The 45,425-nt window shown below is 68.8% G+C and carries 44 protein-coding genes and 1 pseudogene; 13 read left to right on the forward strand and 32 right to left on the reverse strand.

From position 1 onward, the window contains the following. The 4 genes and pseudogenes from RWR81_RS05695 to rimP all read right to left on the reverse strand — a co-directional run. A pseudogene (locus RWR81_RS05695) lies at window positions 1–757 on the reverse strand (translation initiation factor IF-2); the annotation flags it as partial. 119 nt (window positions 758–876) lie between these two features. After that, window positions 877–1,182 (reverse strand): YlxR family protein, encoded by a 306-nt coding sequence (locus tag RWR81_RS05700; protein WP_314455723.1) that lies wholly within the window; start codon window positions 1,180–1,182, stop codon window positions 877–879. 120 nt (window positions 1,183–1,302) lie between these two features. Then, window positions 1,303–2,343 (reverse strand): transcription termination factor NusA, encoded by a 1,041-nt coding sequence (gene nusA / locus RWR81_RS05705; protein WP_314455726.1) that lies wholly within the window; start codon window positions 2,341–2,343, stop codon window positions 1,303–1,305. Window positions 2,344–2,540: 197 nt separating this feature from the next. Then, the gene (rimP, locus tag RWR81_RS05710) at window positions 2,541–3,047 is read right to left on the reverse strand and encodes a ribosome maturation factor RimP (RefSeq protein WP_314455729.1); all 507 of its coding nucleotides are present in this window, start codon (window positions 3,045–3,047) and stop codon (window positions 2,541–2,543) included. Window positions 3,048–3,257: 210 nt separating this feature from the next. Here rimP and RWR81_RS05715 point away from each other — a divergent pair, with 210 nt between their 5' ends. Continuing rightward, a complete protein-coding gene (locus RWR81_RS05715; protein WP_314455842.1) occupies window positions 3,258–4,190 on the forward strand; it encodes a Tat pathway signal protein in 933 nt (310 codons plus the stop codon). 110 nt (window positions 4,191–4,300) lie between these two features. On the opposite strand, the gene RWR81_RS05720 is transcribed toward RWR81_RS05715, so the two are convergent. Continuing rightward, window positions 4,301–6,136 (reverse strand): proline--tRNA ligase, encoded by a 1,836-nt coding sequence (locus RWR81_RS05720; RefSeq protein ID WP_314455732.1) that lies wholly within the window; start codon window positions 6,134–6,136, stop codon window positions 4,301–4,303. A 260-nt stretch (window positions 6,137–6,396) separates the two neighbouring features. On the opposite strand from RWR81_RS05720, the gene mvk reads away from it, so the two are divergent. Genes mvk through fni form a run of 4 tightly spaced genes read left to right on the forward strand, consistent with a single transcriptional unit; the run spans window position 6,397 to window position 10,656 of the window. Next, window positions 6,397–7,359 (forward strand): mevalonate kinase, encoded by a 963-nt coding sequence (gene mvk / locus RWR81_RS05725; protein WP_314455735.1) that lies wholly within the window; start codon window positions 6,397–6,399, stop codon window positions 7,357–7,359. After that, window positions 7,356–8,378, forward strand: coding sequence for a diphosphomevalonate decarboxylase (mvaD, locus tag RWR81_RS05730; protein ID WP_314455738.1), 1,023 nt, complete (start codon window positions 7,356–7,358; stop codon window positions 8,376–8,378). The genes mvk and mvaD overlap by 4 nt, the downstream gene beginning before the upstream one ends. Next, the gene (locus tag RWR81_RS05735) at window positions 8,375–9,571 is read left to right on the forward strand and encodes a phosphomevalonate kinase (RefSeq protein WP_314455741.1); all 1,197 of its coding nucleotides are present in this window, start codon (window positions 8,375–8,377) and stop codon (window positions 9,569–9,571) included. Before mvaD ends, RWR81_RS05735 begins: the two co-directional genes overlap by 4 nt. After that, window positions 9,568–10,656, forward strand: a complete 1,089-nt coding sequence (fni, locus tag RWR81_RS05740; RefSeq protein ID WP_314455745.1) for a type 2 isopentenyl-diphosphate Delta-isomerase — start codon at window positions 9,568–9,570, stop codon at window positions 10,654–10,656. Before RWR81_RS05735 ends, fni begins: the two co-directional genes overlap by 4 nt. A gap of 259 nt (window positions 10,657–10,915) precedes the next feature. On the opposite strand, the gene RWR81_RS05745 is transcribed toward fni, so the two are convergent. The 13 genes from RWR81_RS05745 to rpsB all read right to left on the reverse strand — a co-directional run bounded on the left by RWR81_RS05745 (window position 10,916) and on the right by rpsB (window position 24,100). Continuing rightward, window positions 10,916–12,292, reverse strand: a complete 1,377-nt coding sequence (locus RWR81_RS05745) for a tripartite tricarboxylate transporter permease (RefSeq protein WP_314455747.1) — start codon at window positions 12,290–12,292, stop codon at window positions 10,916–10,918. After that, window positions 12,289–12,579, reverse strand: coding sequence for a hypothetical protein (locus tag RWR81_RS05750; RefSeq protein WP_314455750.1), 291 nt, complete (start codon window positions 12,577–12,579; stop codon window positions 12,289–12,291). The genes RWR81_RS05745 and RWR81_RS05750 overlap by 4 nt, the downstream gene beginning before the upstream one ends. A 100-nt stretch (window positions 12,580–12,679) precedes the next feature. Next, window positions 12,680–13,669, reverse strand: coding sequence for a GNAT family N-acetyltransferase (locus RWR81_RS05755; RefSeq protein WP_314455753.1), 990 nt, complete (start codon window positions 13,667–13,669; stop codon window positions 12,680–12,682). 50 nt (window positions 13,670–13,719) lie between these two features. After that, the gene (gene ispG / locus RWR81_RS05760; RefSeq protein WP_314455756.1) at window positions 13,720–14,901 is read right to left on the reverse strand and encodes a flavodoxin-dependent (E)-4-hydroxy-3-methylbut-2-enyl-diphosphate synthase; all 1,182 of its coding nucleotides are present in this window, start codon (window positions 14,899–14,901) and stop codon (window positions 13,720–13,722) included. Between the two features lie 93 nt (window positions 14,902–14,994). After that, a complete protein-coding gene (locus tag RWR81_RS05765; protein ID WP_314455759.1) occupies window positions 14,995–16,329 on the reverse strand; it encodes a site-2 protease family protein in 1,335 nt (444 codons plus the stop codon). Then, a complete protein-coding gene (dxr, locus tag RWR81_RS05770; protein WP_314455763.1) occupies window positions 16,326–17,618 on the reverse strand; it encodes a 1-deoxy-D-xylulose-5-phosphate reductoisomerase in 1,293 nt (430 codons plus the stop codon). The genes RWR81_RS05765 and dxr overlap by 4 nt, the downstream gene beginning before the upstream one ends. A gap of 36 nt (window positions 17,619–17,654) precedes the next feature. Beyond that, the gene (locus RWR81_RS05775) at window positions 17,655–18,200 is read right to left on the reverse strand and encodes a DivIVA domain-containing protein (RefSeq protein WP_314455766.1); all 546 of its coding nucleotides are present in this window, start codon (window positions 18,198–18,200) and stop codon (window positions 17,655–17,657) included. Next, a complete protein-coding gene (rlmN, locus tag RWR81_RS05780; RefSeq protein ID WP_314455769.1) occupies window positions 18,197–19,459 on the reverse strand; it encodes a 23S rRNA (adenine(2503)-C(2))-methyltransferase RlmN in 1,263 nt (420 codons plus the stop codon). The genes RWR81_RS05775 and rlmN overlap by 4 nt, the downstream gene beginning before the upstream one ends. A gap of 72 nt (window positions 19,460–19,531) precedes the next feature. After that, window positions 19,532–20,461 (reverse strand): phosphatidate cytidylyltransferase, encoded by a 930-nt coding sequence (locus tag RWR81_RS05785; protein ID WP_314455772.1) that lies wholly within the window; start codon window positions 20,459–20,461, stop codon window positions 19,532–19,534. Window positions 20,462–20,536: 75 nt separating this feature from the next. Continuing rightward, the gene (gene frr / locus RWR81_RS05790) at window positions 20,537–21,094 is read right to left on the reverse strand and encodes a ribosome recycling factor (RefSeq protein ID WP_314455774.1); all 558 of its coding nucleotides are present in this window, start codon (window positions 21,092–21,094) and stop codon (window positions 20,537–20,539) included. Between the two features lie 145 nt (window positions 21,095–21,239). Continuing rightward, window positions 21,240–21,992: a UMP kinase gene (gene pyrH / locus RWR81_RS05795; RefSeq protein WP_314455777.1), complete on the reverse strand. Its 753-nt coding sequence runs from the start codon at window positions 21,990–21,992 to the stop codon at window positions 21,240–21,242. 292 nt (window positions 21,993–22,284) lie between these two features. After that, entirely contained in the window at window positions 22,285–23,124 is an 840-nt protein-coding gene (gene tsf / locus RWR81_RS05800) for a translation elongation factor Ts (RefSeq protein WP_314455780.1), read from the reverse strand. Between the two features lie 115 nt (window positions 23,125–23,239). After that, complete coding sequence (gene rpsB / locus RWR81_RS05805; RefSeq protein WP_314455782.1) at window positions 23,240–24,100, reverse strand: 30S ribosomal protein S2; 861 nt, start codon at window positions 24,098–24,100, stop codon at window positions 23,240–23,242. Window positions 24,101–24,738: 638 nt separating this feature from the next. Here rpsB and RWR81_RS05810 point away from each other — a divergent pair. Continuing rightward, window positions 24,739–25,467: a M23 family metallopeptidase gene (locus RWR81_RS05810; protein ID WP_314455785.1), complete on the forward strand. Its 729-nt coding sequence runs from the start codon at window positions 24,739–24,741 to the stop codon at window positions 25,465–25,467. A 118-nt stretch (window positions 25,468–25,585) separates the two neighbouring features. Further along, window positions 25,586–26,671 (forward strand): serine hydrolase domain-containing protein, encoded by a 1,086-nt coding sequence (locus RWR81_RS05815; RefSeq protein ID WP_314455787.1) that lies wholly within the window; start codon window positions 25,586–25,588, stop codon window positions 26,669–26,671. A gap of 120 nt (window positions 26,672–26,791) precedes the next feature. Here the strand turns inward: RWR81_RS05815 and RWR81_RS05820 are convergent, their stop codons facing one another. The 13 genes from RWR81_RS05820 to rpsP form a co-directional block, all read right to left on the reverse strand. Continuing rightward, window positions 26,792–27,715 (reverse strand): tyrosine recombinase XerC, encoded by a 924-nt coding sequence (locus RWR81_RS05820; RefSeq protein ID WP_314455790.1) that lies wholly within the window; start codon window positions 27,713–27,715, stop codon window positions 26,792–26,794. A gap of 227 nt (window positions 27,716–27,942) precedes the next feature. Next, a complete protein-coding gene (locus RWR81_RS05825; protein ID WP_314455793.1) occupies window positions 27,943–29,334 on the reverse strand; it encodes a DNA-processing protein DprA in 1,392 nt (463 codons plus the stop codon). Then, window positions 29,331–30,902, reverse strand: a complete 1,572-nt coding sequence (locus RWR81_RS05830; RefSeq protein WP_314455796.1) for a YifB family Mg chelatase-like AAA ATPase — start codon at window positions 30,900–30,902, stop codon at window positions 29,331–29,333. The genes RWR81_RS05825 and RWR81_RS05830 overlap by 4 nt, the downstream gene beginning before the upstream one ends. Beyond that, window positions 30,893–31,447: a YraN family protein gene (locus RWR81_RS05835; protein ID WP_314455799.1), complete on the reverse strand. Its 555-nt coding sequence runs from the start codon at window positions 31,445–31,447 to the stop codon at window positions 30,893–30,895. The genes RWR81_RS05830 and RWR81_RS05835 overlap by 10 nt, the downstream gene beginning before the upstream one ends. A gap of 167 nt (window positions 31,448–31,614) precedes the next feature. Continuing rightward, the gene (locus tag RWR81_RS05840) at window positions 31,615–31,923 is read right to left on the reverse strand and encodes a DUF2469 domain-containing protein (RefSeq protein ID WP_314455803.1); all 309 of its coding nucleotides are present in this window, start codon (window positions 31,921–31,923) and stop codon (window positions 31,615–31,617) included. Window positions 31,924–32,055: 132 nt separating this feature from the next. Then, the gene (locus RWR81_RS05845) at window positions 32,056–32,775 is read right to left on the reverse strand and encodes a ribonuclease HII (RefSeq protein WP_314455812.1); all 720 of its coding nucleotides are present in this window, start codon (window positions 32,773–32,775) and stop codon (window positions 32,056–32,058) included. Next, entirely contained in the window at window positions 32,772–33,977 is a 1,206-nt protein-coding gene (gene lepB / locus RWR81_RS05850) for a signal peptidase I (protein WP_314455815.1), read from the reverse strand. The genes RWR81_RS05845 and lepB (RWR81_RS05850) overlap by 4 nt, the downstream gene beginning before the upstream one ends. Before the next feature lie 118 nt (window positions 33,978–34,095). Continuing rightward, a complete protein-coding gene (rplS, locus tag RWR81_RS05855; protein WP_314455818.1) occupies window positions 34,096–34,443 on the reverse strand; it encodes a 50S ribosomal protein L19 in 348 nt (115 codons plus the stop codon). A gap of 285 nt (window positions 34,444–34,728) precedes the next feature. Continuing rightward, window positions 34,729–35,583 carry a signal peptidase I gene (lepB, locus tag RWR81_RS05860; protein ID WP_314455821.1) on the reverse strand — a complete coding sequence of 285 codons (855 nt, stop codon included), beginning with the start codon at window positions 35,581–35,583 and terminating at the stop codon, window positions 34,729–34,731. After that, window positions 35,580–37,001 carry a tRNA (guanosine(37)-N1)-methyltransferase TrmD gene (trmD, locus tag RWR81_RS05865; protein WP_314455823.1) on the reverse strand — a complete coding sequence of 474 codons (1,422 nt, stop codon included), beginning with the start codon at window positions 36,999–37,001 and terminating at the stop codon, window positions 35,580–35,582. The genes lepB (RWR81_RS05860) and trmD overlap by 4 nt, the downstream gene beginning before the upstream one ends. After that, window positions 36,998–37,534, reverse strand: a complete 537-nt coding sequence (gene rimM / locus RWR81_RS05870) for a ribosome maturation factor RimM (protein WP_314455825.1) — start codon at window positions 37,532–37,534, stop codon at window positions 36,998–37,000. Before rimM ends, trmD begins: the two co-directional genes overlap by 4 nt. Window positions 37,535–37,828: 294 nt before the next feature. Then, the gene (locus tag RWR81_RS05875) at window positions 37,829–38,065 is read right to left on the reverse strand and encodes an RNA-binding protein (RefSeq protein WP_003786440.1); all 237 of its coding nucleotides are present in this window, start codon (window positions 38,063–38,065) and stop codon (window positions 37,829–37,831) included. Window position 38,066: 1 nt separating this feature from the next. Next, window positions 38,067–38,543, reverse strand: a complete 477-nt coding sequence (gene rpsP / locus RWR81_RS05880; RefSeq protein WP_314455827.1) for a 30S ribosomal protein S16 — start codon at window positions 38,541–38,543, stop codon at window positions 38,067–38,069. 420 nt (window positions 38,544–38,963) lie between these two features. Between rpsP and RWR81_RS05885 the strand changes: the two genes are divergently transcribed. The 6 genes from RWR81_RS05885 (at window position 38,964) to RWR81_RS05910 (ending at window position 43,249) form a co-directional block, all read left to right on the forward strand. Next, complete coding sequence (locus RWR81_RS05885; RefSeq protein ID WP_314455829.1) at window positions 38,964–39,959, forward strand: ABC transporter ATP-binding protein; 996 nt, start codon at window positions 38,964–38,966, stop codon at window positions 39,957–39,959. Next, a complete protein-coding gene (locus RWR81_RS05890; protein ID WP_314455830.1) occupies window positions 39,937–40,086 on the forward strand; it encodes a hypothetical protein in 150 nt (49 codons plus the stop codon). Before RWR81_RS05885 ends, RWR81_RS05890 begins: the two co-directional genes overlap by 23 nt. Before the next feature lie 99 nt (window positions 40,087–40,185). Further along, window positions 40,186–41,022 (forward strand): ABC transporter, encoded by an 837-nt coding sequence (locus RWR81_RS05895; RefSeq protein WP_314455832.1) that lies wholly within the window; start codon window positions 40,186–40,188, stop codon window positions 41,020–41,022. Further along, window positions 40,983–42,203, forward strand: coding sequence for a histidine kinase (locus RWR81_RS05900; RefSeq protein WP_314455834.1), 1,221 nt, complete (start codon window positions 40,983–40,985; stop codon window positions 42,201–42,203). The genes RWR81_RS05895 and RWR81_RS05900 overlap by 40 nt, the downstream gene beginning before the upstream one ends. After that, window positions 42,200–42,814 (forward strand): response regulator transcription factor, encoded by a 615-nt coding sequence (locus RWR81_RS05905; RefSeq protein ID WP_314455836.1) that lies wholly within the window; start codon window positions 42,200–42,202, stop codon window positions 42,812–42,814. Before RWR81_RS05900 ends, RWR81_RS05905 begins: the two co-directional genes overlap by 4 nt. A gap of 48 nt (window positions 42,815–42,862) precedes the next feature. Next, window positions 42,863–43,249 (forward strand): DUF4440 domain-containing protein, encoded by a 387-nt coding sequence (locus RWR81_RS05910; RefSeq protein WP_314455838.1) that lies wholly within the window; start codon window positions 42,863–42,865, stop codon window positions 43,247–43,249. A 149-nt stretch (window positions 43,250–43,398) separates the two neighbouring features. Here the strand turns inward: RWR81_RS05910 and ffh are convergent, their stop codons facing one another. Beyond that, window positions 43,399–45,087, reverse strand: coding sequence for a signal recognition particle protein (gene ffh / locus RWR81_RS05915; protein WP_314455840.1), 1,689 nt, complete (start codon window positions 45,085–45,087; stop codon window positions 43,399–43,401). Window positions 45,088–45,425: the final 338 nt, after the last annotated feature.

Genomic DNA, 45,425 nt, shown 5'->3' on the forward strand with positions numbered 1-45,425 from the left:
GACGGGGCATGCCCTGGGATGTGGCGAAGGGGTTGTTGCCGGGACGCGGCGCCCCCGATCGCGACTGGCCCGAGCGCTGGCCACCGCGACCTCCCTGGCCTCCTTGACGGGGCATGCCCTGGGATGTGGCGAAGGGGTTGTTGCCGGGACGCGGCGCCCCGGGACGCGGTCCCGGAGTCGGGGCATTGCGGCGAGGGCCAGGGGTCGGGGCGCCAGAAGCAGCAGCCGCCGGTTTAGGTGCACCTGCACCAGGCTTAGGGGCATTGGACGCCCTGCTGGAGGTGGAAGCACCTCCCTGGGGCGCCGGCTTGGCGGCATTCGCCGCAGTCTGGGCACCGCCACCCGGCTTGGGAACCGAGGCCGCAGGCTTGGGCACGGCCGTTCCGGGCCTGAGACCACTGGAACCAGGCTTGGGCGTGGTGAGACTTGACGGCGAGTCCTGAGCGCCGACGGGTCCCGTTCCACCGGCCTGCGCCGCCCCGGGGCCGGGGACGGCCTTACCGGGCTTCGGAGCCTCAGAGGCGGCCTTGGCCGGCCCGTCGGCCTTACTGCCAGTCGTAGCGCTCGCCGATGCCTCCTGCACCTGGGCGGCGAAGTGCTCGCGGACCCGGCGAGCTACGGGAGGCTCGACCGCGGAGGAGGCCGCCTTGACGAACTCTCCCTGGTCCTTGAGCCAGGCCAGGATCACCTTCGAGGTGACCTTCTTGCCAGTGGGGTCGAGCTCCTTGGCGAGCTCATGAACGCGTGGTTTAGCCACTTTTCTCCTGTCCGGTTTCCCACCCCGGACAGGGGTGGGTGCTTCTAGAGGCAGCTCATCGCTGGGTACTCATCGGGTGCCCATCGGCTTCCTACCCGCCTTCGCTATCGGTGGTCCGCTCACCCGGTCGGGCCGCGGGGCCCCTCGCCGTCGTTGATCGGGCTCTGCTCCAGGAACCTGCGCACGCGGCCCACGTCCAGTGGTCCGTCAGCACGCAAAGCGCGTGGAGCGGCGCGCCGTCGCTCAGCGAGGGTCAGGCACTCCGGATCCGGGTGGATCCAGGCGCCGCGCCCGGGTCTGACGGCCCGGGCATCGACGTTGAGCTCACCGCTCGACGTCAGCACGAGACGCAGCAACTGCGCCCGCGGGGCTCTTCGCCGGCAGCCAATGCAGGTGCGCTCAGGCACGTGGGGGGTGATCGCCACCGTCCGTCGGTGTCCTTCCGCTGCTCCGCAACCGCCGACACGGGCACCGCAACCGGATTCATCCTGGTTACGAGACCCGCAAAGGTCCGCCGGAAAGTCTACATCCCAGCGAAGGTCGGTTCAGTCGCCCAGCCCTGAGGGACCTGTCACGTCGTCAGACTGCGACCCCTGCCCCGGCGTGATCTCACCGGACTCAGCATCGGCGTGGATATCAATCTTCCAGCCGGTCAGCCGAGCGGCCAGACGTGCATTCTGCCCCTCCTTGCCGATGGCCAGGGAGAGCTGGAAGTCGGGAACGATGGCACGCGCGGTGCGCTCCTCGGCATCAATGACGCCCACGGCGGCCACACGGGCCGGCGACAGGGCGTTGGCGATAAAACGCGCCGGGTCCTCGGAGTGGTCCACGATGTCGATCTTCTCACCGCCGAGCTCGGTCATGACCGCGCGCACCCGCTGTCCCATAGGACCGATGCAGGCACCCTTGGCATTGACGCCCCTGACCTTGGAGCGCACGGCCATCTTGGTGCGGTGCCCGGCCTCACGGGCGACGGAGACGATCTCCACGTCACCGGACGAGATCTCGGGGACCTCGCGCTCGAAGAGCTTGCGTACCAGGCCGGGGTGAGTGCGAGACAGGATGATCTGAGCCCCACGGGTGCCGCGGGAGACATCGGTGACGTATGCACGCACGCGGTCGCCGTGACGGTAGCGCTCACCAGGAACCTGCTCATGGGGCGGCATGATGCCCTCATGCTCCTCGTCCAGGCGTACGTAGACGATGCGGGGATCACGGCCCTGCTCGACGGTGCCGGAGATCAGCTCGCCGGTCTTGTCCTTGAAAGCACCCAGAACCTCGAAGTCGCGGCGGTCCTGGATGCGCTGGACGATGACGCTGCGGGCGGTCGCCTGAGCGATGCGGCCGAAGTCGTCGGGAGTGTCGTCGAAGTACTCCCCAGTGGGCTGGTCGTCCTCGTCAACCTCCGGGGCAAGGACACTCATGTGTCCGCTGCGGCGGTCGATCTCGACGTGGGCGCCACGGATAGCACCGGGGACCTTGGAGTAGGCACCCAGGATGGCGTCCTCGATAGCGGGTAGCAGGTTGTCCAGGTCAATGCCCAGCTCGTCGGCAGCGCCTCGCAGCTCCGGCATATTGATGTCCATGGGTGCTTAGGTCCTCTCTGGGGTCCACTGGGCGGGTGTGCGCTGGGCTCCTCGTTGACGGTAGCCCGTGACGGGCCGGCGGTCTATCACGTCTTTCCGCGCCGGACTGTCAACCTTCTATCAGTTATCAGGTCATACATTATTCCCGGACACTATCCTCGGGAGCCATCTTATAAGCCTCGGATCGTGACTCGGCCCTAGAACCCGGCAGCCACCATCCGCGCCTCGGCGACGTCCCCCAGAACGATACGGCGCTCGGTGCCGTCGACCTCAATACTCACCAGGCCGCTGTTGCCCTCACCGGTGTCACTGTCGGCGTCAGCCGCTGTGACGACGCCGGTCAGTTCCTCCTCGGCCGTACGTACCCGGACAGTATGACCAACGACACGTCTGAAGTGACGCAGGGTTGTCAGTTCACGCTCAGCCCCAGGACTGGAGACCTCGAGAGTGTACTGACCCTTGACGGGGTCGGCCTCGTCGAGGGCCTGTGAGACGGCTGCAGTCACCAGCTCGAGGGTGTCAAGATCGAGGTCTCCGGGACCGTCGATCAGGTCCACGAAGACACGCACAACTGAGTACTTGCCCGCCCGGGTGGTCTCCACACCCTCAAGATGGAGCCCGGCGTCGGCAACGACGGGGGCGAGTAGATCGGTGAGTCTGTGGACCAGTGCGTCAGCGCGCTTGAGCGGATCGTGGGCGGCCATAGTCGTTCTTCCTCCCGTGTGAGCCCGAACGGGCACGGTCGACATGAGCAGAGTAGGGATCATGCTACTCACCGTCTGTGGGAGGATTCCCGGGTGAACACACGTCGCACTCCCCGCCCCACCCAGACGAACAGCACACCGGTACCTGCTGATAGCGGACTCAGCGACGGGCTACGTGCCGGCTCCGACATCGGCGCCGCAGGCTGTCGCATGACGCGCCGCGCCGCGGTCCTCTCCCTGGGATCGGCACTGGTCGCGTTGGGCGGTTGCGGGCTTCGCCTGGGGAAGGGGTCACCGGCGTCGTTGCCTACCGCCTCACCGGCGGAAACCACTCGTGACGGCCTGGCCCGCCAGGCCACCCTCATCTCCTCCACCGCCGGGGTGGTGGCACAGCATGCCGCCGGCACGGACGCCGTCGTGGCAGCCCTGGCCGAAGGCGTCAAGCAGACCGCTGACGCCCAGCTGAAAACCCTGGGCGGAGTATGGGAGCCGTGGGCCTCGCAAGTGCCGTCCTCCTACCCGACGGTGGACCCGGTACCCTCAGCATCCGCCGACGCCACCGTGCAGGAACTGGCCACGGCCCTGGTCGACGGCTCGACAATGGCGCGTAGAGCGGCGATCAGCGCCGCCTCCGAGCAGGACGCCCGGCTCTTCACCGCGCTGGCAGTGGCGTGGAGCCTCCAGCACGACCTTATCGCCCCGGTGAACTCGGCGGACACGCCTCGCGCGGACGTAGCCCAGGGCAGCAGGATCAGTGCAGGACTGCTGACCTCTTACGACGCGGCCCGCTACGCCATGGAGGAGATCGCGGCGCGCAGTGACGATCCTTGGTACACCCAGGCGGTGGACGACGCCGCTGCCGCGACCTCCGTCGTCAACGCCGCCGTCGCCGCAGGCAGTGAGGACACTCGGTTGAGCGCATACGCCGCCCCGACCGAGTCCTCCGACCCTGAGGCGAGTATCTGGGTGTCCTGGGCCCGACAGGTGTGGTCGACCATCGTATCGGCCGAGGTGCAGGAGGCCGGCTCCGCCCAGGCCTCCACGCCGGCCCGTGAAGCCGCTGTTACCGGTGCCGTTGACGCCGCCCGCCGTGCAACGAAATGGGGCGCGGACTTCTCCTCCCTACCCGGCTACACCGCCTGACGTGCGTCTTCTCGTGGCGGCCCCGGCCGACATCGCAGACACACAGGCAACCACGGCACCGAGGCGCAGCCGCACAGCTGATCCTCAGACGCCGTGTCAGAGGTGCCGGTTCAGAGGGCCTGAACGGCCTCCAGGGCGGCGCGGACGGTGGCGCTGAGCTCGGTCGCGGCGGCGTCGACGGGCACTGAACGGCGCTCGCCGGTGCGGCGGTCACGGATCTCCACAGTCCCCTCCCTGGCCAGGTCACGGCCGACAACGAGCGTGTAGGGCAGACCGAGGAGCTCAGCATCGGCGAACTTCACCCCGGCGGAGACCTTGCGGCGGTCGTCGTAGAGGACCTCGACGCCGTCGGAGTCCAAGGCCGAGGCGATCCGCTCGGCGACGTCGAAGACGGCCTGGTCCTTGCCGGTGGCCAGAACCTGCACGTGGTAGGGGGCGATCTGGACGGGCCAGGACAGCCCCTTGTCGTCGTGGCTGGCCTCGGCCAGGGCGGCCATGACACGGCTGACGCCGATGCCGTAGGAGCCCATGGTGACCACGCGGGCCTTGCCGTTCTCGTCCAGGACGGTCAGCCCCAGGGCCTGGGAGTACTTGCGTCCCAGCTCGAAGATGTGGCCGATCTCGATGCCGCGGGCCAGGTGGAGGGGGCCGGAGCCGTCGGGGGCGGGGTCGCCCTCACGGACCTCGGCGGCCTCGATCGTGCCGTCGGCGGTGAAGTCGCGGCCCATGACCAGGTCCAGGACGTGCTTCTTGTCGGTGTTGGCGCCGGTGACCCAGCTGGTTCCCTCCACGATCCGGGGGTCGACGAGGTAGCGCACGGAGCCGGTGAGGACCTCGGTGCCGTCCTCGCGCTTCTCCACGCGCCGCAGCGGGGAGTTCGGGCCGATGGCGGTGGGGCCGATGTAGCCGCGCACGAGCTCGGGGTGGGTCTCGAAGTCGGTGTCGCCGGCCATCTCGACCTCGGCGGGGGCGACGGCGGCCTCCAGGCGTCTCATGTCGACATCGCGGTCCCCGGGCACTCCGACGACGAGCAGCTCGCGCTCACCGCCGGGATGGATGAGGGTGACGACGACGTTCTTGAGGGTGTCGGCGGCCGTCCAGGCCCGCCCGTCGGAGCGCGGGTAGGCCTCGTTGCACAAGGCGACCAGGGAGTCGATGGTAGGGGTGTCGGGGGTGTCGACGACGCGCGCCGGGCCTACCCCGGAGGCGTCCACGGGATCGGGGACCACGGTGGTGACGGCCTCGGCGTTGGCCGCATAGCCGCCTGAGGAGCGCACGAAGGTGTCCTCACCGATCTCGCAGGGGTGGAGGAACTCCTCGGAATGAGAGCCGCCCATGGCTCCGGCCATGGCGTTGACGATGACGTAGTCCAGGCCCAGGCGGGCGAAGATCCGCTCGTAGGTGTCACGGTGGGCCTGGTAGGCGACGGCCAGGCCGGCGTCGTCGATGTCGAAGGAGTAGGAGTCCTTCATGACGAACTCACGGCCGCGGATGATGCCGGCGCGGGGGCGGGCCTCATCGCGGTACTTGGTCTGGATCTGGTAGACGATGGCCGGCAGGTCCTTGTAGGAGGAGTAGAGGTCCTTGACCGCGAGGGTGAACATCTCCTCATGGGTGGGGGCCAGCAGGTAGTCCCCGTCCTTGCGGTCGTGGAGCTTGAACAGGGTGGGGCCGTAGTCGTCCCAGCGTCCAGTGGCCTGGTATGGCTCGGCCGGCAGGAGGGCCGGGAAGTGGACCTCCTGGCCGCCCATGGCGTCCATCTCCTGGCGCACGATGTCCTCGATCTTGCGCAGCGTCCTCAGGCCCAGTGGCAGCCAGGTGTACACCCCGGGGGCGGCCCGGCGGATGTAGCAGGCGCGCACGAGCAGCCGGTGACTGGCGACCTCGGCGTCGGCCGGGTCCTCGCGCAGGGTTCGGATGAAGGAGGTGGAGAGTCTGTGCAGCACGGGGCGATCCTACGGGGTCCCGGAGCCGCCGCCCCAACGGGGCCCGCTCGGCCGTGCGAAATCACGGGAGCAAAGGGTCACAGCGAGCCTGCGTGCGCAGCTGCGCGCCAACCGCTTCGATGCTGGTCAGGTAGGACTTGCAGCTCTCAAGAAGGGCCCGATACGCTCGATCCCATCAAAGGGTCCGTCAAGCCCTCTTATCCCTGAAACCGGCCCGCGTCACGATTTCCCCGGTGCGTGGGCCACAGGCAAGGAAACATATGGACAGGCATTCCTCCATCCGTGAGGGACACGGCCAGACGTGGGCGAAGGCCATTCTCCTGGGTGAGCACGCGGTCGTCTACGGGCACCCCGCCGTCGCCGTACCGTTGCAGGACCTGCGGATGCGAGCCACGGCGAGCCTGACCTCCGGTCCCTCCACGTTGAGCAGCCTGGACTACTCGGGACCCCTGGACCAGGCCGGGTCCCGGTTCGCCAGCGTCGCAAGGGCCTTCGAGGTGGCCCGTGAGTTCTCCGGCCGCCTGGACCAGGCCTTCGATATCACCACCGTGAGCGACTTCCCCCATGAGCGCGGGCTCGGCTCGTCGGCGGCGGCGGCCGGCGCGATCATTCGCGCCGTCCTAGACGCCTGCGGGCGCGAGGCCGGCTCCGACGAGCTGTTCGCGCTGACGCAGTTGGCTGAGCAGATCGCACACGGCAAGCCCTCGGGACTGGACGCCGCCGCCACCTGCTCCCCGTGCCCCATCCGGTTCCAGGGCGGGCAGATGCGGCCTCTGAGCCAGCGCATCGACAACGCCTCCCTGGTCATCGCCGACTCGGGTGTCCACGGCTCCACCCGGGAGGCCGTCGGCGGCCTGCGCCGGCGCTACGAGAACGATCCTGACAACATCGGCCCGCGCATCAACCGCTTGGGAGCACTCACCCAGAGCGCGATCACAGCCCTGGACCAGGCCAGCGCCCCGGACCTCGGGGCCGCCATGGATGAGGCGCACACGGTACTGTCCGAGCTCCGCCTGAGCCTGCCGATCCTCGACGACCTCACCGACGCCGCACGCAACGCCGGGGCTCTGGGTGCCAAGCTCACCGGCGGGGGGCTTGGCGGCTGCGTCATCGCCCTGGTGACCGGGGAGCCGACCACACGCCGGGTGCGCGCCGCGCTGGAGAGGGCCGGTGCGCCGCAGACGTGGAGCTACCGGATGCGCGTCAGCGAGGTGGACGAGTGACTGTCGCTTCCCCTGCCAGCGCCGGCTTCTCCCCGACCGCCACCTCGACTGCGACGGCCAGCGCCAACACCAACATCGCACTCATCAAGTACTGGGGCAAAGTGGATGAGGCGTTGGCGATCCCCGCCACCTCGAGCCTGTCCCTCACCCTCGACGGCACCCGGACGACGACGACGGTCTCCTTCGACGGCGGTGCCGGCGCCGCGGACTCGGTGACGATCAACGGGGCCTCCCCCAGCGCTGCGGAGCTGGGGCGAGTGAGCCGGTTCCTCGACCTGGTGCGCGCCCGTTCAGGCGTCACCACTGCGGCAACCGTCACCTCCCGGGCCTCGGTCCCGCTGGCGGCCGGCCTGGCGAGCTCGGCGGCGGGCTTCGCGGCGCTTGCGGCAGCCGCCTCCCGAGCCGCCGGCATGGATCTCGACGACCGGGAGCTCTCCCGACTGGCGCGACGCGGCTCGGGGTCGGCGACCCGCTCCGTCTTCGGCGGGCTGGTCCGGTGGAACGCAGGCCACGACGACGCCTCCTCCTACGCCGAGCCGGTGGCCTGCGAGATGGACCTGGCGATGGTCGTCGTCGTGCTTTCCGAGCAGTACAAGCCCATCAGCTCGACCCGGGCCATGCGAGCCACGATGACCACCTCCCCGCTTTTCCCCGCCTGGGTCGAGGCCAGCGGGAAGGACCTCCAGATGGCGCTGGAGGCGGTCCGGGCGGGAGACCTGGAGCAGCTCGGGGAGGTCGTCGAGGGTAACGCCCTGGGCATGCACGCCACGATGATCGCGGCCCGCCCGGGCATCGTCTACTGGCTGCCGCAGACCGTGGAGGCGCTGCAGGCGATCCGCACCATGCGCGAGGAGGGCCTGCCCGTGTGGGCAACGATCGACGCCGGCCCCAACGTCAAGGTCCTCACCGAGGGCGCCCGCGCCGAGGAGGTCGCCGCCGCGCTGCGGGACCGTCTGACCGGCACCACCGTCTCGGTGAGGCATCCCGGCGGCGGGGTGCGTATCGAGGAAGGCCCATGACCTTTCAACTGACCTCTCACGCCGGCGGCGTCGTCTCCAGGGCACCGGGCAAGCTCTACATCGCCGGAGAGTACGCCGTCGTCGAGGCCGGTCACCGAGCGGTCCTGGTCGCCGTCGACCGATTCATCACCGTGCGCATCACGCTCCACTCCCGCACCGGCGGACACGCGGGCACGATCAGCTCGCAGTTCTACGCCACCGGTTCCAGGCCCTGGCGCCGCCGACCGCAGGACGGCCTGGCCGAGGCGGTCGGAGGGGAGGTCGACTACATCATCTCGGCGATCCGCTTCGTCGAGGCGCTGGTGGCCGAGGTCGGTGGCCAGCTGCGGTCCTTCGACCTGGATATCTCCAGCGAGCTGGACGAGGCGGACGGGCGCAAGCTGGGACTGGGCTCATCATCAGCGGTGACGGTGGCGACGGTGCGCGCCGTCGCCGACCTCTATGGCCTGGCCGCCAGCGACCTGACCGTCTACAAGCTGGCGATGCTGGCCAGTGACACGGTCCAGCCGATCGGCTCGGGAGGCGACATTGCCGCCAGCGCCATGACCGGATGGGTGGCCTACACCTCCCCCGACCGCTCATGGCTGCGCTGGGCCCGGCAGCGAGCCCGGGTCGGCGGCTCCGTGAGCGATCTCGTGGAGGCGGACTGGCCAGGTCTGAGCGTCCGCCGCTTGCCGCCTCCCTCCTTGCGGCTTCAGGCGGGTTGGACCGGAGCCCCTGCCTCCACCCCGGCCCTGGTCGCCGACGTCCAGGCGGGATCCCACGGGGCCAACGACTACGCCGTCTTCCTACGTGACAGCCAGGACTGCCTGGCTCGCCTCATCACCGCGATCGAGGATGACGACACTGCCCAGATCATGCGCCAGATCGCGCGCAACAGGGCTCTTCTGGCCGGGCTCAGCCGAATCAGCGGCCGGACCATCGAGACCGCTGAGCTGGCGAGACTGGTCGAGATCGCGCTCGAGCACGGGGCCGCGGCCAAGAGCTCGGGCGCCGGTGGTGGAGACTGTGGAATCGCCCTGTGCACGCCGGCCACGGACCTGACTGCATTGCGAGCCGCGTGGGAGACGACCGGGATCCGGCCCCTGGACCTGTCGGTCTACAGTCAGGACTCATCCGCCGTCTGCGCAGCCGACCCCGCTGAAGCACGCACTGATTCCTCGACCGTCTCCCCCGTTAAGGTCGCCACATGAGCCACGAGCCCACCACCTCGCAACGGGCCTCCCGCAAGGACGAGCACCTGGAGCTGGCGATGCGTCTGCACGGTCAGGACCGCGCCGGCGCCTTCGACGACGTATCCTTCGTCCATCACAGCCTGCCGGGTGTCAGCGCCGAGCAGGTCGATATCGGCACCACCATCCTGGGCTCCCGCTGGAAGGTCCCGTTCTACATCAACGCCATGACCGGCGGAACACAAGCAACGGCGGCCATCAACGCCAGCCTGGCCGAGGCGGCCGCTGAGGCAGGAGTCGCGATCGCCTGCGGTTCCCAGCACGTGGCCCTGCGCGACCCCGAGCGGTCAGATGGCTTCCATGTCATCCGACGCCGGGCCCCGGACGCCTTCGTCCTGGCCAATGTCGGGCCGACCGTCAGCCCGCAGGAGGCGGTGCAGGCCGTGGAGATGCTGGAGGCCGATGCCCTGCAGATCCACCTCAACGCGGCCCAGGAGCTGGTCATGCCCGAGGGCGACCGTGACTTCACCGGCTGGAGCGAGGCGATCACCGCCATCGCTGCGACCGTGCCCGTCCCGGTGGTGGTCAAGGAGGTGGGCTTCGGGCTCTCACGCCGGACGATCGAGGCCCTGGCGCACACCGGCGTCGCGGCCGTCGACGTGGCCGGAGCGGGGGGCACGGACTTCATCGCCATTGAGAACGAGCGTCGACCGCGACGCGACCTGTCCTACCTCATCGGCTGGGGCCAGCCGACGGCGCTGTGCCTGCTGGAGTCTCTGGCGGTCGATGAGCCGATAGGTCTGCCGGTGCTGGCCTCCGGGGGCGTACGCAACCCGCTCGACGTCGTCCGGGCACTGGCCCTGGGTGCCTGCGCCGTCGGGGCCTCCGGGCACGTGCTGCGCACCCTGGTCAAGGAGGGCCCCGAGGCCCTGCGCCGCGAGCTGCGCACCTGGAGCGACCACGTGCGCACGCTCATGACCCTGCTGGGAGCAGCCGATGTGGCGCAGCTGCGCCGCACCGATGTGCTCGTGACCGGACGCACCGCCGAGCAGGCGCGTCTGCTCGGCGTCGACCTGACGCGGCTGGCGCACCGCAGCGAGGCGTAGCCGTCGACAGGCGGTCTCGTCAAGGGGGATCGCCCCCTTACCTCATTATTCCGAACTGCTCTTATGGTGCAGATATCGGAACACCGATGACGTCGCCACCACCGACGTCCCGAGTGCTGCCGAGGCCGGCCTCCGCAGGAGGCCACTGACCTCAGGCAGCGGACCAGGACTTATACTCAACGAGACTCGCACGGTACATCACACAGGCGTGCGGCGGAGGTCCGTCCCCAACCTCCGCCGCCTCCCTCTGGAGGGCCGCTCAGGCCAACGCCGCCAGCGCCTTGACGATGCCGGGGGCGGCGTAGAGCGACATGAACTGGACTCCGTAGGCGACGCCCAGACGGTTGAGTGATCCGCACACGACTCCTACGAGCAGGACCCCGAAGACGTTGGCCAGGCCCGCCTTCTGGTCGGCGTCGATATAGGCCAGCAGGATGACGAAGGCGACGAACAGCGCCAGCACCGCCTCGTGGGGGATTCGGCGCATGACGAAGTAGGTGATCTGCGAGGACCAGCGCACCGCGATGACGTAGGTGATCGCAACCGCGATAAGGGCCCCGAGGGACACGGTGACGATGAACCCGGGCAGGTCCAGCAGGTGGTGCAGGTTGTGCTGCTTGGTGTAGACCGAGCCCGCGCTGAACAGTGGGCCGGCGGGACCGACGGAGACCCCGGAGATCGGGACCCCGAGCGCCACCAGCGGGATGATGATGCCGGCCAGGTAGGTCGAGTGGGTCAGCGCGCTCATGACGGTCACCGCACGCTGCGCGCGGGGCGCCCGGTCCTCCTTCTGGCGGGCCACGGAGGCCTCACCCAGCAGGAAGGTCAGGCCCACCGGGCTGAGAATGAACAGCGGGGTGGAGGCGGCGGCCATGGCGGCACTCCACCATCCCTCGGACCTGGTGATGAGGCGGCCCGGCCACAGCGCCTGGCGGTCGAAACCGGAGCGCAGCAGCTCGGCCTTGGTGCGGGTGCCGTGCGGCAACTCCTCCCGGCGCTTGGCATTGAGCAGCTCGAGGAGGGTCAGGAGCATGGGTCCCACAGTGATCCCGAGGAAGAAGGAGGTGTTGACGCTGGCCTTCTCCGGAATGATGCCCGCGCCCCGGTAGAGGGCCGGAAGCGCCTGAAACAGGAGCGCCATGGGAAGAATTGACACCAGTGAGAGAATGCGGTTCTTTCCGAGCAGGGCCAGGACCACGGCTCCGGCCGCAAGGACGATGTCGGAATGGGTCTTGATCCCGTCGGCCATGGGAAGCAGCAGACCGGCCAGGAGGAAGCTCAGGGGAATGGAGATGAGGGTTCCGATGGCCGAGCCCACCGCCATCTTCCGGATCGTGTCGGAGGCCAGGCCCTTGTTGCGCAGCACCATGGCATGATCCATAAGCGGAGCGGACATCACCCCACCGGGAAGACCCACCAGCGCCGTCGGGATGCCGTTCATGAGGTTGAGCGTGACCACGGCGGAGATGAAGAAGGCGAGGACCACGTGCGGCGGGGCTCCGGCCAGGATGATCGCCAGGGTGACGGGCGCGAGCACCCCGGTCTCATCGGTGCCGGGAATGAACCCGATGAACGTGTACAGCACCACGGCGGCCAGGATGGCGGCCACCATCATGAGAAGAAGGCTCACGGTCACTGGTCCGCCCCTTCACTCGTACCGACGCTCAGCTCGTCGACAATGGTGACCTCGCGCTTGGGACTCACCAGGACGCAGCAGGCGATAAAACCGATCGTTGAGGCCCCCAGTCCCCAGAACAGCGGCTTCCCACCGAAAGAGGAGGACAAAAGTACCGCTGCGACGACACACATCACCGATATCAGAAGACAGATGAGCAAATCTCTGGGCGAGACGAGATCGTTCCAGACCTCGATATTATTCTGACGCTCCGTGCTATCGGAGTCGACCTCGTCCGTACTGCGCACGGTTGGTGATCGTAGGCGAGCTGACCGAGACGCTCCATATGTTGTTCACCATGGCTTTGAAGACGCCGTGCAGCAGAACGGTCATCCTGGCTTACCGGTATTACAGGAGCACGGTGGCGAACAGGCCCACCTGTTCAAACCCCAGGGACCGGTAGAGCGCCAGGGCCGCGGTGTTGTAGTCGTTGACGTAGAGGCTCACGAGGCCGCCGGCTCCGACATGGTCCCGGCGCACGGCGTCGACCACGCCGGCCAGGGCCACCGCCCCTAGTCCCCGTCCACGCAGATCGGGGCGCGTCCACACTCCGGTCAGCTGGGCGACGCTGCCTGCCGGCGACTGCCACAGCGCTCCGACGTCGGCCTTGAAGGCCACTGCCTGAGGGGATCCCGGCCGGATCGGACCGCCCGTCCCGTCGTCGAGGACGACATAGCTTCGTCTCTGCCCGATAAGCCACCTGACGTGGCGGCTGTAGCCGGGGCCGTCGGCAGTGGGGTCGTAACCGAGCTCACCGACGAACATATCCACAGAGGCCGGCAGCACCAGCTCGATCTCGTCGCGCCGGGCCGGGCGAACCGACTGTCCCATCCAGGTCAGGGACTGACTGCGGTGCCGGTGCGCGCCCACCAGTCCCCCACCTATGTGAGGAGCGGCAAGAACCGGCTGCCTCCAGCTCTCATGACGCGCCGACCGTCCCTGCTCGCTGAGGCCGTTCCAGACCGCGGCGACATCCTGGGCCGGTCCCGAGACCGAGCCGCGGCGGGACAGACGCGGTCCGGCGTGCTCGGCCAGCTCCCGGATCTCGCCGCCGTCCGCGGCTCGCAAGCCGTGCTCGGGGCGTCCGGCCAGGCCGAAGGGTATGAGGGAGCCTACCGACCATGCCGCTGCGACAGGATGGGTCAGGCCCCCTAGGGCGACGACGTCACCGCGCCCCCATCGCGACCAGCGCAGCATCTGCTGAACCAGGCCCACCGCGCCGACCGGGTCCAGCGCGCACAGCGCCATGACACCCGACACCCGGTTGGAAGGTACTGGTGTCAGGCCACCAGGGCCGCGACGCGTGCGCCCGTGATCGCGGTGTCGCAGGAAGCTCATGCTCGTAAGGCCGGGGCGGGAGGTCGGTGTGCCCCGCCCTCACCAGCCCCTCAGCCGGCGGCGGAGACCATGGGGCTGGTTCCGACCAGAGCCTCTTCGCCGAGCTCCTCGGCCATCTCGGCGGCCATGACCTCGGCGTGCTTGAGAAGGGTCTCGACGACTTGGTCCTCAGGGACGGTCTCGACGACCTGTCCGCGTACGAAAATCTGTCCTTTGCCATTGCCCGAGGCGCAGCCCAGGTCCGCCTCACGGGCCTCACCGGGTCCGTTGACGACGCAGCCCATAACGGCCACGCGCAGCGGCGCGGTGACCTTCTTGAGCCCGGCCTCAACCTCCTCGGCCAGGGTCCACACGTCCACCTGGGCGCGACCGCAGGAGGGGCAGGAGACGATCTCCAGCTGACGCTCTCGCAGGCCCATGAACTCCAGGAGCTTGGTACCGACCTTGACTTCCTCGACCGGGGGCGCGGACAGGGAGACGCGGATGGTGTCACCGATCCCCTCGGCGAGCAGGGTGCCGAAGGCGGCGCAGGACTTGATGGTGCCCTGGAACGCGGGGCCGGCCTCGGTCACGCCCAGGTGGAGGGGCCAGCGACCGGCCTCCGACAGGAGCCGATAGGCCTGCACCATGGTGACGACGTCATGGTGCTTGACGGAGATCTTGAAGTCGTGGAAGTCATTCTCCTCGAACAAGCCGGCCTCCCAGGTGGCGGACTCCACGAGGGCCTCAGGCGTCGCCTTGCCGAACTTCCTGAGCAGGCGCTTGTCGAGGCTTCCGGCGTTGACGCCGATGCGCAGAGAGACGCCGGCGTCGGAGGCTGCCTTGCAGATGTCGGCGACCTGGTCGTCGAACTTGCGGATGTTGCCGGGGTTGACGCGTACGGCGCCGCAGCCGGCCTCGATGGCGGCGAAGACGTACTTGGGGTTGAAGTGAATGTCCGCGATGACGGGAATGCGCGACTGCTTGGCGATGATCGGCAGCGCCTCGGCGTCCTTGTCGGTGGGGCAGGCCACGCGGACGATGTCGCAGCCCGCAGCCGTCAGCTCTGCGATCTGCTGGAGCGTGGCACCGATGTCGTGGGTCTTGGTGGTGGTCATCGACTGCACGGTGATGGGCGCGTCTCCACCGACGTTGAGGCTGCCGACCTTGATCTTGCGGGTCGGTCGGCGCGGCGCCAGGACCGGGGCCTGGGCGCGCATCGTGGGGATGCCAAGAGCGATCGCTTCAGTCACCCGACCAGTATGTCACCCGCCCCGCCCCGGCCTGTACCGCAGGCGTGTGGCATCGCTCCCGCAGGAAACGGGTTGATCCCGCCGGCTCGGGTCTCACAGCGGGGCCGCGATGTCGACCCACACCAGGACCAGGGCCATGACGATGAGCAGGCCGAAGACGACCTGGCCGATAGGCAGCATCTTGGCGGTGTCCACCGGTCCGGGGTCAGGCTTTCCCTGCGCCTTGGCGATCATGCGCCGGATGCCCTCCCAACAGGCTCCGGCCACGTGTCCACCGTCCAGGGGCAGCAGCGGCACCAGGTTGAACGCGAACAGTGCCAGGTTGAGGCTGCCCAGTAGCGAGAGCATCATGCTCAACCGCGTGGACAGGGGGACCGTCCCGGCTCCGGACGCGCCGCCGCTGGTGGCCTGTCCGGCCATGCGCCCTATTCCCACCAGGCCCACAACACCGCCGTCCGCACTGCGCTGCTCGACGCCCAGAGCCGCCTGGACGGCATGGTAGAGCCCCACCGGGAGGGTGGCGACGGCCTTGACCGTGCCGCCGACGGCCTGGCCGATGAGGCCCGGGATCTTGGCCGGGCTCTGCGGAATGGTTCCCAGGGAAGGGGAGATGCCCACATAGGGGCGGGGCTCGGTACGCACAGCGCCGGTGGCGTCCTTGATCGGTGTTCCCTGAGAGTCACGAACGGTCCGCTGGACCTCGACCGCTGTGACGCTGACAGTGCGCCTCGCACCGTCGCGTTCGACGACGACCTGGGTGGGACTCGTTCCTCCGGCCGCGATCTGGGTCTGGAGCTCCGACCAGGTGGAGACCTCGACCCCGCCCCAGGAGACGACCCGGTCGCCCGCCTTGATACCGGCGGCGCCGGCTGGGGCGAGCGGGTCGGAGTCCTGGCAGGGGGCGTCCGCCTCAACATCGGCCGATACGCATGGAGCCACGGTCGCCAGCGTCGTCGTGTGCCCCGGGATGCCCACAGCACCGATGGAGATTGCCAGGAGGAGGATCCCCAGAACCAGGTTGGTGAGGATGCCCCCGGCCATGACGATCAGCTTCTTGGGCACACTCAGGGTGTAGAAGGCGCGGTGCTCCTCACCGGGCTGGATCTCCTCGAGGGCCTCGGCGCGGGCCTCGCCCACCATGCCCAGGCTGCCGTCCTTGCGCCGCCGGTCCGGTTTACCGGGCTTGGCCGGCGGCAGCATGCCGACGAGCTTGACGTAGCCGCCCAGCCAGATGGCCTTGACTCCGTACTCGGTCTCGCCGCGCTTGACCGACCAGATCCTCGGGCCGAAGCCGATGAAGTACTCGGGTACCTTCACACCGAACCTCTTGGCCGGGATCATGTGCCCGAGCTCGTGGAGGGCCACAGAGACACCGATCCCGATGATGAGGATGACGATGCCCAGGATATAGGCCAGGGTGGTGCTCACAGGTGCGTTCCTCCGTTTCGTGCTGCGATAAGCTCGTCGGCGCGGGTGCGGGCCCAGGTTTCCACGGCCAGGACATCGTCGAGGCTCGGAGAGGCGAGGCCCTCGTGCTCTCCAACGACGGCCTCGTCGATCTCAACGATGTCCAGCCACTCGATCCCGCCGCCCAGGAAGGCGGCGACGGCCTGCTCGTTGGCGGCGTTGAGGACGGCCGGGTGGGTGGCTGATGCGGCCACGGCGCCGCGGGCCAGGTCAACAGCGGGGAAGGCCTCTCCGTCCAGTGGCTCGAAGGTCCAGCTGACCGGTTCGCGCCAATCGTTGGACACCACCAGGCCTGACAGGTCGGGACGCTCGGGCCAGGTCAGTCCCAGGGCGATGGGCAGGCGCATGTCGGGCGGGGAGGCCTGGGCGATGGTGGCGCCGTCGGTGAACTCGACCATGGAGTGGATGATCGACTGGGGGTGGACGACGACGTCGATCTGCTCGGGGGCCACGTCGAACAGGAGGTGGGCCTCGATGAGCTCGAGTCCCTTGTTGATGAGGGTCGAGGAGTTGATGGTGACCACCGGCCCCATGTCCCAGGTGGGGTGGTTGAGTGCGGCGGCGGCACTGATTCCGGTGAGCTGCGCGCGGTTCCTGCCGCGGAAGGGCCCACCTGAAGCGGTCAAGACCAGCCGTCTCACCTCGCTGAGCCCGCTGATGACAGGACTGGTCAGGCCCTTCTCATGACGGCCGCTGGCCAAGGCCTGAGCGATGGCGGAGTGCTCGGAGTCCACGGGGACGATCTGGCCGGGCCGGATCACTGCCTCACGAACCAGGGCACCCCCGACAACGAGGGACTCCTTGTTGGCCAGGGCCAGGCGGGCGCCGCTGCGCAGGGCGGCGAGTGTGGGCAGCAGGCCCACGGAGCCCGTGATGCCGTTGACGACGATGTCCTGCGCTCCGAGCTCGGCGGCCTCGACCGCCATGGTGGCGGCGTGAGGACCGGTGAGGATCGTGGTGACCGGGTCGGGGCGGCCGAGCTCGGCGGCCATGGCCGAGAGGATCCGGCGGAACTGCTCGGCGAGGTCCTCTCCCCCACCGGAGACGGCCAGGACAGGGACCTCCCAGATGATGGCCTGGCGGGCCAGGAGGTCCAGGCGCGATCCGCCGGCGGCCAGGGCGACCACGCGCGGAGAGGCGGTCCCCAGGCGGGCGAGGACCTCGAGGGTCTGGGTACCGATCGATCCGGTGGATCCGAGCAGGGCCAGTCGGTGGGGAGAATGGGAACGTGACGGTGCTGTGCCGTTCATGAGGGCGAAGCGACTACTCAGGACTAACTCGACTTACTATTCGACGGACAGGAGGACCTCGACGACGCGTGCCAGGTAGCGGTCGACGCTGGGCTCCCCGTAGGCCTTACTGCCCCGGGCACGGCGGAAGACCGCTCCGCGCACTTCGCTGGAGGTCAAGGTGGTGTCGGAGTCGAAGTATCCGGCGATGCGCTCCATGAGCGCGTCGACATCGGCCTTGTCATACCCCTGACCGGAGGCCGGGGCGAAGCGCTCACCTGCCGGGCGCAGGAGGCGCGGATAGAGGGTGGTGGCGAGCTGGGTGACCTGGTCCATCCAGGCCTGACGACCCTTCTCGGCCACGAAGGCGGCTCGCCGGCGCTGGAGGAAGGCGGCCTCAAGGCGGTCAAGGGCCGCATCGACGGCCTGGGGCTGATAACCGCGCAGAACCACGTCGAAGGCGACGGTGCGCACACCTTCGGAGTCCATTTCGTCGAGCTCGCCGGCGTCATAGATCTCGTGGGCAGTCTCGAAGTAGCGGTCGACCTGCTCAGGGCGGTAGCCCGGTCGCAGGAGCGCTGACTTGGGGAACATGTCGCTCATGTCGTCTTAGCCCTCTCCTGGTTGAGTACCTCGGTCGCGAGCTGACCGCAGGCACCGTCGATGTCGCTGCCTCGAGTGTCTCGCACTGTCGTAGTAATTCCGGCACGCCGAAGCGTGTCGACGAACATATCCTGAACCGCATCCTCCGAACAGGTCCAGATGGAACCCGGTGTCGGGTTCAGCGGAATGGGGTTGACATGCGCCCATCCGGCACCCCTGCGGTTGAGCTCGTCGGCGAGCAGCTGTGCGCGCCAGGCGTGGTCATTCATGTCCTTGATGAGCGCGTACTCGATGGACACGCGCCGACCGGTGGCCAGGAAATAGTCGTGGGCCGCGTCGAGCAGCTCGCCGACCTTCCACTTGGAGTTGACGGGAATGAGAGCGTCGCGCAGCTCGTCGTCGGGGGCGTGCAAGGAGACGGCCAGGGTCACCGGCAGCCCCTCGCCGGCGAGCCTGCGGATGAGAGGGACCAGGCCCACGGTGGAGACGGTGATACCGCGGGCAGACAGGCCGAACCCCTCGGGAACCGGGTCAATGAGCCGATGGAGGGCGCCGACGACGTTCTTGTAGTTGACCATCGGCTCACCCATGCCCATGAAGACCACGTTGGACAGACGCGCCGGTCCCCCAGCCAGGTCGCCGGCTGCCGAGGCCTGGGCCGCGTGGCGCACCTGCTCGACGATCTCCGCGGTTGAGAGGTTACGGGTCAGGCCCATCTGGCCGGTGGCGCAGAAGGGGCAGGCCATGCCGCAGCCGGCCTGGGAGGAGACACACAGGGTGGTGCGGTCCTTATAGCGCATGAGGACGCTCTCGACGCGGACACCGTCGTGCAGCTCCCACAGGTGCTTGATGGTGCGCCCTCGGTCGGCACGCAGAGCGCGCACGGGGGTGATGAGCTCGGGCAGCAGCTCGGCGCACAGCTGCTCGCGCTGGGAGGCGGGCAGATCGGTCATGTCGGCGCTGTCGCGGGTGAAGTGCGTGAAGTAGTGCCGTGAGAGCTGGTCGGCTCGGAAGGAGGGAAGGCCCGAGCTCTTGCAGGCTGCCTTGCGACCACTCAGGTCGAGGTCGGCCAGGTGACGGGGTGCCTTGCCCCGCGCCACCGGTACGGCGAAGGACAGCCGTGGCCTTGCGTCAGGACTGGTGGCGCCTTCGGGCGGCTGGTCGGTGGGCATGACCTGGACATGGCCGCCACTGGGCCGTTCGGTGATGCTGACCGGCTGCGGGCGCCGGGGGCGCTGTTGTACTCGCGAAGGCCTCATGCTCGTGCTCCTCGTGTCCCGGGGCTGGGGAGGGCCGGGCTGGTCGACTGGGATGGGTGCGGCATGCAGGCCCTATTTCACCAGGAGGGTGAAGGCATAGACAAGTGGGGCGGCCACGAGAATCGAGTCGAGCCGGTCCATAATTCCTCCGTGGCCTGGCAGGAGCGTACCCATGTCCTTGAGCCCGAGGTCGCGCTTGAGCAGGGACTCCCCCAAGTCGCCCAGGGTGGAGACGATGACGGTACAGGCACCCAGCACCGTCCCTGCCCACCAGGGCCCCCCGATGGCCCAGACACACCCGGCCCCGGTGACCACGGCCGCCAGCAGGGATCCCATGAGTCCCTCCCAGGATTTCTTGGGCGAGACCGAGGGAGCCAGGGGGTGGCGGCCAAGGGTGATGCCCGCCAGCCACCCACCGGTGTCGTTGGCCGCAGGAAGCGCGATAAGCATCATGACTTTTCCTACTCCGTGATCCTGAACCAGGAGCAGGACGGCGAAACCGGCCAGGTAGGGCAGATACGTGGCGGCGAAGACCGACGCGGCCGCGGCGCTGGAGCGCGAGCGACGGACTTCGTCATGAGCTTCGGTACGGGGAATGTCGTGACCGGCCTGCTCCAGGACGGTGCCGGTCTCCGCCTCAGCCTGGTCCATGAAGCTCCACAGGACGCAGGCGCCGGCAGTGGCCACATAAGCCCCGAACGCCGCCTCCGCCCCCAGCTCCCAGGCGCACACGGAGATGCCCAGGGTCCCCAGCCACAGCGGCGCCAGCGGCAGGCGAATGTTCTTGCGGGCGAAGGCCGCCGCCAACTCCCACAGCGCCCCGCATACGGCCAGCACAACGACGCCCACAAAGAGGATCTTGTAGAAGAGCAGTGATCCTAGGACCACGGTGACGAGCACGGCAGCCACCCCAACGGCGGCGGGCAGGTTGCGCCCTGCCCGCCCGGTGGCGGGCAGGGGGTCGTGGTTGCGCGTGGGGCGCGGGTTCAACAGAGTCGTCACTGGGCTCACAGGGGTCGGCGGGACAGGGGCGAGAACCGGCGTGCGCAGGGGCCGCCGGCCCCGGGATCGGTCGGGTCAGACCTCGAGGAGCTCGCTCTCCTTGGCGCTCAGAGCGGCGTCGATCTGCTCGACGAAGCGCTTGGTGAGGCCGTCGAGCTCGTGCTCGGCGCGCTTGACGTCGTCCTCGCCGGCCTCGCCGTCCTTCTTGATGGCCTCGAGCTCCTTCTTGGCCTTGCCGCGGATACCGCGCACCTGGACGCGGGAGTCCTCGGCACGGGAACGGACGAGCTTGACGTAGTCCTTGCGACGCTCCTCGGTCAATGCCGGCAGGGTGACGCGGATGACGGTGCCGTCGTCGGTGGGGTTGACACCGAGGTCGGACTCACGGATGGCGGTGACGATGTCCTTCATCGCCGAGCGGTCGAAGGGGCTGACCAGGACGGTACGGGCCTCGGGGATCGTCAGGGAGGCGAGCTGCTGGAGCGGGGTGGGGGCGCCGTAGTAGTCCACGACGATCCCGTTGAACATCGAGGGGTTGGCACGGCCGGTGCGGATGGAGGCGAGCTCGCTCTTGGCGGCCTGGAGGGCCTTGTCCATCTTGTCCTCGGCCTCGAGCATGACGTCGTCGATCATGGTGCTTCCTTTGCTGGGCGATCGTAGGTTCGTATGTCGTGATCGGCCATCACGGGGATGGCGATATATGCCTGATATACCTGTGCGGTAGATGGAGGCAGGGGAGGGCGGAGCCGTCGTCGGTCCCGCGGAACCCTGCGCCGAGTCAGTTGCAGCTGACGAGCGTCCCGATTCTCTCACCCAGGAGAGCACGGGTGATGTTGCCAGGCTCTCCCATGCCGAAGACCCGCATGGTCAGCCCGTTGTCGCGACACAGGGCGAAGGCAGAAGCGTCAACCACCTGGAGGCCGTCGGTCAGGGCCCGCTCGTAGGTGAGGTGGTCGAGGCGCTGGGCATCGGGGTTTCTGCGAGGGTCGGCGGTGTAGACGCCGTCGACCCCGTTCTTGCCCACGAGCAACTCGTCGCAGTGGGTCTCCAGGGCCCGCTGGGCTGAGACCGTGTCGGTGGAGAAATAGGGCAGGCCGGCGCCAGCACCGAAGACGACGACACGGTTCTTCTCCATGTGACGGATGGCGCGCAGGGGGATGTAGGACTCGGCGACCTGCCCCATGGCGATGGCGGTCTGGACGCGGGCGGGAACGCCGGCCTTCTCGATGAAGTCCTGGAGGGCCAGGGCGTTCATGACAGTACCCAGCATGCCCATGTAGTCGGCGCGGGCACGGTCCATGCCTCGTGACGAGAGCTCGGCGCCGCGGAAGAAGTTCCCGCCACCGACGACGACGGAGACCTGAACGCCGGCGCGGACGGCATCAGCGATCTGGCGGGCGGCGTCGGAGACGACGTCGGGATCCAGCCCTATCGATCCGCCACCGAAGACCTCGCCGGAGAGCTTGAGCAGGACGCGTCTGGGGTGTGTGCCGTGGGCGACGCGGTCGTCACGAGCCGGTTCCTGACTCATTGCGCTGTATCTCCTGGGGTCGGCGGGCAGGCTTCGCACAGCCTACCCCGTCCACGACAGCATCGGGCCACGATGACGGTCACCCCCGGTGGTCAGACACGCCATGGGACTATGCCCTGCGACATGCTTCGCGACCGCCTCAGCAACGCAGTCCCGGGGCGGAGGCCAATGATGTAGGAAAAGGGCGGGGCGGGGTCGCGAACATGATGCTCGGGACCCCGCCCAGGATGGCCTCGGATATCGCTGATGGTGCCGGCGACGCCGTCACCCCGACGCACCGGGCCGAGGCGGCTCAGGCGCCCACGCGGAAGCGGACGAAGCCGGTCAGCTCGCCGCCGGTGGCCTCAACGACCTTGCCGACCGTGGTCTTGGGGTCCTTGGCGAAGGCCTGGTCGAGCAGGACGTTCTCCTTGAAGAAGCCGCTGAGGCGGCCCTCGACGATCTTGGGGATGGCCTTCTCGGGCTTGCCCTCGGCGCGGGTGGTCTCCTCGGCGATGGCGCGCTCCTTGTCCACGACCTCGGCCGGCACGTCGTCGCGGGTGGCGTAGGCCGGGGAGTAGGCGGCGATGTGCATGGCGACGTCGTGGGCCACCTCGGTGGCCTTGGCGTCGGTGCCCACTAGGACGCCGACCTGGGCGGGCAGGTCGGGGTTGGTGCGGTGCAGGTAGAGCTCGATCTTGTCGGCCTCGAGGCGGCCGACGCGACGCACGACGATCTTCTCGCCGATGACGGCCTGCATGCCGTCGGTGAGCTCCTTGACGGTGGAGCCGTCGACCTCGACCTCGGCCAGGGCCTCGGCGTCGGTGGCGCCGGAGTCCAGGGCAGCGGAGAGGACCTGCTCGGCGTAGTCGAGGAACTTCTGGTTCTTGGCCACGAAGTCGGTCTCGGCATTGATCTCGACGAGGACGCCGACCTGGCCGTTGCCGGAGTCGACGACCTTGGCGGCGATGAGGCCGGCGGAGGCGGCGCGGCCCTCGCGCTTGGCGATGCCCTTGAGGCCCTTGACGCGAATGATCTCAATGGCCTTCTCGGCGTCGCCGTTGGCCTCGTCGAGGGCCTTCTTGACGTCGAGCATGCCGGCGCCGGTCTTCTCGCGCAGCGCCTTGATGTCAGCAGTGGTGTAGTTCGCCATGAATGTCTCCTGGTCAGTCAGTGACTAATAGACGTGTGAAAAGGACGTATGAAAGGTGTTCACAGCGCGTGGACGCCGCGCTGTGAACTAAGGAGCTGAAACGATGCGCCCGGGCTCAGGCCTGCTCCGCGACGGGGGCCTCGGCTCCGGCATCGACGGCCTCAGCAGTCTCCGCGGCAGCCTCAGTGGCCTCAGCGCCGGCGAGGAGCTGGGCCTCCCACTCGGGCAGCGGCTCGGCGTCGGCGGAGGTCACCTCGGCCTCCTCGCCGGTGCGAACGCGGCCACCGGAGCGGGCCAGCACGCCCTCGGCGGCGGCATCGGCCACGACGCGGGTCAGCAGGGTGACGGCGCGGATGGCATCGTCATTACCGGGAATGCCGTAGGTGGCCTCGTCGGGGTCACAGTTGGTGTCCAGGATGGCGATGACCGGGATCCCGAGCTTCTGGGCCTCGGAGATGGCCAGGTGCTCCTTCTTGGTGTCCACCACCCATACGGCGGCGGGGAGCTTGCTCATATCGCGGATGCCGCCCAGGGTGCGCTGAAGCTTGTCCTTCTCGCGGCGCATCATGAGCAGCTCCTTCTTGGTGCGGCCGGAGCCGGCCACGTCGTCGAAGTCGATCTGCTCGAGCTCCTTCATACGGTCCAAACGGGCGCGCACGGTGGAGAAGTTGGTGAGCATGCCGCCCAGCCAGCGCTGGTTGACGTAGGGCATGCCGACACGCTGGGCCTGCTCGGCCACTGCGGCCTGGGCCTGCTTCTTGGTCCCGACGAACAGGATGTTGCCGCCGCGAGCGACGATCTCCTTGACGAAGTCGTAGGCGGTGTTGATGCCCTCGATGGACTGCTGGAGGTCGATGATGTAGATGCCGTTGCGCTCGGTGAGGATGAAGCGCTTCATCTTGGGGTTCCAGCGACGGGTCTGGTGCCCGAAGTGGACACCGCTGTCAAGGAGCTGGCGCATGGTGACGACGGCCATGACGGTCCTTCCGTGTGTGCCGAGAGGTTGCTCGACGCACGATCATTCGGGGGACGGCCGAGTTGCGCTCGGGCACGTCCCGGGGTTCTTCTTCTGGGTTCTTCCCCGTGGTTCCGCACGCCTGCGAACGCGCACCGAAATCGGTGACCGGCTGGGAGCCGGCGCGGATGGGGCCTGGTGCCTGCGACGCACGGCCACCCGCTCACCGTGGCGAACCGTGATGACCGGGACCGCGGCCGTGTCGCCCGGAGGGACGTCCCGAAGCGCTCGGGTGCAGGCACGCGAAGTCAGTATTCCGGGCCGGTCTCCCGCTGATGCCGGAGCGATCCGCAGAATACTGCGCAGGTGAGGCTACCACAGGGCTGGTCCCGCTGCCGAGGCCGATTCGGCGACATCCGGAGTCATTCCGGTCACCACAGGCCGGTCCCCGAAAGCGTTTTCCACAGGGGCGACGACGTCCCCGGCAACTGGGGCCGACCGAAGCGCACCCTGGGGGCATGCATTCAGGACAAAAGCCACAGGCAGCGCAGCGAGCCTACAGGGAGCACGGCGAGCACGGCACTGGACCCTCACGCCCACCGTCCGGCGTCCCGCCCGTGTCCTCTCCGGCTCCTGACAGCGCCCGTCGTCTGGCGGCTGTGACCACGGCCCTGATCGCCTGCGGAGCGTTGACCGCTCCGCCGCTGCCCGCAGCCCCCTCCGGCAGCTCCCAGACGGTTTCGGCTCGGGAGGTAATCACGGTTCCGGGTCCGGACTCGGTTCCAACCCCAAACACCGGCACCCAGCTGGAGCTCCAGGATCCTGACCTGCCCGAGATCACATCCGCCTTCGCCGGAGAGTACGGATCAATGACCCCGCTCTTCGCTGACTCCGGTCTCATCGCTCAGCCCATCGGAGAGACAGAGACCGGTGCAGGGGAAAACTTTGGGCGATCCCCGGAGCCCAGACGTCCGCGAGGGCGCTACCAGTGGCCGACCGGTGTACCGGCCACCGTGGTGGAGAACTTCGACCCGCCGGCCATCGTATGGGGACACGGGCACCGCGGCGTGGACCTGGCTGCCGCGGAGGGCACGCAGATCCGCAGCGCCGCCGCGGGGACGGTCGCCTTCGCCGGCATGGTGGCCGGGCGTCCGGTGGTCTCCATCGACCACGCCGACGGGATCCGCACCACCTATGAGCCAGTGGAACCGGCTGTCGGAGCGGGTGACACGGTAGATGTCGGCCAGGTCATCGGTACCCTGCTGCCGGGGCACCGCTCGGACGGGGTCTGCGCCCTGCACTGGGGCGCGCGCACCGGCCCCAAGACCTATATCAACCCGCTGCGTCTGCTGCAGCCGGCCGTCATCCGCCTCAAGCCGGTCCAGTAGGACCGGTGATCGGCACTTGATCCAGCAAGCGTTCCTGCCGATGATGGGGCGTCGTGGAGAACAGTGAGATCTCAGACACGACCTCTCTCATGGATGTTTCGCTGAGAGAGGTGGAGGCATGAGGTCCTCCGAATCCCTCCAGCACTGGTTCGAGACCTCCCTGCGGCCCAGGCTGCAGAGGATGGTCGCAAAGCGACGCCCAGACCTGCCGGCGCCGCAGCTGCTCGTCGTCGCCCCGGGGGTGAGGTTCTCCTTCGGCGAGGTCGACCGGCTTTTCCATACCGCGAGCGCGGGAAAGCCCTTCGTAGCGGTCGCGGCGGCGCGCCTGGCCCAGCAGGGGCAGCTGTCCCTGGATGCGCCGATCGGCGAGCTGGCCCCCGACATCGATCTGTCCGCACTGCCCACCGCTCCGGGCGTCATTCTGTCCCGGGAGCTGACCCTGGGTCATCTGCTCAGCCACCGCTCAGGACTGCCCGACCCGATGGAGCCACCGCGCGGGCACTCCACCGAGTGCTCGCTGGACCGCATCATGCGTCAACCCGACCGCCGGTGGGACCCGGCCGAGGTGGTGGCGCAGTGCGCGGGGCTGCCGTCCCTGGGCCGCCCTGGTGAGAGCTTCGCCTACGGGGACGCCAACTACGCCCTGGCTCAGTGCGTGCTCCAGGAAGTCACCGGCCTGTCCACCCACGAGGTGCTGCGCACCCAGGTGTTCCAGCCCGCGGGGATGACGCGCACGGGTCAGCCGCACTCCACGGCCACCGATGAGGAACTGGCAGGTCTGAAGATCGCTCCGGTCTGGGTCAAGGGTGCGGAGATCAGCCATGCCAGGGCGCTGTCCGCCGGGTCCGCTGACGGCGGCGCGGTGACAACCCTGGAGGACATGGTGCGGTTCCAGGAGGCCCTGCATGAGGGAGACCTGCTCAATCGGGATCTGCTGGCGTGCCTGGCCCGGCCCCGCTCCCGCCTGCGCGCGGGCCTCCACTACGGGACGGGGTTGGCCACGATTCGCTTCGGCGAGCTCATGCCCCTGGTCCTGCGAGGCCTGCCCGAGCCGGTGGGAGGCCTGGGCCTGTGGGCGGTGCACTGCTTCTTCTACCCGCGCCAGCGTGCCCACGTCGTCATGAACCTCCACAGCACCGCGCAGATGCGGCGCAGTTTCACGCTGCACGCCGCGATCGCCCGTCAGCTGACCCGCCTGTCCTGAATTGCGCTCCCCCGCCGGCGGGCCCCGGGTCCTGCATTCCTTCGGGATGACCATGGGGCCGGACCTCACGCGCGGGGGCCGGCCCCGCCACCGCGCCGTCGGACGGACTTGCTCGCCGCCTCAAGCGCGGGGGAAGGCCTGTTCGTAGACACTGCGCAGTCGCTCGGCGGAGACGTGAGTGTAGCGCTGAGTAGTGGCCAACGAGGAGTGGCCCAGAAGCTCCTGAACGCTACGCAGATCTGCTCCCCCGTCCAGCACGTGGGTGGCGGTACTGTGCCTCAGTCCGTGCGGCCCCAGATCAGGAACCTGGGCGGCCGCGCACAGCCTGTGGACGATGTCGCGCACCGCTCGGGGATCGATACGCCGTCCTCGCGCTCCCAGGAAGAGCGCGGCGCCGGCGTCGGGAGCACAGATCTCGCCTCGCCGGTTCAGCCAGCCCTCCAAGGCCCTGGCGGCGGGCAGCCCGTATGGGACGGTGCGTTCCTTGCGCCCTTTACCCAGGACACGCAACGTGCGTTGAGAGTGGTCCAGGTCGGTGACATCGAGGCCAACGAGCTCGGAGACCCGCGCGCCAGTGGCGTAGAGCGTCTCGACGATGGCCAGGTCGCGCACGGCCAGGGCGTCCCCGTCCGCAGCGAGGTCTGCGGCGGTCTTAAGGAGCTGTGCGGCCTGCTGGGTCGTCAGCACTCCGGGTAGACGGTTGTCGACCCGGGGGGCCCGCAGGCGTGCGGCGACGTCGGAGGAGAGCCTGCCCTCCTCGAAGGCCCAGGCGGAGAACGTCCTCACCGAGGCGGAGCGGCGGGCCAGGGTGGCACGAGAGTGCCCGCTGGCGGCCAGTGCGGCAAGCCAGTCGCGCAGGTCCGTCAGATCGAGGGTGGCCAGGGCCGGACCGACGGGTTCGTCGTCACCCTCGCCGACACCGAGAAAGTTCAGGAGATCATCGATGTCGACAAGGTAGGCGCGCACGGTGTGCTGGGACAGATCCCGCTGCAGAGACAGGTACCGCCGATAGGCGGCAAGGAGGTCGGAGCGTGTCCTCGACATCACAGAAGTCCCCCTGACAACGGCTGAAGCGGATAAGTGAGTCGGATGGGTTCAGAGAACTGTACGCAGATCTTGGCGACAGTGGCATACCGACGTCACTGGCAGATCCGGTGCCGACCATCGGTGAACAGCACAACAGCACAATCGTCTCTTCACCTCTCGAACGGCTGTGACGCCCCACAGGACCGATGGCACCTCCGCTCATCATCCTCCGGGGAATCCCGAGTTCAACGCCGCCTCCGCCAACCGGAGGCGGTACGCTGCACCTTCCCTGAGAGCTCCAGGATCCCCAGTGCCGATGTCGTCTCCTTCGGGGACAACCCTGAGGAGCGGACGATGGACTCGGTGCTCGCCGCGGCCCGGGCGGGCATGGCGTCCAGGACGAGGGAGGCGGCCGGATCCAGGCCGTCGAGAAGCCCGCCACCGGTCAGCTCGGGGTCATGCTCCTTGGCGGCATCCGCGTCGACGGTGCCCAAGGGCGTCAGCAGCTCCAGGGCGTCGTCGGTGTCGGTGATGCAGACCGCCCCCTTGCGCAGGAGCCGGTGGCATCCGACCGAGGACATGGAGGTCACGGGGCCAGGAACGGCGCCCACCTGCCTGCCCAGCTCGAGGGCCCGGTGGGCGGTGGACAGGGCGCCCGAGCGCCAGGCCGCCTCCACCACGATCGTCGCCCTGGAGATCGCCGCGATGACGCGGTTGCGTGAGACGAACCGGTGCCGACCGGGCTGGCACCCCGGCGGTACCTCCGCCACCAGCGCCCCGGAGGCGATGACCGCCTCCAGCACCCCGGTGTTTCCCACCGGGTAGAGGCGGTCCACTCCCCCGGCGGAGACTGACACGGTGGGACCTTCCCTCAGTGCACCGCGATGGGCGCAGGCGTCGATACCGAAGGCTCCCCCGGAGACGATGAGGCCGCCCTTCGCCGTCACTCCGGAGGCCAGGGACCCGGCTACTCCCTCGCCGTACCTGGTGGAGGCCCGGGCTCCTACCAGGGCCAGGCACAGCCCGTTGGCCGGTCCCGCCGGCATCCGCTGCTCCCGAACGGGCATGCATCTGGCTTGGGCGATCACCTCGCCGCCTGCGCCCCCGGGGTCGTTGACGGCAACTGAATCACTGCGGCCGTCCTTCTCGCCGCTGGTCCCGGGGCCGCTCCCGCCGCTGGTCCTGTTCACCGTCTCCAGGTCCTTGGCGCTGACCAACAGTGCCGGGTCCCCTCGCACCCACAGGCAGAAGGGCGGGTACTCCAGCTCATCGAGCCCCGGCGGCCACCAGGTGTCTCCCGGGAGGATGAGGCTCCCGCCGAGACGGTCGAGCACATCCAGCTCGCGGCGGATGTCGAGTCCCTCCAGGCGCGGGATCCAGCGCGCGGCGACCTGCGCCCAGTGGGCACTGGCCTCGCCCGCACTGGAGGCGCCCAGAGGCGGGTCCGGCACCGGCGGGCGAGGGGCGCCGCGCGGACGTCCCGAGGAGTCGACGGCCTCCTCCAGCAGCCATCTCAGGGCGAGGCTCGGCCCGAGCCCGCCCACCACCATGGCTGCGGTGGCACTGTTGGGCTCGGCCAGACGGGACCAGGTTGCGCGCGCCAGCGCCGGATCATCAATGTCGTAGGGCAGTTTCATGGACGCACTCCTGAGGTTCTCAGGGCCAGGGCGATCCCGATGTGGGTGAGGGCGAGACTGTCGACACCCTCGAGGTCGGCGAGGGTCCAGGCCAGTCTGAGGACCCGGTCCACCCCGCGCAGGGAGAGGTCCCCGCGTTCCAGGGCGGTCATGAGCCGACGGCTGAGCGGAGCGCTGAGCCCACCGTCGGGGCCTCTGAGGTAGGAGCCGGGAACCTCGGCGTTGAGGCGCCACGGTGTGCCGGCCAGCCTGCGCTCCGCGGCCTGGCGGGCGCGCAGGACGCGCCGCGCCACCACGGCGCTGGACTCTCCTCTGCCCGCAGAAGCGAGATCAACAGCACTGACGGCGCCGACCTCGACCTTGATGTCGACCCGGTCCAACAGCGGACCGGACAGTCGTGAGAAGTAGCGCCGTCGCTGCAGGGAGGTGCAGGTGCACTCCAGGCCGCGGCCGCCGGCCTTGCCGCAGGGGCAGGGGTTGGCGGCCAGGACGAGCTGGAAGGCGGCCGGGTAGCTGGCCCGCCCACCCACGCGGTCGATGGTGACCACCCCCGACTCCAACGGTTGGCGCAGGCAGTCCAGGACGCCCGCACTGAACTCGGGGGCCTCGTCGAGGAAGAGCACGCCCCGGTGAGCCAGGGAGACGTCTCCGGGGCGGGGCATGCCGGAGCCGCCTCCGACGACGGCGGCCCGAGTCGCCGTGTGGTGCGGTGCGCGCAACGGCGGCCGGGTGATGAGTCCGTGCGCGGGATCGAAGATGCCGGCCACGGAGTGCAGAGAGGTGACGGTGACGGCGTCCGTCTGCTCCAGGGGCGGCAGGATGGAGGGGAGTCTTTCGGCAAGCATGGTCTTTCCCGTTCCCGGAGGTCCCACCATGATGAGGTGATGGCCCCCGGCCGCGGCGACCTCGAGGGCCTGGCGGGCCTCACTCTGCCCGACGACGTCAGCCAGGTCCGGCGGCTCGGCGTCATGAGGGAGGGCCGTAGAAGCATCATCTGTTCCGGCCTCGGCGATCTGCTCCACCGCCGCGGCCACGGCTGCACTCAGGCGCCCGCCGTAACGCTCCACGAGCTGACCGACGTGTCTGACGGCGGTGACCCGGGCGCCGGGTACGAGCTCGGCCTCGGCCGCGGCCTCCTGGGCGACGACGATCTCCTCCACCCCGGCGGCCACCGCGGCCTGGACGCTGGGCAGGACGCCGCGTACGGAGTGCACCGAGCCGTCCAGCCCGAGCTCGCCGATGTAGACGGTTCGTCCCAGGAGCCCGGCCGCGGACCGTCCGAGCCGGCCACGTGCGCCCAGGACGGCCAGGGCGAGCGCCAGATCCAATCCGGTCCCAGTCTTGCGCAGGTCGGCCGGGGAGAGGTTGACGGTCAGGCGCTGCTCGCCCCAGGTGACGCCGCAGGTGCTCAACGCGGCCCGAACACGCTCACGCGACTCGCGCACGGCGGTATCGGGTAGGCCCACGAGGGTGAATCCGGGCAGGCCCTGGGCGGCGTGAGCCTCGACGTCGACGATGTGTCCGGCCAACCCGGTCAGCGTGACCGCGAGCGTGCGCGCTAGCCCCATGACGCGTCCACCGCCCGGTGGTGGCGCAGCAGCGCAGGACGCGCATCGCGCAGGAGGATGGAGACGACGTCGAGACGTATGCCGGTGTGCGGCGGGGGCTCATGGGTGGTCGCCCAGGCAGCTGCCAGGGCACGCAGTCGGGCTACCTTGCGGGCACCGACCGCGGCTGCCGGTGGTCCCTGGCGCAGGGAGCTGCGGGTCTTGACCTCGACGATGACGAGCCTCGGCCACGCCTCACCAGGCTTGGCGACGGGCGCACTGCTCGGCTCGCGGTGCACGTGGGTGGGGTCCAGGGCGATGATGTCGATCTCGCCACGCAGGCCGTGATCCGGACGCCAGTTGCGCTCCAGGACCTGCCACCCGATGTCCTCCAGGTAGGTGGTGGCGAGGTCCTCCCCACGACGTCCGGTGCGCAGACGGGACGCTCCTGCAGGATCGGCTCCTGCACCACCCGAGCCCCGGGCGCGCTGCCTGAGCAGGTGATGGCCGCATCTCGCTGCGATCACTGTTCTTCCTGTTGCGGCTGCTACGACCTGGTCGGTCATCCCGATCACCTCCGCCACTAGCCTGAGGCCAGGTCAGCCAGTGCGCGCCACAGCCCGATCGGCTCTGTGGACGACGCTTGCAGGAGACGTCCTGTGGCTCCCGGCGAGCAGGGCTGCGCAGCCGAGCGGGCGCCACCGGAGATGGCAGCGCAGCATCGGGAAGGAGGTCAGGGCGAGGGGATGTCCATCTCGAGCTTGGTGAGCTCCTCGACGTTGACGTCCTTGAAGGTGACGACGTGGACAGACTTCACGAACCGGGAGGCGCGGTAGATGTCCCACACCCAGGCATCCTCGAGGGTGAGCTCGAAGAAGACCTCCCCGCCATTGGTGCGTACCTGAACGTCGACGGCGTTGGCCAGGTAGAACCGTCTCTCGGTCTCCACCACGTAGGAGAACAGGGAGGCGACGTCGCGGTACTCCCGGTACAACGAGAGCTCCAGCTCGTTCTCATAGGACTCGAGGTCTTCTGCGCTCACCGGGCCATCATGCCTGCCCGCGGCGCCCGTGCCCGGCAGGCCGCGGGGGCGAGTCGGTCTCCCTCGCTGGTCGGCATCGCCGCGTTCTTCGTCCTAGTCATCCCCTGCCGATGACGACCGCCTCCTGCTACGTCAGCCTCGCCGGTCCAGTCCGGGCAGGTGCCAGCTGCGACGATGCTGGTCGCTGGCCCCCAGGGCGGTGAGTCCCTTGATATGTGCCGGCGAGGCGTAGCCCTTGTTGGAGGCCCACCTGTAGCCGGGGTCGTCCAGATCGGCCATAAGGGCGTCCCGTTCGACCTTTGCCAGGACGCTGGCCGCTGCGACGACAGCACAGCGGGCATCCGCTCTGACCTCCATGCGCACCGGCGGGGTGGGGAGAGATGCGTCGGGCCGGGGCATCTCATCCGGGCACTCGCCGCGTTCCAGCGCGGAGAGGAGATCGGGCTGTGGTGCGGTGAGCCAGTCGGCTACGCCATCGAGAATGATGACGCCGGGGGCGTGTCCGCGCTCGGCAACACCTTGCAGGGCGCGCAGCCCCGCCAGTCTCAGGGCTCCGACGATGCCACGCTCGTCGATCTCCGCCGGCGAGGCGTGGGCGACGGCGTAGTCCACCAGCCAGCTGCGCACGGGTGCAACCAGGCCGGTGCGCACACGGGCCGTCAGCTGCTTGGAGTCGGCCAATCCGTCGGGGAAGGCGTCATCGGTACTGGGGCCAACGACTGCCAGACCTACGCTGACCGGCCCGGCGAGTGCTCCGCGTCCGACCTCGTCCAGACCACCGACATAGTTGTGGGTCTGAAGCAGTTCCTTCTCCACGCGCCGGTCAGGATGAGTGCGAACCCCACGGCTCACCGTGGCAGCCCTCGGTCTGCTTCCGATCCGTCCGAGGGGCCCGGCAGTTCCACACTCTGAGCGGAGTCTGTACGCGGGGCATCCAGGAACTCGCCGCTGTCGTCGTCGGGGTGCTCGAGGTCGCGAGAGTCCTCGGAGTCGGTGACCGACTGCGTCGTTTCCGTCTTCCCGGTGTCTTCCGAAGGACTGGGGGATGTGGAAGGCGCTGGCGTCGCGGAGGCGTCGTGATCGGGGACCTGGGAGAAAGTCCTCTCCCCTCCCCCCAGGCTCCCCCACCTGCCCGGGTTCAGCCACTGGAAGACAACCTTGGCCACCCCGACGACATTCTTCAGGGGTACGAAGCCTCCGTGGGGGTCATCGCGGTGGTAGCGCGAATCGGCCGAGTTGCTGCGATTGTCCCCCATGACCCATACGTACCCCTGGGGAACAGTGACATCGAAGGACGTCAGGGACGGGATCTGACCGTCCTTGACGTAGGGCTCCTTGATGGCGACGCCATTGACAGTCAGCATCCCCTTGCCGTCGGAGACCACATGATCGCCTCCCACGCCGATCACCCGTTTGACGAGGTGATGACCGGTGTTCTCGGGTAGGAGGTACACGGAGATCAAGATCTTCTGGAGAGCACCGCGCAGACCTGTCGGCTCCTTGACCTGGAGCCAGTCGCCGGGGTCGCTGAAGACGACGACGTCACCCCGGTCGATATCGTCGGAGTCGAACATCGTGACCGCGACCTTGTCTCCGTCACGCAAGGTGCGCTCCATGGAGCCCGAGGGAATCTCGTAGATCTGGACGACGAACATCCGCAGAAGGGCTGGAACCAGGATGATGACCGCCAGGACGAGCAGCGCCCGCGTCAACCGTTGGAGCAGGGACCCTGTCTCCGGCGGGGGGATGGTTGGGGCGACGCGCCGGCGCGGCTGGATGGAGGGGGGAAGATCCACGGGCTCGACATCGGGCTCCGGATCGGCGTCGGGGTCGATGAACGGGTCGTAGTCCCATTCATCGATGTCATCGCCTGAGACCGCGTTCGAGGGTTCTCCCACCGACACAGGGGACTCGCCGGCTTCCTGGGGCGAGCCCGCGGAGGGGGAACTGCAGGCGGGAGTAACGGCGGACCTGGAGGTACAGGCGATCTGGGAGGGGACGGCCTGCTTCAGGTCCAGTCCGACGACGTCGGCCTCGTCCTGCGGTGGTCTCACCGTACCCCTTCCCTTTGCCAGTCGATGCGCCTGAGTCCGCCGCTGAGCGGTGATGAATGAGAGATGACGAGCGCCCGGAGCCCGTAGGCTCCGGGCGCCGTCTTGGGAGCGCGGGGGCTCAGTCCTCGCGACGCTCCTTGATCTTGGCGGCCTTACCGCGCAGGTTGCGCAGGTAGTAGAGCTTGGCGCGACGTACCTTCCCTCGGGTGACGACCTCGATCTTCTCGATGGAGGGCGTGTGGACGGGGAAGGTGCGCTCGACGCCGACGCCGAAGGAGATCTTACGGATCGTGAAGGTCTCCGAGACGCCGCCTCCCTGGCGTGCGATGACGACGCCCTGGAAGACCTGGACGCGGGTACGGGATCCCTCAACGACCTTGACGTGGACCTTGAGGGTGTCCCCGGGACGGAAGGAGGGGATGTCGTCGCGCAGTGATGCGGCGTTGATCTCGTCGATCAGGTTCATGATTCTCTCCACACCCATGCCACTGGTCAGGAGTGCTGATTCGGCGGCGCCGCCCCGTCGGGAGCAGCACCGAAAGTGGATGCCCTGAACTCCCTCGCAGCGGCGTTCCTCCCCAGTGGCAGAGGAGCCGCGGGCCCCAGGTGCTCGCTCAGTCTGCCATAGGCTCGCACTCAGAGACGAGCACGCTGGCAACGACGTGCCTGAGTTCACGCCTCGCCCACAGCCGGACGGGGCTCCCGGTAGACGCTATGCGCCCACACAAAGGACATTTTATTAACCATTCGATCAGTCGCTGGAGCCGGCCAGGGTTCTCGTCGGCGTGGGTTCAGTGGACTCGGCGGGGATCGCCGCGGGGGTGGAGGCCGGTTCGGGCACCTGGGAGAAGACGTTGTGGCCGGAGCTCAGACTGGACCAGTGGGAGTATGGCCACACGACGTTCTTGGCGACGCCGACGACGTTATCCATTGGCACGAAGCCCCGGTGCACGTCGTTCTGGTGATAACGGGAGTCTGAGGAGTTGGTGCGGTTGTCGCCCATGACCCAGACGTGGCCCTCGGGCACCGTGACATCGAAGGCGACGTCCGACGAGGACCGCCCGGGCTTGAGATAGTCCTCGTGGATCTCGACACCGTTGACGCTCAGGGATCCTCTTCCGTCGGCGACGAGGTGGTCACCGGGCATCCCGATGACGCGTTTGATGAGGTGGTGACCGGCGTTCTTGGGGAAGATGCGGATAGCGACCAGAAAGTCCTGGAGGGCGCCCTGAAGGCCCGTGGGCTCCTGGGTCGTCAGCCACTGGTCGGGATCGGTGAAGACGACGACGTCCCCTCGTTCGATGTCGCGGGAGTCGTACATCGTCACGGTGACACGGTCACCCTCGGTGAGAGTGTCCTCCATCGAACCGGAGGGGATCGTGAAGCTCTGGATGACGAAGGTGCGGATGAGGGCGATGATCACCACGGCGATGACCAGGTAGGACAGGGTGATACCCCACTGCTTGAGGCGGGAGCCGAGCTGCGTCGCCGGCGATGAGGCGTCGCCCGCTCCAGAGCGCTTCACGCCCGGCCCGTCGCTCCGGGTGTCGGCCGCATCGCCGGCGACATCCTTGTCCTCGAGGTTCTGGTCGGGTCCGCTGCTCATAGGCCTTCTCCTGTCCGCCGGATCATGACGACGTCGTGGGCGTTCTGGCCTCCGACGTTGTAGGTGCGGGTCCCGACCTGGCGGAAGCCGGCCCGCTTGTAGGCCTTCTGGGCGCGCTTGTTGGTGACGTGGGTGCCGAGCCAGAGCAGATTCGTCCCATGGTCGGCGGCCTGCTGCATCACCGCACTCATGAGAGCGGGGGTCAGTCCCGACCCTCGCATGGTGGAGTCGACGTAGACCTTGGACAGCTCGCCGACGATCTGCCCGCTCCGGACTCGGACGCACGCGGGACGAGGATCAAGCCCGGTGGGCGACTCGCCGGTGGCATCGGGCTCCTCGCGCAGCACGGCTGCGTAGCCGACCAGGTTGAAACCTTCTGATCTCTCGCCGGTCTCCGTCTCACCGGATGTCCGCACGGTGGGCAACGGCGCTGGCAGCTCGGCGACGACGAGGTCGACGCGCTCGTCGCCGGCCCAGGTGGAGAACAGCTCGGGAACCAGGTTCGTGGCGATGTGCCGGGTGATGGACTCCGGGGCGATGACCTGCTCGCAGGCATCGGGGAAGGTACGGGCAGCCAGGTCGGCCAGGGCCTCGGCGTCGCGGGCGGTGGCGAGCCGGATACGCACCGGCACCGGGTGCGCCGCCCCGGCCGGGACCGCCCACCCCGCGCACGCCAGGGTCGCACGGTCCTCGCGGTCCAGACGGGCAGCATCCAGGTGCGCGATCATGTCGGGGCGACGGCTGACGGTTCGGGCGATGGCCTGGTCCCGCCGGGTGCGGGCGATGCGGGCGTGGTCGCCGGACAGCAGGACGGGGTCGACCTCCAGGCTGCGCCACCGGGTGGGGCGGGTGTGGACGGGGTACTCCAGCAGGCCGGCGGCTCCGTAGGACTCCTCGACCAGTGACTCGGGGTTGCCCAGGACACCGGGCAGGAGGCGGGCGATCGCCTCAATCATGACGATGGCGGCGACCTCTCCCCCGTTGAGCACGTAGTCGCCGATGCTCAGCTCGCGCACCTCGATACCGAGGGAGGCGTAGTGCTCGGGCACACGCGCATCGATGCCCTCATAGCGGCCGCAGGCGAAGACCAGGGAGTCGGCTCCGGCCAGGTCCTCGGCGGTGCGCTGGGTGAAGACCTCACCCGAGGGGGTGGGGATGATGAGGACCTGCCGGTGACCGGCCGGGGGCTCGGCAGTGAGCACGTCGTCGAGGGCATCGCCCCACACGTCGGGCTTCATCACCATGCCGGCGCCGCCTCCCAGGGGCGTGTCGTCGACGGTGCGGTGCCGGTCATGGGCGTGGTCGCGCAGGTCGTGGACGCGTAGGTCGAGGTCGCCTCGGTCGGCTGCCCTCCCGATGAGGGAGAGGTCCAGGACCTTGAGGTAGTCGGGGAAGATGGTGACGACGTCGATCCTCACCGGGCCTCCTCCGCCTGGCCGTATCCGGGGAATAACCCACCGGGCGGGTCCAGGGTCACGGTACCGGCCTCGGGGTCGATGGCCGGGACGAGCTCGGCCACGAAGGGCACGGCCACGTCATCGCCCTCGGGGGTGGTGACCACGAGTCGGTCCTGGGCGACTCCGGGCTCCAGGTCCGTGATCTCTCCCAGCGTCTCTCCGGAGACGCTGAGCGCTCGCAGCCCGACGAGCTCGTGGCGGTACCAGGACTCATCGTCCGTCTCAGAGCTCGTGGCGTCGTCGGTCTCGACCAGGAGCCTCACACCTCGCAGGGCCTCGGCGGCCGTGCGATCACCCACCTGCACGAAGGCGGCGAACCAGCGGGAGCCGTCGAAGCGCAGGCGGCTGACCGTCAAAGGCCCTGCCTGGACCGGGTCGGTGGGGACGGTGGTTCCAGGCGCGAGGCGACCCTCGGGGTCATCGGTGCGGACATCAAGGCGCACCTCGCCCTTGAGAGCGTGGGCAGGGCCGATGACGGCAAGGGTGAGCAGCACCTGTTCTCCTGGGATCGGGACGTGGAACGGCTAGTGAGGAATCTGGATGTCTGACGCCAACCTACCGCGCCCCGGTTGACGTTCCCATCGGGATGGGGAATGACGTCGGGCACCGACGGCGTGAGGTTGACCGCCTCAGTGGGGCTTCCTGTCCGGAATCGCCACCCGGTCGTCGGCGGCGAGATCAGGCGGGCGACCGAATGAGAACACGACGATGCCCGGCTCCCCCATGGGAACCGGGCACTCGTATCGGCCGGTTGTGACCGATGCTGTCGGCCTGGCGGCCCTGCGTGCTCAGCGGCGGTCGGTGTCAACGACGTCGACGCGCACCGGCGAGTCCGCCAGCGCTCCCACCACCGTGCGCAGCGCTCGAGCGGTACGGCCCGAGCGGCCGATGACTCGGCCGAGGTCCTCGGGGTTGACCCGCACCTCCAGAAGGTCGCCGCGTCGCAGCGACCGGGAGGTGACGGTGACGTCGTCGGGGTTGTCGACGATGCCCCGTACAAGGTGCTCGAGGGCGTCGGCCAGCATCTCAGGCCTCCTCGGCGGCGACCTCAGCGGAGGCCTCGGCCTGAGCGGTCTCCTCCTCAGCCCCGGCCTCGGCCGCCGCAGCGGCCTCCTGCTCGGCCTTGGCCTTGGCGGCGGCTGCCTTGCGCTTCTCGGCGTCGTCGGCGGCGGCCTTGACCGCAGCCTCCTTGGCGACCGTCGCGGCGTCGGCGTCCTTGACCTTGAGGGTGCTCTCGACACCCTTGAGGCCCTTGAACTGGTGATAGTCGCCAGTGATCTTGATCAACTTGTAGACGGCGTCGGAGGGCTGAGCGCCCACACCGAGCCAGTACTGGACGCGCTCGGAGTCGATGCGGATGAGCGAGGGCTCCTGCATCGGGTCGTAGACACCGATCTCCTCGATGACGCGACCATCGCGCTTCTTGCGGGAGTCGAGGACGACGACCCGGTAGAAGGGGGCAAACTTCTTGCCCATGCGCTTGAGGCGAATCTTGACTGCCACTTGGTTGAACTCCTGGTTCTGGATGGTTTGGCGCGCGCTGGTCCCCGGTGGGGTCAAGCAACGGTTTCCGGCGTGAGCCGAGACGCGACCGGGGCCGGGAGAGGGACCGACGTCCAATCGAGTACAGCCGGACATTCTGCCAGAGCGCCCGACGGCGTTGCCAGCGCGCAACAAGCGTTCCGACCCACCACGGGTGCGAGATCGCCCACAGAGCTCATCCTGCCCGTCGCCGTCGACCACGACCGGAGCGAGCAGCTGCCCTCCATGGAAAGCGCGACGGCATCAAGTCCCACCCGATGAGGAAGGCCGAGGAGCCGAATCGGTCACGGTTCCGGAGACGGAGTGCGCATGACACCTGTCACGTCATGCCGGTGACAGCGTTCAGTACCGTACGAGGCCGGCCGGGGCGATCCTCGAACCATGAGCAGCACCTCCGTTTCCCCGAGTTATGGCACGCCCAGTCGTCCCCCGGTGGGCGCCAAAGCCGATCCCACAACCGTCCCCGCCGTCCATGTGCTCGGTCTGCGCAAGACCTTCGGCCCCGTCGTCGCCGTCGACGGACTCGATCTCACCGTGGCCCCCGGCGAGGTTGTCGCCTTCCTCGGCCCCAACGGGGCCGGCAAGTCCACCACCCTCGACGTAATCCTCGGCTTCACCCAGCCCGACGCGGGCAGCGCTACCGTTTTGGGAGTCACACCGCGCGAGGCGGTGCGGGCCGGGCGCATCGGTGCCGTCCTCCAGACCGGTGGACTCATCCCCTCCTTCACGGTCGGCCAGACTCTCAGCATCATCGCCTCCCTCCAGCCGCGCAAGCCCGACATCGAGGCGGTCATCGACCAGACCGATCTGCGCGGGATGCTCCGCCGGAAGGTCTCCCGCTGCTCCGGCGGCGAGACCCAGCGCATCCGTCTGGCACTGGCTCTCCTGGCGCAGCCGGAGTTGCTGGTACTGGACGAACCGACCACCGGCATGGACCCCACCGCCCGCTCGGCCTTCTGGGACACCATGCGCCGGGAGACTGCGCAGGGCCGGACGATTCTCTTCGCCACCCACTACCTGCAGGAGGCCTCCGACTTCGCGGACCGCATCATCATCATCGACCGTGGACGTCTGGTCGCCGCCGGCTCGGTGGACGAGGTGCGCGCCATGGGCGAGGGAACCACGGTCAGCGCGGTCTGGCCGGGTCGGGCCCGGCACGCCGCGCGGCGTCCCGCCCGGGGCCCGTGGTGTTGTGGCCGCGGCGGGCGGGGTGGTCGTGGGGCGCCCCTGGGGGGTGGCACCCCGGTTCTGCGCGGGGGGGCGGGGTCTGACCGGCCAGACCGCGCTGCGTACCGCCCTGGCCCCGGTGTCCGGCTCTCTGCTGAGAGTGGATGTCCACGGAACGCACCTGGCCGTGCGCACCACCGCCCCGGATGACGTCGCCCGGCTTCTGCTCACCACCACCCCCGCCGGTCACCTCGGCATCACCGCGCTCAGTCTCGAGGAGATCTTCGCCGAGCTCGTCGGCGAGGACCACGACGAAGCCCCTGAGCGCGCAGCGTGAACCCACCGTTCTCCCTGTCGTCGACCCCTGCCGGGCCGGTGCACCGGCCCGGTTCAGCCCCCCGTCCGCCCATCCTGCATCAGAATCAAGGAACCATTCATGTCTGCTACCACCTCCCCCGCTCGCAGCGACGGCCGCCCCGCCGCTGCACCCCGTCGTCCCCGCCCGTGGACCTACACGCGCATCGACGCCCTGACCACCCTGCTCCGCCCCGACATGTGCTTCTTCACCCTCATCATGCCACTGGGCATGTACCTGTTCTGGGGCGCCATGCAGGACTTCTCCACCCACGACGCCGGCCGCGGCAATGTCGCCTCCTCGATCATGATCAATATGTCGGTCTTCTCCGTGGCCACCGCCGCCACCTGCACGGCCGCGGGAGCCGCGGTCGAGCAGGTGGGCGGTTGGGGCCGTCAGATCGCGCTCACGGCGGGCGGCCTGCGCACCTACATCACCACCAAGCTGCTGACCGCCCTCATCGTCTCGGTCTTCCCGGTCACCGTCATCTTCATCGCCGGGGCCTTCACGGGTGCGCAGATGGACGCGCCCTGGGTGTGGGCTGTCAGCTACGCCCTGAGCCTGCTGACCGCCGTCCCCTTCGCCTGCTGCGGCCTGGCCGTGGGGCTGTGGTTCCCGGCGCAGGCGGCGGTCGGCATCGCGGGCGCCTCGATCAGCGTCTTCGCCTTCCTCGGCAACCTGTTCATGCCGCTGAGCGGCGGCCTGTTCGACTTCGCCCACGGCACCCCCATGTACGGGGTCGGCAGCCTGGCTCGCCGAGCGCTCCAGGGGGACTCCGTCGCCACCGCGACCAGTACCGGCGGGAGCGCCGTCGTCCACGAGGCCCTGTGGGTGCCGATCGTTAACATTGCCGTGTGGACTCTCGTTTTCGTCTTGGCGTGCCTGACCGCGCAGCGTCGCACGACGGTGCGCCGCTGACCGCCGGAGCACCCCCGATGGGCACGCGCACCGGCGAACGCACGGCCGTCACCGCCCCGGTGGCGGCTGACGGCCGCACCGGGCCCTGGTACCGGCGGATCGACTGGAGCTCCACCTTCTGGGTCGTCCTCCTCCTCATCCCCCTCTTCTACGTGATCCAGAAGGACATACCGCTGCCGTTCAAGATCGTGGGTGTCACCGGGCTTCTCAGCTTCGCCTGCGTCTACGCCTGGGCGGTGTCCACCATGACGATCTGGCTCGATCTGCCGGAGGGTGCGGGCGTGCTCGACCAGCTGCGGCCGGCGACCAGCAGACTCGTGCTGCTCGCGCTCACCGCCGTCGCCTCCGCACCAGGCCTGAACTGGTGGTACACCTGCTCCTACCTGCCCTACTTCTGTGCGATCATCCTGTATGCGACGACGCTGCGCACCGGCCTGATCATCTCCGGCTGCCTCATCCTCCTCACCGATCTCGGCTGCGTCCTCCTCGCCCCCGAGGCGGGTGTGGTGCGGGCGGTCATGGGTTTCTCCATGTCCTCAGTCATTGTCACGTTCTCCCGTATCGGAGCCGAGTCCGCTGCTCGACGTCAGGAGGAGGAGCGCGTGCTCGCCGCCGTCGCCGAGCGCGAGGAGATCGGCCGTGACGTCCACGACCTTCTTGGGCACTCCCTGACCGTCCTCACTCTCAAGGCGGAGGTCGCCCACCGACTCGTGCGCCGTGATCCCGGGGCCGCCGAGCGCGAGCTCGCCGAGATCATCGAGTTGTCCCGCTCGGCCCTGGCGGACGTGCGTGCCACCGTCACCCGCCTGCGCGCCCCGGACCTGATTGGGCAGGTGGAGGCCTCCCGCACGGCCTTTGCCACGGCCGACATCAGCGCCGTGCTCGCCGGTCGGGCCTCTGACATCCCCCTGCCCCAGCGTGAGCTGCTCGCCTGGGCCCTGCGAGAGGGAACGACGAACGTCCTGCGGCACGCCGGCGCCACTCAGGTGCACGTCGCACTCGCCCCGGGACGAGTGCGTATGCAGGACGACGGCGTGGGCGTCGTCGGGCAGTGTCTCGGCAACGGGCTGAGCGGCCTGCGCGAGCGCGTCGAGGCCGTCGGCGGCGCCCTCGTCCTGACCAGTCCCGCCCCGGACGGCACCGACGCACGCCCGGGGACCGTCCTGGAGGTCACCCTGTGAGCACCCCGATCCGCGTCCTCATCGCCGACGACCAGGCCCTCGTCCGGGGGGCGCTGGCCACGTTGCTCAGCCTGGAGCCGGACATCGCCGTCGTCGCCCAGACGGGCACCGGGCGAGCGGTGACGGCACTGGCCCGGGAGCACGCCGTCGACGTCGCCCTGCTGGACATCGACATGCCGGACATGGACGGCCTGGCCACCGCGGAGGCGCTGACCGCATCAGGCACCGGCTGCCGCAGCCTCATTGTGACGACCTTCGGGCGCCCCGGCTACCTGTCCCGCGCACTGGAGGCCGGAGCAGCGGGCTTCCTGGTCAAGGACACCCCGCCCGAGGAGCTGGCCGAGGCGATCCGGAAGGTTGCAGGGGGTCTGCGTGTCATTGACCCGACACTCGCCCAGGAGTCGGTGATCATGGGGCCTAACCCGCTCACGGACCGTGAGAAGGACGTGCTGCGACTGGCGGCACGCGGCGCGGACGCCCACGACATCGCCGGCTCCCTGCACCTGGGTGCCGGGACGGTGCGCAACTACCTGTCCAGCGCGATCAGCAAGACGCACGCGCGCAACCGCACCGAGGCGGCCCGCACCGCCGAGACCAACGGCTGGTTATGATGAGCCCAGTCACCTCCAAGCAGTCGACGAAGCACAGAGAGGCCGGGGATGGAGAGCTCATCACAGCGGCATGAGCTGATCCGAAGAGAACCGATCTTCCACCACCCGGAGTTGATCTGGGACGCGGGCTCCTTCGATGAGCAGATCGCGGAGGACTTCAACGAGGTCGGCGCCTCGGGACGGCGTTACAGCCGCAGCGAGGTCAAGGAGGTCGTCCTGGGACGCTTGGAGGGAACTCATGCGGACTCCCTCGCCGATGGATACAGAATCGAGGAGGCGGAGTCCCGCATCCTTGCCGACGACGTCATCCAGGTCCTCTACACCTTACGGACGCCAGGTCGCCTCACCCGGAGGTCAACGCTCTACCGTCGCCGGGGCTCGACCTGGCAGGCGGTATTCCACCAGGGAACCGTTATCGAAGGCGCTACTGACTGAGCCCACCACGGTCACCCGGGCCGGCGACGAGGCGCTGGCCGCGAGCCCTCACGCTGCGGCCGGCGGACTGCTGCGGAGGAATCAGACGTCGAAGCCTGCCGTACGCACACGAGAGGCGGTGCCTGCCTCCAGCACCGCAAGCCGGGCTCCTACAGTCCGAGGTGGCGGCGCAGGTCCTCGGGCAGGGCTCCCATGGCGTCGGCGACGTCGTCGCCCGAGGGCTGTACGTCGGCCTGAGTCTGCGACTGGGCCTGGGGCATGATCCCGTAGCCGGAGGCGCCGGACTGGCCGCCCCCGAGCCCGAAGGAGGACCCGGCTGCAGGCGCCGCGGTCTGCCCGGCCTCGATCTTGGCCTGCTTGGCGACCGCGGCCTCCTTGGCCTGACGAGCGGCCTTGGCGGGGTTGCCGCTGCGGCCCTTCTTGCCTCCCTTGCCACGCTTGGCCTTAGGAGCCTGACGGGCCTTGGAGTGCTTGCCCATGCCGGGCAGCGACCCCATCCCGGGCATGGCGCCGCCCTCGCCGAGTCCGCCCATACCACCGCCGGAGGCCATGGCCTCCATCATCTTCTTGGCCTGCTCGAAGCGGTCCACGAGCTCATTGACGGCCTGGACCGTGGTGCCCGATCCCTTGGCGATGCGGCTGCGACGCGATCCGTTGAGAATGGACAGGTCCTTGCGCTCGGCCGGGGTCATGGAACACACGATCGCCTCGATGCGATCGACCTCGCGCTCGTCGAAGTTCTCCAGGGCATCACGCATCTGCCCCATACCGGGCATCATGCCCAGGAGCTTCTTCATGGAGCCCATCTTGCGGATCTGGCGCAGCTGGCTCAGGAAGTCGTCGAGGGTGAAGGCGCCCTTGGCGAGCTTTGCGGCTGCGTCCTCGGCCTCTTGACGGTCCAGAGTGCGCTCGGCCTGCTCGATGAGAGTGAGCAGGTCACCCATGTCCAGGATGCGCGAGGCCATCCGGTCGGCGTGGAAGCGCTCGAAGTCGGTCAATCCCTCACCGGTGGAGGAGAACAGGACCGGAGCGCCGGTGACGCCGCGCACGGACAGGGCCGCACCGCCGCGGGCGTCGCCGTCGAGCTTGGAGAGGACCACGCCGGTGAAGCCGACGCCGTCGCGGAATGCGACCGAGGTGTTGACGGCGTCCTGACCGACCATGGCGTCCAGGACGAAGAGGATCTCATGGGGGACGACGGCGTCGCGGATGCGGATCGCCTGGTCCATCATCTCGGCGTCCACGCCCAGACGGCCGGCGGTGTCCACGACGACGACGTCGTAACCGTTAGTGCGTGCCTGCTCGACACCGGAGCGGGCCACGGCCACCGGGTCGCCCACGCCGTTGCCGGGCTCGGGCGCCCACACATGCACCCCGGCGCGCTCGGCGACGACGCTCAGCTGGGTCACGGCGTTGGGGCGCTGGAGGTCGGAGGCGACCAGCAGGACGCGCTTGCCCTGGTCGCGCAGCCAGCGTCCGAGCTTTCCGGCCAGGGTGGTCTTACCGGCGCCCTGAAGGCCGGCGAGCATGATGATCGTGGGGCCTCGGTCGGCCCAGTTGATGTCGCGGGTCTGGCCGCCCAGGATCTCGATGAGCTCCTCATTGACGATCTTGACGACCTGCTGACCCGGGTTGAGGGCCTGGGAGCGGGCGGCGTCGACCGCCTTCTCACGCACCGCGGAGGTGAAGGCACGCACCACGGGCAGGGCGACGTCAGCCTCCAGGAGGGCGCGGCGGATCTCGGTGACCGTGGCGTTGACGTCGGCCTCAGTGAGACGACCCTTGCCGCGCAGCTGGTTGAAGGAGGCGGTGATGCGATCGGAGAGGTTGCCGAACACGCGATGGTCCTTCCTGGCGCCGTCGGGCGCGTTGGTCGGGAGACTTCAGAGCGGGTGAGGGAGGAACATCCATGGCCGTGAGCCATGGCGGCTCCGCTGACTGCGACCCAGGATAGCGGCAAGATGGGCCAGTCCTCTCCCCCGCGCCCGGACCGGGACTGAGCCCACACTCGCCAGTCGGCGGCCTCGGATGCGTCATGCCTGAAGTCCTCGGCTCTGCCTGACACCGTCGCCCAACCTGAACGAGGGTTTTCTCCCGGTATCCCGCGGTACTTCACGGCTCGGCGACCCCTGAGATATGTCATGAGCAAGTAGTGACCGATGGGCCATGGACCGCA

This window comes from uncultured Actinomyces sp. (genome assembly GCF_963526355.1).
In the GTDB taxonomy this organism is placed as follows: domain Bacteria; phylum Actinomycetota; class Actinomycetes; order Actinomycetales; family Actinomycetaceae; genus Actinomyces.

Coding starts and splice junctions, on each gene's coding strand:
- nusA (WP_314455726.1), bottom strand. CDS start 2,343: ATGGACATCAATATGCCGGAGCTGCGAGGCGCTGCCGACGAGCTGGGC.
- RWR81_RS05910 (WP_314455838.1), top strand. CDS start 42,863: ATGGAGAGCTCATCACAGCGGCATGAGCTGATCCGAAGAGAACCGATC.
- rpsB (WP_314455782.1), bottom strand. CDS start 24,100: ATGGCCGTCGTCACCATGCGCCAGCTCCTTGACAGCGGTGTCCACTTC.
- mvk (WP_314455735.1), top strand. CDS start 6,397: ATGGACAGGCATTCCTCCATCCGTGAGGGACACGGCCAGACGTGGGCG.
- RWR81_RS05830 (WP_314455796.1), bottom strand. CDS start 30,902: ATGGGGCTAGCGCGCACGCTCGCGGTCACGCTGACCGGGTTGGCCGGA.
- RWR81_RS05775 (WP_314455766.1), bottom strand. CDS start 18,200: ATGAGCGACATGTTCCCCAAGTCAGCGCTCCTGCGACCGGGCTACCGC.
- fni (WP_314455745.1), top strand. CDS start 9,568: ATGAGCCACGAGCCCACCACCTCGCAACGGGCCTCCCGCAAGGACGAG.
- rimP (WP_314455729.1), bottom strand. CDS start 3,047: ATGGCCGCCCACGATCCGCTCAAGCGCGCTGACGCACTGGTCCACAGA.
- RWR81_RS05735 (WP_314455741.1), top strand. CDS start 8,375: ATGACCTTTCAACTGACCTCTCACGCCGGCGGCGTCGTCTCCAGGGCA.
- RWR81_RS05895 (WP_314455832.1), top strand. CDS start 40,186: ATGTCTGCTACCACCTCCCCCGCTCGCAGCGACGGCCGCCCCGCCGCT.
- RWR81_RS05820 (WP_314455790.1), bottom strand. CDS start 27,715: ATGTCGAGGACACGCTCCGACCTCCTTGCCGCCTATCGGCGGTACCTG.
- rlmN (WP_314455769.1), bottom strand. CDS start 19,459: ATGAGGCCTTCGCGAGTACAACAGCGCCCCCGGCGCCCGCAGCCGGTC.
- RWR81_RS05815 (WP_314455787.1), top strand. CDS start 25,586: ATGAGGTCCTCCGAATCCCTCCAGCACTGGTTCGAGACCTCCCTGCGG.
- RWR81_RS05835 (WP_314455799.1), bottom strand. CDS start 31,447: ATGACCGACCAGGTCGTAGCAGCCGCAACAGGAAGAACAGTGATCGCA.
- RWR81_RS05875 (WP_003786440.1), bottom strand. CDS start 38,065: ATGCTGGCCGACGCCCTCGAGCACCTTGTACGGGGCATCGTCGACAAC.
- frr (WP_314455774.1), bottom strand. CDS start 21,094: ATGATCGACGACGTCATGCTCGAGGCCGAGGACAAGATGGACAAGGCC.
- RWR81_RS05755 (WP_314455753.1), bottom strand. CDS start 13,669: ATGAGCTTCCTGCGACACCGCGATCACGGGCGCACGCGTCGCGGCCCT.
- lepB (WP_314455821.1), bottom strand. CDS start 35,583: ATGAGCAGCGGACCCGACCAGAACCTCGAGGACAAGGATGTCGCCGGC.
- dxr (WP_314455763.1), bottom strand. CDS start 17,618: ATGAACGGCACAGCACCGTCACGTTCCCATTCTCCCCACCGACTGGCC.
- RWR81_RS05825 (WP_314455793.1), bottom strand. CDS start 29,334: ATGAAACTGCCCTACGACATTGATGATCCGGCGCTGGCGCGCGCAACC.
- RWR81_RS05885 (WP_314455829.1), top strand. CDS start 38,964: ATGAGCAGCACCTCCGTTTCCCCGAGTTATGGCACGCCCAGTCGTCCC.
- tsf (WP_314455780.1), bottom strand. CDS start 23,124: ATGGCGAACTACACCACTGCTGACATCAAGGCGCTGCGCGAGAAGACC.
- pyrH (WP_314455777.1), bottom strand. CDS start 21,992: ATGAGTCAGGAACCGGCTCGTGACGACCGCGTCGCCCACGGCACACAC.
- RWR81_RS05715 (WP_314455842.1), top strand. CDS start 3,258: ATGACGCGCCGCGCCGCGGTCCTCTCCCTGGGATCGGCACTGGTCGCG.
- rplS (WP_314455818.1), bottom strand. CDS start 34,443: ATGAACCTGATCGACGAGATCAACGCCGCATCACTGCGCGACGACATC.